General features: G+C 34.2%; 62 protein-coding genes and 1 pseudogene (1 of these 63 running past the window's edge). 50 read left to right on the forward strand and 13 right to left on the reverse strand.

The features are described 5' to 3' along the window. The first annotated feature begins 118 nt into the window (after positions 1–118). Both KBF89_00005 and KBF89_00010 read left to right on the forward strand, forming a co-directional pair. Positions 119–541: a cupredoxin domain-containing protein gene (locus tag KBF89_00005; GenBank protein MBP9114710.1), complete on the forward strand. Its 423-nt coding sequence runs from the start codon at positions 119–121 to the stop codon at positions 539–541. A 49-nt stretch (positions 542–590) separates the two neighbouring features. Beyond that, entirely contained in the window at positions 591–1,703 is a 1,113-nt protein-coding gene (locus tag KBF89_00010) for a multicopper oxidase domain-containing protein (protein ID MBP9114711.1), read from the forward strand. A gap of 130 nt (positions 1,704–1,833) precedes the next feature. Here the strand turns inward: KBF89_00010 and KBF89_00015 are convergent, their stop codons facing one another. Together KBF89_00015 and KBF89_00020 are read right to left on the reverse strand one after the other, a co-directional pair. Next, the gene (locus tag KBF89_00015) at positions 1,834–2,238 is read right to left on the reverse strand and encodes a response regulator (protein MBP9114712.1); all 405 of its coding nucleotides are present in this window, start codon (positions 2,236–2,238) and stop codon (positions 1,834–1,836) included. Between the two features lie 56 nt (positions 2,239–2,294). Next, entirely contained in the window at positions 2,295–3,110 is an 816-nt protein-coding gene (locus tag KBF89_00020) for an S-methyl-5'-thioadenosine phosphorylase (GenBank protein ID MBP9114713.1), read from the reverse strand. A gap of 93 nt (positions 3,111–3,203) precedes the next feature. On the opposite strand from KBF89_00020, the gene KBF89_00025 reads away from it, so the two are divergent. The 12 genes from KBF89_00025 to KBF89_00080 all read left to right on the forward strand — a co-directional run bounded on the left by KBF89_00025 (position 3,204) and on the right by KBF89_00080 (position 12,414). Then, a complete protein-coding gene (locus KBF89_00025) occupies positions 3,204–4,343 on the forward strand; it encodes an acyl-CoA/acyl-ACP dehydrogenase (GenBank protein MBP9114714.1) in 1,140 nt (379 codons plus the stop codon). Then, positions 4,340–5,176, forward strand: a complete 837-nt coding sequence (locus KBF89_00030; protein MBP9114715.1) for a PhnD/SsuA/transferrin family substrate-binding protein — start codon at positions 4,340–4,342, stop codon at positions 5,174–5,176. The genes KBF89_00025 and KBF89_00030 overlap by 4 nt, the downstream gene beginning before the upstream one ends. Before the next feature lie 3 nt (positions 5,177–5,179). Next, entirely contained in the window at positions 5,180–6,172 is a 993-nt protein-coding gene (locus KBF89_00035; protein MBP9114716.1) for a radical SAM protein, read from the forward strand. 13 nt (positions 6,173–6,185) lie between these two features. After that, on the forward strand, positions 6,186–7,235 hold the full coding sequence (locus tag KBF89_00040; protein MBP9114717.1) for an NAD-dependent epimerase/dehydratase family protein: 1,050 nt from the start codon (positions 6,186–6,188) through the stop codon (positions 7,233–7,235). Positions 7,236–7,259: 24 nt separating this feature from the next. Then, entirely contained in the window at positions 7,260–7,931 is a 672-nt protein-coding gene (locus tag KBF89_00045) for a glycosyltransferase family 2 protein (protein ID MBP9114718.1), read from the forward strand. After that, a complete protein-coding gene (locus tag KBF89_00050; protein ID MBP9114719.1) occupies positions 7,918–8,610 on the forward strand; it encodes a DUF2064 domain-containing protein in 693 nt (230 codons plus the stop codon). Before KBF89_00045 ends, KBF89_00050 begins: the two co-directional genes overlap by 14 nt. A gap of 3 nt (positions 8,611–8,613) precedes the next feature. Next, the gene (locus KBF89_00055; GenBank protein MBP9114720.1) at positions 8,614–9,981 is read left to right on the forward strand and encodes a DUF2029 domain-containing protein; all 1,368 of its coding nucleotides are present in this window, start codon (positions 8,614–8,616) and stop codon (positions 9,979–9,981) included. 49 nt (positions 9,982–10,030) lie between these two features. Then, the gene (locus tag KBF89_00060; GenBank protein ID MBP9114721.1) at positions 10,031–10,507 is read left to right on the forward strand and encodes a DoxX family membrane protein; all 477 of its coding nucleotides are present in this window, start codon (positions 10,031–10,033) and stop codon (positions 10,505–10,507) included. After that, positions 10,507–10,878, forward strand: coding sequence for a hypothetical protein (locus KBF89_00065; GenBank protein MBP9114722.1), 372 nt, complete (start codon positions 10,507–10,509; stop codon positions 10,876–10,878). Before KBF89_00060 ends, KBF89_00065 begins: the two co-directional genes overlap by 1 nt. Before the next feature lie 12 nt (positions 10,879–10,890). Further along, positions 10,891–11,283 (forward strand): hypothetical protein, encoded by a 393-nt coding sequence (locus KBF89_00070; GenBank protein MBP9114723.1) that lies wholly within the window; start codon positions 10,891–10,893, stop codon positions 11,281–11,283. Positions 11,284–11,447: 164 nt separating this feature from the next. Beyond that, positions 11,448–11,840, forward strand: coding sequence for a YggT family protein (locus KBF89_00075; protein ID MBP9114724.1), 393 nt, complete (start codon positions 11,448–11,450; stop codon positions 11,838–11,840). 169 nt (positions 11,841–12,009) lie between these two features. Continuing rightward, positions 12,010–12,414 (forward strand): response regulator, encoded by a 405-nt coding sequence (locus KBF89_00080; protein ID MBP9114725.1) that lies wholly within the window; start codon positions 12,010–12,012, stop codon positions 12,412–12,414. Here KBF89_00080 and KBF89_00085 read toward each other — a convergent pair whose 3' ends face one another. The 3 genes from KBF89_00085 to KBF89_00095 all read right to left on the reverse strand — a co-directional run bounded on the left by KBF89_00085 (position 12,415) and on the right by KBF89_00095 (position 16,650). Then, on the reverse strand, positions 12,415–12,771 hold the full coding sequence (locus KBF89_00085) for a response regulator (protein ID MBP9114726.1): 357 nt from the start codon (positions 12,769–12,771) through the stop codon (positions 12,415–12,417). A 123-nt stretch (positions 12,772–12,894) separates the two neighbouring features. Further along, the gene (locus KBF89_00090; GenBank protein ID MBP9114727.1) at positions 12,895–14,886 is read right to left on the reverse strand and encodes a PAS domain-containing protein; all 1,992 of its coding nucleotides are present in this window, start codon (positions 14,884–14,886) and stop codon (positions 12,895–12,897) included. 177 nt (positions 14,887–15,063) lie between these two features. Next, positions 15,064–16,650, reverse strand: a complete 1,587-nt coding sequence (locus tag KBF89_00095) for a fibronectin type III domain-containing protein (protein MBP9114728.1) — start codon at positions 16,648–16,650, stop codon at positions 15,064–15,066. Positions 16,651–17,013: 363 nt separating this feature from the next. On the opposite strand from KBF89_00095, the gene KBF89_00100 reads away from it, so the two are divergent. The 5 genes from KBF89_00100 to KBF89_00120 all read left to right on the forward strand — a co-directional run bounded on the left by KBF89_00100 (position 17,014) and on the right by KBF89_00120 (position 21,842). Beyond that, a complete protein-coding gene (locus KBF89_00100) occupies positions 17,014–18,225 on the forward strand; it encodes a hypothetical protein (GenBank protein MBP9114729.1) in 1,212 nt (403 codons plus the stop codon). A 180-nt stretch (positions 18,226–18,405) separates the two neighbouring features. Further along, positions 18,406–19,431 carry an ABC transporter permease gene (locus tag KBF89_00105; protein MBP9114730.1) on the forward strand — a complete coding sequence of 342 codons (1,026 nt, stop codon included), beginning with the start codon at positions 18,406–18,408 and terminating at the stop codon, positions 19,429–19,431. A 12-nt stretch (positions 19,432–19,443) separates the two neighbouring features. Next, the gene (locus tag KBF89_00110; protein MBP9114731.1) at positions 19,444–20,118 is read left to right on the forward strand and encodes an ABC transporter ATP-binding protein; all 675 of its coding nucleotides are present in this window, start codon (positions 19,444–19,446) and stop codon (positions 20,116–20,118) included. Between the two features lie 123 nt (positions 20,119–20,241). Further along, positions 20,242–20,646 carry a nucleoside diphosphate kinase regulator gene (rnk, locus tag KBF89_00115; GenBank protein MBP9114732.1) on the forward strand — a complete coding sequence of 135 codons (405 nt, stop codon included), beginning with the start codon at positions 20,242–20,244 and terminating at the stop codon, positions 20,644–20,646. Positions 20,647–20,744: 98 nt separating this feature from the next. After that, positions 20,745–21,842: a hypothetical protein gene (locus KBF89_00120; protein MBP9114733.1), complete on the forward strand. Its 1,098-nt coding sequence runs from the start codon at positions 20,745–20,747 to the stop codon at positions 21,840–21,842. Between the two features lie 66 nt (positions 21,843–21,908). Here the strand turns inward: KBF89_00120 and KBF89_00125 are convergent, their stop codons facing one another. After that, on the reverse strand, positions 21,909–22,838 hold the full coding sequence (locus KBF89_00125; protein ID MBP9114734.1) for a phosphotransferase: 930 nt from the start codon (positions 22,836–22,838) through the stop codon (positions 21,909–21,911). Between the two features lie 100 nt (positions 22,839–22,938). Between KBF89_00125 and KBF89_00130 the strand changes: the two genes are divergently transcribed. The 6 genes from KBF89_00130 to KBF89_00155 all read left to right on the forward strand — a co-directional run bounded on the left by KBF89_00130 (position 22,939) and on the right by KBF89_00155 (position 28,430). Continuing rightward, positions 22,939–24,210 carry a cation:proton antiporter gene (locus tag KBF89_00130; protein MBP9114735.1) on the forward strand — a complete coding sequence of 424 codons (1,272 nt, stop codon included), beginning with the start codon at positions 22,939–22,941 and terminating at the stop codon, positions 24,208–24,210. 143 nt (positions 24,211–24,353) lie between these two features. Continuing rightward, positions 24,354–25,607, forward strand: a complete 1,254-nt coding sequence (locus KBF89_00135; protein ID MBP9114736.1) for a chloride channel protein — start codon at positions 24,354–24,356, stop codon at positions 25,605–25,607. Between the two features lie 65 nt (positions 25,608–25,672). Beyond that, positions 25,673–25,894 carry a winged helix-turn-helix transcriptional regulator gene (locus tag KBF89_00140; GenBank protein ID MBP9114737.1) on the forward strand — a complete coding sequence of 74 codons (222 nt, stop codon included), beginning with the start codon at positions 25,673–25,675 and terminating at the stop codon, positions 25,892–25,894. A 114-nt stretch (positions 25,895–26,008) separates the two neighbouring features. Next, positions 26,009–26,521, forward strand: coding sequence for an SRPBCC domain-containing protein (locus KBF89_00145; protein ID MBP9114738.1), 513 nt, complete (start codon positions 26,009–26,011; stop codon positions 26,519–26,521). Positions 26,522–26,622: 101 nt separating this feature from the next. Then, positions 26,623–27,606, forward strand: a complete 984-nt coding sequence (locus tag KBF89_00150; protein MBP9114739.1) for an ATP-binding cassette domain-containing protein — start codon at positions 26,623–26,625, stop codon at positions 27,604–27,606. After that, entirely contained in the window at positions 27,606–28,430 is an 825-nt protein-coding gene (locus KBF89_00155; GenBank protein ID MBP9114740.1) for an ABC transporter permease, read from the forward strand. Before KBF89_00150 ends, KBF89_00155 begins: the two co-directional genes overlap by 1 nt. A gap of 26 nt (positions 28,431–28,456) precedes the next feature. Here the strand turns inward: KBF89_00155 and KBF89_00160 are convergent, their stop codons facing one another. Further along, complete coding sequence (locus KBF89_00160) at positions 28,457–28,789, reverse strand: hypothetical protein (GenBank protein MBP9114741.1); 333 nt, start codon at positions 28,787–28,789, stop codon at positions 28,457–28,459. Positions 28,790–28,791: 2 nt separating this feature from the next. After that, a complete protein-coding gene (locus tag KBF89_00165; GenBank protein MBP9114742.1) occupies positions 28,792–29,916 on the reverse strand; it encodes an acyltransferase in 1,125 nt (374 codons plus the stop codon). A gap of 75 nt (positions 29,917–29,991) precedes the next feature. On the opposite strand from KBF89_00165, the gene KBF89_00170 reads away from it, so the two are divergent. After that, positions 29,992–30,618, forward strand: a complete 627-nt coding sequence (locus KBF89_00170) for a tetratricopeptide repeat protein (protein MBP9114743.1) — start codon at positions 29,992–29,994, stop codon at positions 30,616–30,618. Positions 30,619–30,637: 19 nt separating this feature from the next. On the opposite strand, the gene KBF89_00175 is transcribed toward KBF89_00170, so the two are convergent. Continuing rightward, the gene (locus KBF89_00175; protein ID MBP9114744.1) at positions 30,638–31,804 is read right to left on the reverse strand and encodes a hypothetical protein; all 1,167 of its coding nucleotides are present in this window, start codon (positions 31,802–31,804) and stop codon (positions 30,638–30,640) included. Positions 31,805–31,973: 169 nt separating this feature from the next. After that, positions 31,974–33,017, reverse strand: coding sequence for a class I fructose-bisphosphate aldolase (locus tag KBF89_00180; protein MBP9114745.1), 1,044 nt, complete (start codon positions 33,015–33,017; stop codon positions 31,974–31,976). A 78-nt stretch (positions 33,018–33,095) separates the two neighbouring features. Between KBF89_00180 and KBF89_00185 the strand changes: the two genes are divergently transcribed. From KBF89_00185 to KBF89_00215, 7 genes are all read left to right on the forward strand, one after another. After that, the gene (locus KBF89_00185) at positions 33,096–33,956 is read left to right on the forward strand and encodes a TlyA family RNA methyltransferase (protein MBP9114746.1); all 861 of its coding nucleotides are present in this window, start codon (positions 33,096–33,098) and stop codon (positions 33,954–33,956) included. Further along, positions 33,953–34,744 (forward strand): NAD(+)/NADH kinase, encoded by a 792-nt coding sequence (locus tag KBF89_00190; GenBank protein MBP9114747.1) that lies wholly within the window; start codon positions 33,953–33,955, stop codon positions 34,742–34,744. Before KBF89_00185 ends, KBF89_00190 begins: the two co-directional genes overlap by 4 nt. Positions 34,745–34,857: 113 nt before the next feature. After that, positions 34,858–35,400, forward strand: coding sequence for a GNAT family N-acetyltransferase (locus KBF89_00195; GenBank protein MBP9114748.1), 543 nt, complete (start codon positions 34,858–34,860; stop codon positions 35,398–35,400). A 136-nt stretch (positions 35,401–35,536) separates the two neighbouring features. Further along, entirely contained in the window at positions 35,537–36,742 is a 1,206-nt protein-coding gene (locus KBF89_00200; protein ID MBP9114749.1) for a hypothetical protein, read from the forward strand. Then, complete coding sequence (locus KBF89_00205; protein ID MBP9114750.1) at positions 36,739–37,671, forward strand: copper transporter; 933 nt, start codon at positions 36,739–36,741, stop codon at positions 37,669–37,671. The genes KBF89_00200 and KBF89_00205 overlap by 4 nt, the downstream gene beginning before the upstream one ends. Before the next feature lie 5 nt (positions 37,672–37,676). Continuing rightward, positions 37,677–39,245, forward strand: coding sequence for a hypothetical protein (locus tag KBF89_00210; GenBank protein ID MBP9114751.1), 1,569 nt, complete (start codon positions 37,677–37,679; stop codon positions 39,243–39,245). Continuing rightward, on the forward strand, positions 39,238–40,095 hold the full coding sequence (locus KBF89_00215; GenBank protein MBP9114752.1) for a hypothetical protein: 858 nt from the start codon (positions 39,238–39,240) through the stop codon (positions 40,093–40,095). The genes KBF89_00210 and KBF89_00215 overlap by 8 nt, the downstream gene beginning before the upstream one ends. Before the next feature lie 35 nt (positions 40,096–40,130). Here the strand turns inward: KBF89_00215 and KBF89_00220 are convergent, their stop codons facing one another. Next, positions 40,131–41,567, reverse strand: coding sequence for a glycosyltransferase family 39 protein (locus KBF89_00220; protein ID MBP9114753.1), 1,437 nt, complete (start codon positions 41,565–41,567; stop codon positions 40,131–40,133). 53 nt (positions 41,568–41,620) lie between these two features. On the opposite strand from KBF89_00220, the gene KBF89_00225 reads away from it, so the two are divergent. The 11 genes and pseudogenes from KBF89_00225 to KBF89_00275 all read left to right on the forward strand — a co-directional run bounded on the left by KBF89_00225 (position 41,621) and on the right by KBF89_00275 (position 51,114). Further along, entirely contained in the window at positions 41,621–43,294 is a 1,674-nt protein-coding gene (locus KBF89_00225) for a CTP synthase (GenBank protein ID MBP9114754.1), read from the forward strand. Positions 43,295–43,322: 28 nt separating this feature from the next. Continuing rightward, the gene (locus tag KBF89_00230; protein MBP9114755.1) at positions 43,323–44,225 is read left to right on the forward strand and encodes a tyrosine recombinase; all 903 of its coding nucleotides are present in this window, start codon (positions 43,323–43,325) and stop codon (positions 44,223–44,225) included. Between the two features lie 7 nt (positions 44,226–44,232). Further along, positions 44,233–44,781 carry an HD domain-containing protein gene (locus tag KBF89_00235; GenBank protein MBP9114756.1) on the forward strand — a complete coding sequence of 183 codons (549 nt, stop codon included), beginning with the start codon at positions 44,233–44,235 and terminating at the stop codon, positions 44,779–44,781. A 45-nt stretch (positions 44,782–44,826) separates the two neighbouring features. Beyond that, positions 44,827–45,651, forward strand: coding sequence for a segregation/condensation protein A (locus KBF89_00240; protein ID MBP9114757.1), 825 nt, complete (start codon positions 44,827–44,829; stop codon positions 45,649–45,651). After that, positions 45,648–46,262: an SMC-Scp complex subunit ScpB gene (scpB, locus tag KBF89_00245; GenBank protein ID MBP9114758.1), complete on the forward strand. Its 615-nt coding sequence runs from the start codon at positions 45,648–45,650 to the stop codon at positions 46,260–46,262. Before KBF89_00240 ends, scpB begins: the two co-directional genes overlap by 4 nt. Positions 46,263–46,288: 26 nt before the next feature. Beyond that, positions 46,289–47,008, forward strand: a pseudogene (locus KBF89_00250) (rRNA pseudouridine synthase). A 39-nt stretch (positions 47,009–47,047) separates the two neighbouring features. Next, the gene (aroH, locus tag KBF89_00255) at positions 47,048–47,422 is read left to right on the forward strand and encodes a chorismate mutase (GenBank protein MBP9114759.1); all 375 of its coding nucleotides are present in this window, start codon (positions 47,048–47,050) and stop codon (positions 47,420–47,422) included. Between the two features lie 7 nt (positions 47,423–47,429). Beyond that, positions 47,430–48,506: a prephenate dehydrogenase/arogenate dehydrogenase family protein gene (locus KBF89_00260; protein MBP9114760.1), complete on the forward strand. Its 1,077-nt coding sequence runs from the start codon at positions 47,430–47,432 to the stop codon at positions 48,504–48,506. Further along, positions 48,506–49,792, forward strand: coding sequence for a 3-phosphoshikimate 1-carboxyvinyltransferase (aroA, locus tag KBF89_00265; GenBank protein ID MBP9114761.1), 1,287 nt, complete (start codon positions 48,506–48,508; stop codon positions 49,790–49,792). The genes KBF89_00260 and aroA overlap by 1 nt, the downstream gene beginning before the upstream one ends. A 24-nt stretch (positions 49,793–49,816) precedes the next feature. Further along, the gene (cmk, locus tag KBF89_00270) at positions 49,817–50,476 is read left to right on the forward strand and encodes a (d)CMP kinase (GenBank protein MBP9114762.1); all 660 of its coding nucleotides are present in this window, start codon (positions 49,817–49,819) and stop codon (positions 50,474–50,476) included. Next, a complete protein-coding gene (locus tag KBF89_00275) occupies positions 50,473–51,114 on the forward strand; it encodes a 1-acyl-sn-glycerol-3-phosphate acyltransferase (protein ID MBP9114763.1) in 642 nt (213 codons plus the stop codon). The genes cmk and KBF89_00275 overlap by 4 nt, the downstream gene beginning before the upstream one ends. Before the next feature lie 11 nt (positions 51,115–51,125). On the opposite strand, the gene ispH is transcribed toward KBF89_00275, so the two are convergent. Next, the gene (gene ispH / locus KBF89_00280) at positions 51,126–52,208 is read right to left on the reverse strand and encodes a 4-hydroxy-3-methylbut-2-enyl diphosphate reductase (protein MBP9114764.1); all 1,083 of its coding nucleotides are present in this window, start codon (positions 52,206–52,208) and stop codon (positions 51,126–51,128) included. A gap of 133 nt (positions 52,209–52,341) precedes the next feature. Between ispH and der the strand changes: the two genes are divergently transcribed. From der to KBF89_00295, 3 genes are all read left to right on the forward strand, one after another. After that, entirely contained in the window at positions 52,342–53,754 is a 1,413-nt protein-coding gene (der, locus tag KBF89_00285; GenBank protein ID MBP9114765.1) for a ribosome biogenesis GTPase Der, read from the forward strand. A 12-nt stretch (positions 53,755–53,766) separates the two neighbouring features. Further along, the gene (locus KBF89_00290; protein ID MBP9114766.1) at positions 53,767–53,943 is read left to right on the forward strand and encodes a hypothetical protein; all 177 of its coding nucleotides are present in this window, start codon (positions 53,767–53,769) and stop codon (positions 53,941–53,943) included. A gap of 157 nt (positions 53,944–54,100) precedes the next feature. Continuing rightward, entirely contained in the window at positions 54,101–55,261 is a 1,161-nt protein-coding gene (locus KBF89_00295) for a hypothetical protein (GenBank protein ID MBP9114767.1), read from the forward strand. 13 nt (positions 55,262–55,274) lie between these two features. Here the strand turns inward: KBF89_00295 and KBF89_00300 are convergent, their stop codons facing one another. Further along, positions 55,275–55,838, reverse strand: coding sequence for a hypothetical protein (locus KBF89_00300; GenBank protein MBP9114768.1), 564 nt, complete (start codon positions 55,836–55,838; stop codon positions 55,275–55,277). Positions 55,839–55,860: 22 nt separating this feature from the next. Here KBF89_00300 and KBF89_00305 point away from each other — a divergent pair, with 22 nt between their 5' ends. The 3 genes from KBF89_00305 to KBF89_00315 all read left to right on the forward strand — a co-directional run. Beyond that, positions 55,861–56,406, forward strand: a complete 546-nt coding sequence (locus KBF89_00305; GenBank protein ID MBP9114769.1) for a CDP-alcohol phosphatidyltransferase family protein — start codon at positions 55,861–55,863, stop codon at positions 56,404–56,406. Positions 56,407–56,475: 69 nt separating this feature from the next. Next, positions 56,476–56,922, forward strand: a complete 447-nt coding sequence (locus tag KBF89_00310) for an FHA domain-containing protein (GenBank protein ID MBP9114770.1) — start codon at positions 56,476–56,478, stop codon at positions 56,920–56,922. Next, positions 56,919–57,671, forward strand: the 5' portion of a protein-coding gene (locus tag KBF89_00315) for a MerR family transcriptional regulator (protein ID MBP9114771.1). It continues 327 nt past the right edge of the window; only the first 753 of its 1,080 coding nucleotides appear in the window; it begins with the start codon at positions 56,919–56,921; its stop codon lies off the right edge, out of view. Before KBF89_00310 ends, KBF89_00315 begins: the two co-directional genes overlap by 4 nt.

The following is a 57,671-nucleotide window of genomic DNA, read 5'->3' on the forward strand; positions in this document are numbered from 1 at the left end:
TATATCTGTAATTTTGATCTTAAGATCACCCATCGAGATATCTTTTATTTCTTCTATATAATCAATAATTAAGAAATTATATCTGTTAACATTGTATCAACTACAAAAGGAGTAGAAGATGAAAAAAATTAGAATTACAAAAATTACAAAAATGGCGATTATCGCATTAAGCCTTGTGAGTATTGCAGCGCTCTCTACAGCATGTGGATCGAGTAGCGATGACAAAAAGGAATCAAAGACAAGTACTAGTACCAATACTAAAACAGTAAAAGTTTCACTTAAAGATGATGTATCAGGTATGTCTGTTACACCAGCATCAATAGAAGTAGAAGCTGGAACCAATCTTAAGCTAGTTGTGACTAATGATGGAACAGTTGTTCATAATTTAAGCACTGAAGATGGAAAATTCAAAACTGCGGATCTTACCCCTTTCTCTTCTGCTGATTTAGAAATAGGTAAAGTGGAAAAAAGTACTGAACTTAATTGTGCAATACCTGGACACAAAGAAGCAGGCATGTTTATGAATATAGTTGTTAAATAAGCGACTATATAGATAAGACCTTAATATTAACCATCTAAGAAAAGAGCTAATGATGAATAAGACAAAAGAATCAAGTGGAGAAATAAACTCCACAAAGAACAAGAAAGGTATGCTTAAAAGATCAATTACTATAGTTGCTCTTGCCTTAAGTATATTTATGATTCTCTCACTTACTGCTTGTGGGGATGACAAAAAAGACGATAAGAAGCAAGACTCAATGGATATGAGTCCAACTTCAATTAATAAAGATGATGCAAAGATCGACTTTACAGCAACACCTGCTAAAGACTTTAAACCTAGAGATGCTGTTTTAGCTCCTGCTGATGGTGCAAAGGTACATAACATTACACTTTCTGCAACTGAAGAAGTTATAGAAGTATCTCCTGGTCTAAAGCAAGAGATGTGGGTATTTAATGGTGTGGCTCCTGCACCTGTACTACATGGTAAAATTGGTGACACTTTTAACATCACTCTTAAAAATGATGGTAAAATGTCACACTCATTGGACTTCCATGCTGGATATGCAGCAATGGATGAGAAAATGAAATCTATCGCTCCAGGCGAATCTCTACTTTATAGTTTCGTTGCAGAAAAAGCGGGTATTTGGATGTACCATTGTGCAACAGCGCCAGCACTACACCATATTGGAAACGGTATGTGGGGTGCAGTTGTTATTGATCCACCAGATTTAGCAAAAGTTGATCACGAATATATTGTTATGCAAGGTGAACTCTATACTGGTCCAAAAGACAAGCCAGGCGATTTGGCAAAAATGACTGACAGTAAATTTGATGCAGTAATGTTTAACGGTTATGTTAATCAATATAAATTCAAGCCACTTGAAGTAAAAGTAAACGAACGAATACGTATGTGGGTTCTAGATGGTGGGCCGAATGAGAATTCTTCTTTCCATATAATCGGAACAATTTTTGACACAGTGTATAAAGAAGGAAACTACTTATTAAAGCCAGGACCTGGTGGATCACAAGCACTTGACCTTCAACCTGCACAAGGTGGATTCGTTGAATTTACTTTGAAAGAAGCAGGCCACTATGCGTTTGTAACACACAAGTTTTCAAACATCGGTAAAGGTGCTTTAGGTTTATTTCAAGCTAATAATGCAGATGGAAGTGCACCTGTAGCTGGAATGGCCGGTCATTAATCTTATTTAGTTAAGTTTATAAAAATTACATTAGGAGGGCTTTAGGGCCCTCTTTTTTTGTGAAAATTACATGTATCTAAAATTTAAATATCCATAAGTAGAAAATGAAATATAAATTATTTTTTAATATTTAGCAAACAAACATTGCAATTGCTTGGTTTACAAGATCTACTAATCTATCTAGTGGAGTTTCTGCTTTCTTAACGATCTTTATACCATCAAGGTTTGCACTTGTAGTACTAATGCTTTGATATTCAATAACATTATCTACATTTGATAATACAATGACAGGAATATGCCTAGTTGAATCAACGGCTTTTAATGCATCTATTAGTTCCGCGCCATTCATATTTGGCATCATCAGATCAGAAACTATAACATCTGGCAAACTCTTTAATGCAAGTTCTAAACCTTCTCTTCCATCAGCAGCTTGAAATACCTCATAGCCACGACTAGAAAGTTTAAGAGCCATAGCATTACGAAGGGAAGGTTCATCATCAATTACAAGGACACTAAAGCTTGGCGAATTTTCCATATAAATTTATCGTCACTTTAGGGACTTAAGTCAAGTAAAAATATAAATTATCAAGTTTATGGCATCCAATAAGGTTTGGGTGTCCCTTCAAAAACAGTTACACATTCGCAATTTCTTTGTTTTTCTGGTAAAAAATCAATCGCTCTCATAACAATATCTTTCATTTTAGGAAGATTGGCTGAAAATAGTTCAAGTACTTCCTTTTGGGTCACACCTTCACCAGAATTAACTCCAGCATCAAAATCGGTAACTAAAGAAAGTGTGCTGTAACACATCGATAACTCTCTAGCTAACGCAGCTTCAGGCATTCCTGTCATTCCAATAATAGACCAACCGTTGCGTTGAAATTCTTGAGATTCAGCACGAGAAGAAAATCTCGGACCGTCGATAACTACCATAATTGACTTGTCGCAAAATTTGAACTCTAAAGATTTGCAAGACTCCACTAATGCAGATCTTCCTTTTTCGCAATATGGGTCAGCAAGCGAGACATGTATAGCACCTTTATCCTCATTGCAAAAAGTAGAAATTCGTGTACGTGTGCGATCAACGATTTGATCGGAAACAACAAATGTCCCAGGTGTGAGTTGTGCATCGAGAGAACCAACTGCTGTCAGGGAAATAATTTGGTTAATACCAAGTGACTTTAATGCCCAAAGATTTGCTTGGTAAGGAACCCGATGTGCGGGGTATTGATGTTTAGAACCATGGCGAGAAAGAAAGTATACAGTGCGGTCGTTGATTGTACCTTTAGTGATATCATCACTAGTTTTTCCATATGGTGTTGCAATATTAAGAGTTTCAGAATCGTTAAGTAATGAATAAAAACCCGAACCTCCTATAATTCCAATTGGTTCAGCAGTTTTATACATGTCAAATATAGTAGCATTGCAAAAGGTATTTAATCTAAAAGCACTGCGAGCATCGTAATGTATATATAATACCGCAAAGAAGGAGGAATATATATGATTACCGACATCCTAGATCGGCTAGAAAAAGTTCTACCAATAATCCGCGATAATGCACAAGCGACTGATGATAATGCAAAATTTCCAACAGAATCAATTAGTGCACTTGCCGATTCTGGTTTGATGGGTGTTAATATTCCAGTAACTAATGGCGGACTTGGTTATGGACCAGTTGAATTTGCGCATGTGGTTCGTGAAATCGCACAAGCTTGTGGATCGACTTCAATGATCTATCTGATGCATATGTGTTCAGTATCGGTTATTGCCGCAGCACCGCCAAGTAATGGAGGAGATCAACTTGTAAAGGATCTTGCTAGTGGAAAAAAATTAGCAACACTTGCTTTTAGCGAAAAAGGATCACGTAGTCATTTTTGGGCGCCAGTCTCACAAGCGAAATCGACAGATGAAGACAAAGTTAGTATTGTTGCCGAAAAAAGTTGGGTAACTTCCGCATCAGAAGCTGATGTTTATGTTATTACATCACAAGCCCCAGAAGGAGAAAGTCCTGTAGAGAGCAACCTATATGTAGTTGACCGAACTGCACTAGGAGTTAAAGTTTCAGGGCAATTTACTGGTCTTGGTTTACGTGGCAATGACTCTGCACCAGTATCACTTGATATAGAACTTTCTAATAGTACCGCTCGTTTAGGTGAAGAAAAAACTGGTTTTGGTCAATTAATGTCAGTTGTACTTCCATGGTTCTGTCTCGGTAATTCGGCTGTTTCAGTAGGTTTGGCACGAGCTGCTTTAACTGGTGCTATCGATCATGCTTCAGCTTCTCGTTTTGAATATTCAGATTCAACACTTGCTGATCTTCCTACCATTCGTGCTTATATAGCTAAAGCTTGGGTTCAACTAGCATCTATTGATGCTTTGTTAGAAAAAACTGCAGAAAAGATAGCATCACCTGACGACTCAACTATCCTATTTGTTCTCGGCTCGAAAGCAGGATGTAATGAAGGTGCACTTAACGTCACTGATTTATCTATGCGTATAGCTGGTGGCGCGGGATTCTCAAAGCAGTTAGGAATTGACCGACCAGCACGCGATGCACGTGCAGGATTTGTAATGGCACCAACATCTGATGCCCTATTTGATTTCTTAGGCAAAGGCCTTTGCGGAATGGATCTATTTTGAATAATAATAATGAACAAAAAACTAATGAACTCTTAATAGGTGCGGTTGCCTATAGCCCTAACGTAGTACCAATATGGGAAGGAATCAAAGATTACTTTCGAGAAACCGATACACCTATGGACTTTGTTTTATATTCAAATTATGAACGTCAAGTTGAATCATTAATTGCAGGTCATGTTGATGTTGCATGGAATACAAATGTGGCATGGATACGTACTTTGCATCAGACTGATGGTAAAGCTAGAGCTCTAGCGACTCGTGATACTGACTTAGTATTTACAACTGTGTTTGTTTCAAGATCAGGTTCAGGTTTAAAGTCTCTTGAATCATTAAAGAATAAACGTGTTGCTCTTGGTTCTCGTGATTCGGGTCAAGCAAGAATTTTAGCCGAACATTATTTGGCACAAGCAGGAATAGACAAAGACAATTGTACTTTCATTATTTTTGATTCAGATGTTGGTAAGCATGGTGACACAGGTCGATCTGATCTTGATGCTCTACGAGCTGTACTTAACGATGAAGCGGATGTTGCAGCAATCGGTGTTAATACTTGGAATAATTTAAATGCAGCTGGTGACGAATCAACTTCTGATTTAGAAGTTGTATTTGAGTCTGAACAATATAGCCATTGTAACTTTACAACGCTAAGACCTGATAAAGATCCTTTGATCGAAAGATGGGTTAATAATCTTTTGAAGATGGACTGGGAAATCCCAGAACATCGTGTTGTATTAGAACTTGAAGGCTTAAAAGAATGGAAACTTCCAAACTTAGATGGCTATAAATCTTTAGAAATGGCCATGGAAACTCAAGGCATTTCGGATCGTTGGTAAATTATGAATTCATTGCTCGCGCTTGAGCTAGTCGAACGTGTGCAGATGATACCTTTAGGCACCACAGTTCGTATAGAAGTTAATGGTCCTGATGATGTTGATACTATAAACCGTTGGACACAATCAACGGGGAATACTTTATTGACTGTTCATGGTGATTCTGTAGAAATTTTAAGAGGTCGGGTAACTGATCCAATAGAAGCTCTAGCCCCTGATAAAAGACCAGGCCATCGACTTTGGATCTACACAAATTTTTCATGTAATCTTCAATGCGATTATTGTTGTGTGGAAGCATCCCCAAAAGTTGACCCACGCACAATTACTGTTGATGAATTTGAGAAGATTATTGATCAAGCTAAAAATTCAAATGTAAAAGAGGTTTTCATAACCGGTGGAGAACCATTTATGCTCATTGACTTAGATGAACGTCTGAATTTATCTACAAAAATATTCCCAACAACAGTATTGACTAATGCAATGGTATTTACTGGTGAACGTAGACGTCGTTTAGAAAATGTTGATCGTAATAATTTGACTTTACAAATAAGTTTAGATTCTGCAACACCAGATCTACATGATTTACATCGCGGGCAGGGGAGTTTCGATAAGGCATTAGCTGGCATAAAGTTTGCTATAGAAAGTGGATTTCGAGTCAGGGTCGCTGCAACTTTAGGCGAGGATGCAGGCGAAACAGAAAGCGAATGGAATGCATTATGTGATGATTTGAAGTTGGAACAAGACCAGAGGGTTATTCGACGTATTGCAAAACAAGGTTATGCAAATGCTGGGCTTGTAATGTCTCGCGCGTCTTTGATTCCTGAAGTGTGTATTACAAAAGAAGGTGTTTATTGGCATCCTGTTGCAGCGATTGATCCAAGCATGAAAGTCCAAAACGATTGGTCACCATTAGCTGAAACTATATCAACAATTAAAGATGAATATAGGCAACATCGCATTAAGGGAGATGTTCTTGCATCTGCTTTTCCATGTGCCTGATTGGAATTGATTGATGAAAATTTTAGTTACTGGTGGTGCTGGATTTATTGGACAAAATGTTGTTAATGAACTTTTAATAGCAGGACATAGTGTCAGAGTCATAGATTCTTTAAGACCAGATGTTCACCATGGCAATGAGGTTAAATTTTCAGATGATGTTAATTTTATTCATGAAGATATAAGAAATGAAATTTTATTGCCCAAAGTACTAAATGGTATTGATCATGTTATACATTTGGCTGGTAAAGTTGGCTTAGGTGTAGATATGTATGACACTGTTGATTATACATCTTCTAATGTTTTAGCTACTGCAATATTATTAGAAGAAATGACAAAACAAAATATCTCTAATATTACGCTTGCGAGCTCAATGGTTGTATACGGTGAAGGATATTCACTATGTGCTGAACATGGCAAAGTGATACCTACTCAACGCAATGAGGATGATCTGACAAAAGGAATCTTCGAAGCCAATTGTCCTATGTGTGATAATGAATTAACTCCAATAAGTGTCATAGAAGATGATCCATTAATGCCACGTAATGTATATGCATCAACAAAACTTGCTCAAGAAAATCTATGTTCCTCATGGTCAAGATTAACGAATGGTTCTGTTAGCGCAATGAGATACCATAATGTTTATGGGCCAAAAATGCCTAAAGATAGTATGTATTCAGGTGTAGCTGCAATTTTCATTTCGTCATTATTAAGAGATCAAGCGCCAAAAGTTTTTGAAGATGGTTGTCAACGTAGAGATTTTATACATGTATCTGACATTGCAAAAGCAACAGTGAAAGCAAACCTTAATCACAAATCTGGATTTCGTGCTTTTAATACTGGATCGGGCACTATTCGAACAATAGGAAATATGGCTAATGAATTGTCGAGAGCATTTAATGGGAAAGCTCCTATTGTGACAAAACAATACCGTCTTGGAGATGTTCGACATATTACTGCGGACTCAACAAGGCTAAAAACTGAATTAGATTGGCAGCCAGAAATAGATTTTGAGAAAGGCATGAAAGGCCTTGTTGACGAAGCGATGAAGACCAATCATGTCTAGTGAAAATATGGGTATAAATATAATATGATTGATCTAATTCTGCCATGTCTAAATGAAGAAAAAGCATTACCATGGGTTCTAAGTAGAGTAAGCAAAAATATTAATGCGATTGTTGTAGATAATGGTTCAAGTGACAATTCTATTGAGATCGCAAAAAGTTTTGGAGCAAAAGTTATTGAGTGTGAACAGCCTGGTTATGGCGCTGCTTGCCATGCCGGCTTGTTAGCTGCAAGTGCACAAACAATCGCATTTTGTGATTGTGATGCAACTATTGATCCAAGCGTAATAGATTTACAGGCAGTTGCAGTCCAAGAACAAACTATAGATTTAGCAATCGCTAGACGAATTCCCGCATCTTATAGTGCAATGACAATTCCTATGCGAATTGCTAATAGAGAATTAGCTAGAAGAATAAGGAAAAGTACAACCTATAAACTTTTTGATCTTGGTCCACTTCGAATAGTGAATACACAAAAATATATTGATCTTAATATTAAAGATAGACGTAGTGGCTATCCATTGGAAATGATTTTACGAGCTAACGCAAAAAATTGGAAAATTAAGACTTTTGATATTCAATATCTCAAACGTGAAGGTAAGTCTAAAGTAACAGGCACTCTTCGTGGTACGATAAATGCTATTAAAGATATGAATAAGGCATTTTCAGATATGCATATTGAAAGTGAAAGTCGGTAATAATCTAATGGAGGCTAGTGATACTTCAACCATATCGAACAATATTTCTAGAAAAACAATTATTTTAATTGCAAAAGAACCAATTGTTGGTAATGTAAAAACTCGTCTCGTCCCTCCGTTAACCTACGAACAAGCAGCTGAACTTGCAGATAGCGCTTTATTAGATACTATTGATACTATAAAAGGAATCAATTCAATAGATTCAGTCCTATACTTTCAAGGCGATCCTAAAAAATACTCTGAAGCTTTTACAAGTATAATTTCTCAATGTGATGGAGATTTTTCTAAGCGGTTAAGTTTTGCATTTATGAATGTTAGCCATAAACAACCAGCGATGTTGGTCGCTATGGATACACCACAGATAACAAATTATTTACTATCGGCTTTTGACCCAATTAAATTTGATGCATGTATAGGGATGACAACAGATGGTGGTTATTGGATTATTGGGTTCAGAAATCCGGACTTAGCGAAATATGCATTTAGTGATATTGCTATGTCAACAAATGAGACAGGTAAAGCACAACTTAATAGATTAAAAGAATTAAATTTAAATGTTCAGATACTCGATACATTAACTGATTTTGATGATATAGAATCTGCCCACATGGTTTATGAAATGATACCAAGTTCGCGATTTGGGCATACCTTTAAAAAGATCATTGAAGAATTAGATTAGTTAATGAGTATTCTCCTTAAGCAAAGTTTTTTCAAATATCTTTTATTTATATCTTTCCTTGCACAAGGTATAATCACAGTTCTATTTTTAAATACTGAAACAATTAAATATAATGATATAAAACTATTAACTATAAATCTAATTTTATTTTCAATATCGATTTTAGCTATCAAGAATTTAAACATTTCAAAAAAATCATTTGCTGTAATTTTAGTTTTAGGTGCCGTTTTTCTACAAATATGTGCGATGAGTTCGCCTCCTTCGACTAGTGATGATGACTTTAGATATTATTGGGATGGAAAAGTACAAGTAAATGCCATTAATCCTTATAGGTATTCGCCTGCTGATGAGAAGGTAGCGTATCTTCGTGACGATTTTATATTTTCAAGAAAAAAGCCATGCCCCGAACATCGTATTAAACCGCGTGAGTGTTCAAAGATTAATAGACCAACTGTTAATACAATTTATCCTCCAGCATCACAGGCTACATTTACTGCTTTGTATCTAACTACATTTATAACTGGCAAAAGCCATTTGCCTTACCAGGTAGCTGGAGCAATTGGAGTATTAATAATTTCTTTTCTAATAGCAAAAAGGCTAGCTGTAAATGGAAGTTCTCTTTGGGCGAGTGCTGTTTTTGCCTGGTGCCCAATAACATATATTGAATTGGTTAATAATGCACATATAGATTGGCTTGGTATAATATTTGCACTATTAGCTTTATCTGCTTGTGCTTCAAAGAAATATATTCGATGTGGGATTTTCATTGGTATTGCTTTTGCCTCAAAGTTCTATCCGGCAGTTATATCTCCATCATTGATTTCAAAAAAGCCGCTTCGGGTTATCCTCAGCGCTATTTTGACTGTAGCAGTGTCTTATTTAGGATATGTGCTTTCTATTGGTACTAAAGTTCTTGGCTTTTTACCTGGCTATCTTGAAGAAGAAAAATATTCTAATGGTGAAAGATTTTTACTATTAAGTAGAATTTTTACTACTCATCAATCAACTTATATTGCTTTGTTGGTACTAGTGATAGTATCTATTTATGCGATGTTTAAAACTGATCCATCATTTCCGGAAAATAGTGCATTGCTATTACTAGTTTGTGTAACTTTAATTTCAACTCCTGCTCAAGGTTGGTATAGTCTATTATTACTTTCGCTAATCGCTATCACAAAGAAATTCTTTATATTACCAATAGTCTTTGTGTCATCTTACGTTTATCTAGCACAACAGTCTTTTGGAACTCAGCGAGGTATAGCTTATAATTTGTATATATGGGCAGTTATAATAACTTTAGCGCTATGGGGTGCTGGAAGTTATAGAAAGAAAAAAGAGCATCACGTTAATTTAGAGATTGCTCAGGTATAATAAATTTATGATTAAGCAAATAAGAAAGTTAAATTTTTCTTCAATTATTATCTGCGTTTCAAGAATCTCATTAGGTTTACTCTGGATTGAAAATTCTGGTTGGAAATCAATTTCAGATAATTTTGGAAAGAAAAATAATAGTGGTCTATATTATTACACTAAGTTTGGTTCAACAAAACCTGTATTAGGATTTATGAAACCATTAGTCGATAATATAATTTTACCTAATTTTACTTTTTTTGGTTGGATGTCTTTAATAACAGAAGCAACGCTTGGCGCTTTTATTTTATTTGGTTTATACACTAGATTTTTCTCTTTGTTAGGTGCTTTTATGTCGATAACTATTGCGCTAACGGTTTTAAATGCTCCCAATGAATGGCCGTGGAGTTATTATTTACTACTAATGGCAAACCTATTAATGTTTGCTAGTTGCGCTGGTAGACACGGTGGCCTAGATGGGGTACTACGTAAATTCTGGATTAATGGTAAAGGCAGAATTACAAAACTATTCTTGGCGGTATCATAATGATGAAACTAAATAAAGAATTCTCAACTAGTATTACTGTCATTGGTGCTAGCTCCATTGCTTTTAGTTTGTTCTCACAAATTGACTCAGATTTAATAAATTTTATAAAAATGGGTAATAGTGCTGCTATTACACTTATAGTCTTGGGTATTGCAACTATCCTAGTTGGTCTATCAAAAAGCATATTACTATTACTAGGAATCGGATTGGCATACTTAGCGATGTGTATTACTGCTTTGTATCAATTTCGTTTGCCGGGCAAAGAGCGAATATTTGATAGTGGAGGATCTTTATTCTCATTAACTTTAGGTTTTTGTGTTGCATTGTTAGCTATAGCGTTAACAAATATTTTTTATACAAAACAGGAATAAGTATATTGCGTTATGAAAATTATTAATATTATTGTAAGAATATTAATTGGCGCAGAGATGCTATTTCTTTTTTCACTAGCAACTATTTGGATCTGCAATATTGAGAAAGCTAAAAATTTATATAAAATAAATAGTAATTCTGCTTCAGGAAATAATGCACTTGCGAGTCATATTGGTGGATCGTTTCTTATATTTATAGCGTTAGTTGGTATCTATTTTATTACAAAAGACGACGTATGGCTTTTATCGGCAATGCTAGCTGTTGGTGTAATATTCATGACTCGAATATTTTCTATTGCCTTTAGTGGTATATCTTCATATGCTTGGATAGCGATAATAAATGAAATTTTAATAATGGCATTGCTTTGGCTAGAACGCGTGAGATCGATTTCAAATAAACACTAGATGATAAAACTTGTTGTATTAATGCCTATTCAGAAAATTATAGATATTCTTTATATCAATATAGCAAAAATCGAAGAAATACATAATATGTGAGATATTTTACAGATTTATTGCTTTAATTAATGTTATTATATAAATTAAATATTAGTGGAAAGTTGGAGTTTATGTCTGAAAACGAAGAAGTAAGAGTAGTTCATGAAAATACTGCTGTTTCAAATGGTACTAGACCTAAAGAGGTCGATCGCACAGTATCTGGTCGTTCATTTGTTTCCCAAATAATATATTTAATAACTTCAGTATTATTATCATTACTAGCAATTAGATTCATATTATTGTTGCTCGGTGCTAGAACAGCTAATGGCTTTGTTTCATTCATTTATAATATAACAAATCCTTTTGTACGTCCGTTTTATGGAATTTTTGGTAAAAGTTTTGTTTATGGGAACGGTCAAGGAAAGATCGAATATGAGACTATAATCGCAGCTATTATTTATCTAATTATTTCTGCTCTTATATTAAAAGTAGTTTCTCTTGGAAAAAGAAATGTTCAACCATAAATGATTAACATCAGTTATGAATTATAACTAAAGTTCTTCTTGAATAATTCTCTCAATATGTTCTCCTGGATATAGTATTTCAATAAATGCTTTATCGAGATAATTATCATATGTAGATTGAACTACTTTCAAAATAATATTTTTATTAATCAGTACATAGAATTTTATAATGTATACTTTAAAAATGAATTTAACAAAACCGACAGTACTAGTTGTTGAAGATGAGATACCATTACAGAAAGTTGTTGGATTTAAGTTAGAACTTGCAGGTTTCAATACCATATCTGCACGAACTACAAAACAAGCGCTTGAGTATTTAGATGAAATTGAGAATATAGACCTAATTTGGCTAGACCACTATCTATTAGGTAAAGAAACAGGAATGGACCTGGTAGTTGAAATTAAAAAAAATGATAAATATAAACATTTGCCAATTTTTTTAATTTCAAATTCAAGCGATGATGAAAAGAAGCATATCTACATTGGCTTAGGTATTGATAAATATTTCATTAAAGCAGAAATGCGACTCGATGCTATTATTCAAGATATTAAAGAAAATTTACAAAATAAATAATTAGATAATATCTGAGATATTATCTGTGTCAATTGACATATCTCTATCTAGTAATAAAATAATTTTACTTTTGATTACAGACAGCGGTGAATCTGATTTAATAAGAAAACCAGCAGTCCCCAAAGCCATTGCCTTTTGGCGATCATTTAAATTATCTAGATTTGAGAGAACAAGTATTTGAATTTTGGGACCATATTTTTCTCGTATTTTTTCGATAAGTTCGAATCCATTTAGTCTGGGCATCAATAAATCCGTTACAACAAGATCAGGTTTAAATTCATCATATTTTTCAAGTGCATCTAAACCATCTTCACACAAACATACCTCATAGCCCGCCTTTTCGATGGCTAAACCCAAAAGTGTACGCAGAGATGGCTCATCTTCTACTAACAGTACTTTTTTTACTTCAATATTTCCTATGATTCACCTACTTTTTAATCTTTCGTTTTAAAACTTATGGGCTAAAGGTTAATTGTATATTTATGCATCAAGAAGAGTGGACCCTTCTAAGTTTTGGCCCAGACCCTTGAGAGGTAGTAATACGTAAAAGTTAGTTCCTTTACCTTCGTCTGAAATAAACCAAATTTTTCCGCCAATGCTTTCAACAATACCTTTTGCTATATAAAGACCTAAACCATTACCATTGCTTGACATGATCTGTGCATTACTTGCTCTGAACATTTTTGTATACATTTTGTCTTGTTGCTCTATTGGTATTCCAATTCCCGAATCAGATACTGCAAATAATAATGTAGGTTCATTTATATCAAGGTTGTTTATTGATTTATTTTTACTTTCTTTATCTAATAATGAAGTTTCGATTGTAATAGTTCCATCGGGCGGCGTGTATTTAATTGCATTGCTTATCAAATTCTGTGCGAGGATAGATATAAAACCATCGTCAAATAGGATCTCAGGTATATCTGCATAGTTTCTAATTATTGTATTTTTATGTACTTTGGATAATGGAATTAGTTCTTTAATATTTTTATCAATTGAATTGTTAAAATCATTCATAGATGGTTCGAAATGAAGAGAACCAAGTTCAATACGAGATACATTTAGAAGCGATCGAACTAAATCGACCATTCTGCGACTTGCATCATAAATCTCATTCGTCATCATCTGCTGAGTTTCATTCATCTCTCCAGCGTCACCGCTAATAAGTAATTCTGCATTCCAGTTTATTGAAGATAAGGGTGTTCGTAACTGGTGCGATGCAATTGAAACGAATTCGGATTTTGCTCTATCGATTTCATTTTCTCGAGTGATGTCTCGAAAAATATTTATGGCACCAAGGATTCTACCTTCGAGAATTATTGGTGTCATGGTTGATGATACTGCAACTTTTTCTGTATCAGAAAAAACATAATAAAAATTGCCAGATTCTTTTATACCTTGGTTTAAAACTCTATTTAAAGGTAGTTCATTATCATTAAGAACAGATCCTGATAAGGTATGTACTTTCCAAAGCCCTTCATAGGCTTTACCTAATATTTCACTTTCCTCATAATTCAACATTGAAAGGGCAGTAGCATTGATTGATTTAATCGTTCCGTCATAGTTAATAATTACCATAGCGTCACCAATACTAGAAAGAACAACGTCATCCCATGCTTTACTCTCTTGTAAAAGTTCGGTAAGGTTCTCGGTTTTTACTGAAGTTATTAGTGTCACAATAATAAAGAATGCAGCAAATGTGACCGAAAATAAAGCAGAACCTACAGAGGGTTCGTACAGATTGTTTTTGATTCCTTTATCTATTATTAAAACCATACACAAAGTTCCAATAATAATATAATTAATTAGACGTCTTGACGTATTACCGCCAACACCGGCACTAACAATAATCTTTGTTGTACCCTTATCTGGATCTATTAGAATTATCGAAATACTTAAGAGGATGATCGTTATCGATGTGTGTAAAGCCATTGCAGCAAAAAATAAAAATGTTCCTGCGATTCTTGCGCCAAGGGTATAACCTATGATGGCAAATGAGCCTATAAAAAGCGAGATGCTAACAAGTATTTGTGAAATTATTACCTTGCTAATTTTATAATCATCTATCAACATTGAAATGGCTAGTAGTGCAAAGCTAAATGCAGTTAAATACGCAACTGGACTTGTGATTAGGTCAGATCTAAATATTAATTTAATAATACGACTGTTTATATCTATATTATTATTAATTAAGTCAAGGAATCTAGTAAAAGTAATTAATAATACTAGCCAGCTCAAAATAGGTGATAATTTACGCTTGTTCGATTCTTTAAATAAAATCGATGAGCTTATAAGCATAATCATTGTTGCTGTCATCGGATTCATCGATGGAAGAGTCGGTATGATTGACTGTAAAGTTTTGATGTTTAAAAAATAGCCGATTACAACCAAGACAGCAATTAGCAAAGAAGCGTATGCCAGTAACTTAGAGACAATCTTGCAATTACTTAATATTCGTTGATTTGCAGTCATATAGTTAATTAAAAGTATAACGCACAAATATAGTTATATCATCGATGTGTACTTTGAGAATTAAATCATATTACCAATAAAATCATTAACAAATAAACATATTCTTTTCTGCAATTAGTGCGCTAGAAATACAATAAGAAATTCCGGCGAATATATTATCCACCGGAATTGATTTTGTTAGCTAAGCGGTGTGTATCTTACGTAGTCAACTTCGTATTGTACTGGGAACACAGTTTGCATGATTCCTGTTGTCGCACAGTTCGCTTGGGCACATTGACCGTTTCCTAGTTTTGATATATCGCCGTCTGGGTTTCCTACCCAGTCGCCCCCAATTGACATGTTCACTGCCATGTCCCATGTACCATCTGCTGGAGCAGATGTGTTCCATGCTGATGCATTCTGATCCATATAAGATCCAGCATCGTTGCCGTCAATTAAGAATTGGAATTTAACTGCATTTCCAACAGGTGAGATTGTCACCGCCCATGTGTGCCATCCCGGTTGCGTTGTTGGAGTCTCAAAGAAAGTTGATTTCTTGTAAGTATTTTTTTTGCCTGCTAGGTGTAGTGTGGAAGTAGTTTTTCCTGGGAGTTGAGGATGGAAGTATTCCATAATATCTACTTCAGCACCGTTAGTTGCAGTTGCTCCGTTACGGTGTCGTAACCAGAATCCTGGCCAGTTAGCATTACCGTGAGGAAGTTTTGCTCTCATTTGAAAAGTACCGTATCTTGGATAGTATTTTCCTACTTCACGTGAACCTAAAAATCCGGATGTGAAATTATAAGTACCCCATTTTGAGCAAGTAACGGTTTCTCGTTTACCAAAGATTTTAAGTGTGCCATTAGATACAGTTAAGTTATTTGGTGTTAAACATTGAAGTTCATGATTAGCTGATCCATAGTTATTATAATATGCTTTCCAATTTGCAGTGTTTACCGCGCTACCATCAAAGTTATCTATAAAACTATTTACAAGAGGTAAAGTGGTAGTTGTAGTAGGTGCAATAGTAGTTGTAGTTGTAGTAGGTGCAAGAGTAGTAGTAGTAACAGGAGCAACTGGTGTTGCTAGTGTTGGGTTAGTGTAGTTTCCTTTTATGCTTTTGTTTGTGGTGTCTCTTGCTGCGATCGATATGTTGTATTGTTTACCGTTTTTTAGACCTGTGATTGTGTATTTGTTGGTACGTGGATTATCTGCTGCTGATCGATTGTTTGAGTAGTTGCTGTATTGGCCGTTTGTTCCCCAGCGTACTGTGTAATTATCAGCACCTGTAACTAGGTTCCAAGTAAGTTTCAATGAACCATTGCTAGGAGTGACTGTTAGATTCTGCACATCCGACAACTTCGTAATATTTGGTGTTGCTAGTGTTGGGTTAGTGTAGTTTCCTTTTATGCTTTTGTTTGTGGTGTCTCTTGCTGCGATCGATATGTTGTATTGTTTACCGTTTTTTAGACCTGTGATTGTGTATTTGTTGGTACGTGGATTATCTGCTGCTGATCGATTGTTTGAGTAGTTGCTGTATTGGCCGTTTGTTCCCCAGCGTACTGTGTAATTATCAGCACCTGTAACTAGGTTCCAAGTAAGTTTCAATGAACCATTGCTAGGAGTGACTGTTAGATTCTGCACATCCGACAACTTCTTTTTAGACGTATCCGCCGTTGCGACTGACATAGTTAGTATTAAAGAAAGTGCTACTAATACTATGAGCCAACGAGTTTTGGATGATGAGATCAGCTGTTTGTTGAAATTGGGGGCAGTTGTTTTCATGAATCTTCCTTTATTGGGGTGCAGTTTATTTATTAGAAAAACTGTTTTATGAAAGAGAGTTATTCCTATCTTTTCGTTTCATACTTACAGGGGGGACTGTTTAATAAGTATTTAGTAGCTACGTCCATAGCGCATCTTAATGATAGATATACTCATTTACTAATATGAATATTTCAAACACTCTTTTAAGAAAAATGAGTAGCCGTAATGAGCATAACATGAAGTGTCAATTAATTGTTATAATATTTTTTGTGATTAGTGAGATATATCATGTTTTATAGCTTAGAAATCAAAACGAGCTAAAAAGACGAACATTAGATTAAGGCTCTTGTAAACAGATATGAATTGTCCTATAATGTCTATATGTCCAATTTTGAACTACATCCAGATCCGTGTGAGGTTTTGGGCTTAAACTGGGAAGACTTAGTAGGAAAATCTCAAATTGAGGCTAGACGAATTATTAACGAAGCCGCTCGTCCCAAATTGCGAGATTTACATCCCGATATAAACTCTGGATTACAAGGAAATATAAAAGCAATACGTGAACTTGAGGCAGTCATTGGAGCTAAAACACTATTAGGCAATGTTAGTACACGAAGCGCTTATCTCCATAGGATGAGATTACTTAATCCACAAACATCTACAGGTCAAATGCCAGGCAGTTCTAGGCAAAGCAATGATGGGGCTTCAGGTCCAATCGGTGATCCTCTAGGTGGCTCTAGAATACCTAGAACTCCTAGAATGCCTGATTTTACTGCAGTTTTTGAAAGAGATATGAAAGATTTGCAAACTCAAACAGGTGTTTTCATAACAAACCTTCCATTTCAAGAAGTAGAACAACGAGAAAGACTGTTTGAATACTTACAAAGGCTTCTTCGTGAAAGAAGAGCAAAACGTGATGATCGAGAACCAAGAAATGGAATTAAAAGTGCTGAAACAAATTTACTACTATCTCGTTCGTCTAGAGGTGACAATGAGGCGCTTAGAACTTTAGTTAATACCACCGATTTTAACTCTAAGCTCGGTATAAGAGTTATCCAATCTTTATTTGATGCCAAGTTGCTGCCACCAGCATCTCTAGCAGGCGATAATTTTGGTACAACTGAAACTAGAAATATTGGTGGGCCAAAACTTGCTCTTGAAATAATGCAGAAACTCGACTTATCAAGTAAATATGGACAAAAAACTGCTTTAATGATGGTCGATCTTGGGTTAGTTAAGTCAGGTGAGAACGTAACGAAGACCGTGCTGGAGTCTGGTAGCGTTTTGCCGGATCATTTGCTAGCAGATTTAATACATAGGACAGATTTTAATTCTCAATTTGGTGTACTTTTGACGGAAAAGCTTATTTCGACAAGAACTATTGGAGATAGTTACCCAACTACTGAAGCAGTAGAAGAAATATTGCGCAAAGTTGATATAGATAATTGTTATGGTGAAAAAGTGAAAGCAGATTTGAGAGTTGCAAAATTTATAGGTATGGATGACAAACCTGTTGAATTCGATGCGACAATGCAACATTTAACTAACACTTTTAATTCGACACCTTCTGCGCAGAACTTTGTGCAATACTAATAAGCGTATAATTTAACTGTTTAATAATCGAGCAATTAGTAAACATCTTTTTCATCACACACACATAGATGCTAATATACTATGTTATTCTTTACACTTAGTTAATTAGTAAGGAATTAAATGTATCTTTCATTACGAGATTTAAAGTACACCAAAGCTCGCTATTCTTTAGTCTGTACTGTGATTGCATTAATAGCGTTAATGACGACTGTACTCGCTGGCCTAGCTACCGGTTTAGTCAATGACGGTATTTCTGGTCTCAGAAATTTGCCAATGACGCACCTTGCTCTCCAGGAAGGCTCTGAAAATAGTTTTAGTCGTTCAACACTTACTGATAAAAATCTTAAACCATGGAAAGGCGTTAAATCAATAGAAACCTCGAAATTGGGTGTTTCGTTTTTTAACGCTAAAACTAAAGATGGCCAAACTATTGATGTCGCACTCTTTGGAGTTCCTCAAGATAGTTTTCTTGCTCCAGATAAGCGTGCAAAAGAATCACTTAGCGGTAAGCCCGGTATTGTATTGAGCGAAAAATCAAGAATTGATGGATTAAAGGTTGGTGATTATTTAACAATTGATGGACCAGACATTAAATTACCAATACTTGGATTTACTTATACAGGATCTTATGGACATGTACCAATAGCTTTTACTTCATTAAAAACATGGCAATCTTTATTTTATGGCGAAAATTCTAAAGGTAGATTTTCGGCAATCGCAATTAAAGCAGAAGATACCAGTGAATTTAATTCTCTTGATAGCGAAGCTCGAACGCAAGTAAGGACAAAAGAAGCTTCATATGCAGGTTCACCTGGTTATTCTGCAGAGACTGCAACCATGACATTGATTAGAAGTTTTCTTCTAATCATTTCTGCTCTAATTGTTGGAGCTTTCTTCACTGTTTGGACAATACAACGTACACGCCAGATTGGATTGCTAAAAGCTTTAGGGGCATCAAATTCATATGTTTTAAAAGATGCGCTTGGTCAACTTATTTTGATTGTTTTTCTATCAACAACAATTGGCGTTGGTATTGGCGTAGGTTTAGGTAGTCTTGTGGGGGATGGGGCGCCATTTAGCTTAGAACCTGGGTCAGTAATCTTATCTAATTTGCTGTTAGCAGTTTTGGGAATTGCAGGAAGTCTTGTCGCTGTAAGACGCATCATGAAGGTAGATCCAATTATTGCACTTGGTTCAGAAAATTAGTAAGGATTTAAATTGTCGCTAAAACTAGAGAATATCACTGTTAAAGTTCCAGATGGGTCAGAAACACACACACTTTTAGAGGATGTTTCATTAGAAGTTAAAAGTGGCACAATCCTTTGTCTAACTGGCCCTTCAGGTTCTGGAAAATCCACATTACTTGCAGTTGCAGGACTGCTTCGTACACCAGACAGAGGAATAGTTAGCATTGACGGTGAACAGAATATTTCACAGCAAAAACAAAATATTAGAGCACGTATTCGTAAAGAAAAAATCGGATTCATATTTCAATCATCAAATCTTTTCCCGGCGCTTAGAGCAATTGAACAACTTGAACTTATTGCGCATATTAATAAAAAGCTAGACAAGAAAACTAAAGCAAAAGCAAAAGAATTGTTAGACGCTGTTGGGTTAAGTAGCAAATTTGATTCTCGACCTGCCGAGCTTTCAGGAGGAGAACGTCAACGAGTAGCGATCGCAAGGGCGCTAATGAACGATCCTAAAGTTTTGTTATGCGATGAACCAACTGCCTCATTAGATGAAGCACGAGGTATTGAGATCATGAGTATTCTTCATAACCAGGCAATTGAGCATAAGGTCGCAACTCTTGTAGTAACTCATGCTCCGAGTCAATTTAAATTAGAAGTAAAAAAGATTTCTTTGATAGAAGGCGCACTTACTGCTAGCTAATTAGATGTGAAATCAGCCGATAAAGACAACGAATTTCACACAATATATCAATTATTGTCTAAAAACTAAATAATTTAAGTGCAATTGCATTAATTAAACTCTATGAAATACTAGAATGGTAAAATGCTAGATAAGGTAAATATTTTTATAACTAAATTTGATCTTGAGAGACTTAAAAATCTTTTAGATAAGAAATTACGACTCGATGATTATGATCATGCTCTTTTGACTGAATTAAAGAAAGCGCAGGTTGTAGAGCCAGAATTAATTCCTGGTGATGTAATTACTATGAACTCCAAGATTCGTCTAAAGGAAGAAAATGGTGATAGTTGGGACTGTACACTAGTTTTTCCAGAGGATGCTGATATTGAAGAAGACAAAATTTCGATTCTCTCACCAATTGGCTGCTCAATTATTGGGTATAAAGTTGGCAGTACCATTTCGTTCCCAACACCGAAAGGTGATAAACAGGTTTCAGTTGAAGATATTCTCTATCAACCTGAACGTTCTGGCGATATGAATATATAGGATAATTCCTATATAAATTAGCTAATGTTGCGACAAGGTATTTAATTACCTTAAATGACGCTTGTTCAGTATGTCCGTTATGTGGTATTATGGTTTATATGACAGTTAATGGAATAAAGCGGAATTATACATTGGCTGATGCTTTGTTAGACCCCGCTGATCTACTAAGGATAAATGGGTTATATGATCCAACAATAAGAAAAATTGTTGATCGGGACTTTTCTTCAGCTTTAAGAGTTCTTGATCCTGCCTCTTTCGCCGAGCAAGTTAGAGATTCAGACTTAGCTCAGTTACTATACAACACTAGAATAAAAAAACTTTTTAAACTTGAAACTGCAATATTCCTAAAAGTTAGTGAACTACATCCTGAGATACTAGCTCAAGCATTGCAGTGTACTGATCTTCAAAAGTTTACTTATATGCATAGTCACTCATTAAGTATAAACGTTAAAGAAATTTTTAATTCTATTGCACAATTAGATGATCCACTTTTTGCACAAATTATGCGAAGTACGGATTTATCCGCATTCCAGACTCCAAAATCTATTTATTCTCTCCTATTTCCATTAGAGCGAGCAATTAAAAGAAGAATATCAAAACTATCTGCTAATGATTACGCGCTAGCATCACAAAGTACCGATCATGCCAAGCTACTAAATGGACAAAATTTTAATATACCGATAATAAAAAGAAAAAATAGATTGCCCAAAATAATGCAAGCAGACCCCGAATTGCTTCCTACAGCATTGAAGAACACAGACCTATCAAGTTTAGTTAGAAGTATTAGTCACGCAACTGACACTGAACGAACTCTAAGTTTTATAAATAATATCCTTGATTTAGATAATGGTAAATGTTACGAAATTCTTCAAAATACTGATATATCGGATTTAATTCAAAGGGTACGCATGTATACTCTAGATGATCAATACGCACTACTTAGAGATGAAACCATAAATAATATTTTAGAAACAACGGCTTTTTTAACCCCAGAATTATATGCTAAAGCAATTAAATCCACCAATAGAGAAGAACTTATTAAAGCTGCGAAAGAACTCGGAATTGATCAGTTAGCAAAGATTCATGAAAGTTGGGATCCAGAAGATACTACAAAGTTTGTGGAAGCACAACAAGTGTGTATGGTAAAACAACAAGTTGTACAAGCTGCATACCTGCCCGCGCAAGAATATATGTAAGATATTAATCGAATCTATTAATGCAAATTTAGATTTAGACCTACAAGGTCAAGACTCACAACTACACTAAATCATTGATATCAGCATATCGTTTACAACATTCGAACATTTTTCAAAATTGTCCCAACCATAAATAAAAGCATTGTAACCCATATGCTCTAAACCTATATACAGTTCATAGGCAAAAAGTCGTGTTTCGAAATCTGGTACATCGAGCCCAATATTGACAAAGTGTTCTTTAAATATTTTAAGCCAATCAATATCTTTTAATCCATCTATCCAAGGGCTCCAAAATGTAAATGTTGCAAGTTCGAAAACAAAATCTCCATATAATGCACAGCCCCAATCAAAGACTGCACTAATCTTATTATCATTTACCATTACATTTGAATTTAAAAGATCGTAATGAATTAGATTTCTACTATTTGGTAAGGTAAGTGCTAATTGTTGAAATATTTTTAACCCATCATCAAAAACTTGTGTGCCAAAATTAGAATTCTTTATTATTTGATACCATCCATGAACTCTACGTTCTGGATTATCGTTTAAAGCATCTAATAAAAAATCGGCCCAAGTTTTATGTGGGGCATTCCCATTTGGTTTATAGCTGCCAAAACCGATTGTCTTAGATATATCAACCGCACGAAGTGAATCAAAGGTATTAAGCAAAGAGGGGATAGTGTCTCTCATTTTGCCAATAGATAGTTGGTCTAGCATTTCTCCATAAGCTCGCTCTGAAACTGCAAAATATCCATCGAATGCATTGCCTATTTTTATCAATTTTGGAATTGGTAAATTTGATCCAACAAAATTATTTGCATAAAGATCTTTCCGAAAATCAGTATCGTATTTTGAAAATCTTATAACGAAAGTATTGTTATTCAGACTAAATTCAAATGCATCTGACCATCCACCTTTAGAAAGTGGTGCTATTTTAGTCGCATCAGGATATAGTGATTTTATAAAATTTTGAACATCGGCAAATTGATAACCCATTTAATCCTTTCATGGCTATACATGTTCTCATAATTTCAAAAAGAAATCGACTTATTTAATAGATCGACTTTCTTCGAATATATCTATAGTAAAATTTAATATGGTATTAAATACGTATGCACTATTGGCTATATTGAGCGGCATATTGATAATTGCTTTTGTTTATGATGATTTTGCAGATCGTATTAAGGTACCCTCAATCATTCTTTTGATTTTAACAGGTATTGGTTTAAACGAATTAGCGACCTTGTTTAGCATAAAAACGCCGGATTTAAAACACTTATTAGCACCTGCTGGAACAATAGCACTATTACTTATTGTCCTTGAAGGCGCTCTTGAACTTCGAGTTCATAACCGGACTAAAGCTACAATAAGAAAAGCGGCTGCGTCATCGCTAATTGGCATACTCGCAACTGCTTTAACAATTGCTGCCTACATTTCCTATACGACCCATGACTCATTTCGCTTAAGCCTAATATCTGCGATTCCTTTCAGCATAATTAGCAGTACTGTAGCAATACCTACTGTTGCCAACATGATTAAAACAAAAAAAGATATCATTGTTTATGAATCTACATTATCTGACATAATAGGTATCGTCTTCTTCAATTTCATGATCGCAAATAGATATATTGATGGCTATTCTTTTATCAATTTAGGATTTAAGCTAATAGTAGTAATAGTGATTTCAGTTGTCTCTTCATTAATTATTATGCTTTTATTAAAAAAATTGAAAAGTAGTGCGCGTTTTTCACTAATTATTTCAATCTTATTGTTTGTCTATTCGATATCAAAAATGTTACATTTATCTGCATTAATTGTTGTACTTATTTTCGGTATGATCGTCAATAATGGTGACAAAATAAACTATCGATGGTTCTCTAAATATTTAAGTTACAATAAACAAAAAGTCGATACTAAAACTTTATATTCTTTTACTAGAGAACTAGCTTTTGTTGCAAAAGCTGTGGTTTTTGTACTTTTCGGGTTTACTATTGAAATATCATCGATTGCTGAGGCACAATCTATTCGCAATGGAACTGTTATTGTTGTGATATATTTTATAATTAGAGTGATTGCTCTAAAAATATCTCGGATGGAATTACTACCGAATCTATTTATTGCGCCAAGAGGCTTAATAACAATTATTCTTTTTCTGTCAATACCAGCGAGTCAGGCGATTGAAGGAATTAATTCTGGATCAGTCTTGTTTGTAATTATTGTTTCTTGCACTTTAATGCCTTTAGGTTTTATCTTAGCTAATAGAAGAGAAAGCAATAAAGAGCGTGAAAATTATTCGGAACTAGATGTTCTTGAATATGATTTAAATTCAGATAATGATGAAAATGTTGACAATGACCGATCTTTGTAACTCTATGCTTGTTGCTTATAGGAATTTCCATCCTTATAGACCAAAATAATACTAAATATTACATCTTATGGAACATATATATATTTAATTCATTTTAGCAGTTGATAACATATTGGTATTTTTACAGAGTAATATTAATAATTGTGGTAGAACCTTTAAGCGAAGACAGACATAGGGAAAAGCGTATCCATCGTATTTTGATTGCTGGAGCGTGTATAGGAATCATTACAGGTTTCTTAGTTTTTGTTGTTGCTAGTATTGCAGAAAATATATTTGAATATCTAACTACCCATAATACCATTTGGGTAGTTTCTACGTTGCCGTTTATTGGACTGATACTTTCATGGTTATCAATGAAATATATAGGAGATAATGCCACACCTGATACATCAGATATTTATATCCAGCATTTTCATGGTGCTGGTTTCGTCCTAACTTTCCGTAGATTTTTTGCACGAATAATTGGGACCATCTGTACTTTAGGCTTTGGTGGTGCACTCGGTTTTGAGGGCATCTCCATGTACATGGGAACTTTTATTGGTGATCACGTACAAAAAAGATTCCCAAAAATGCTCGAAGGTTTTGATCGTCGAGTATTTTTTGTTTGTGGTGCTGCAGCTGGCGTATCAGCTATTTTCAAGGCACCCGCAACTGGTGCTGTTTTTGCATTAGAAGTTCCATATCAAGATGATTTTGCAAGATCGATGTTATTGCCAACTTTAGTTTCAAGCGCAACTAGCTATCTAACATATATAGCATTTAAAGGAATTACGCCAATATTGCAACTGGTAGGAACTCCGACTTTTTCGTATCGAGATATTGTAGGTGCATTGGTACTTGGTTTATTTGCAGGGTTATGTGCAAAATTATTTAGTGTTGGTCTAAGATTTGCTAAACGTTACTCTAGGGAAATTTCACCACTAGTGCGAATTTCATTTGCAGGAATAATAATGGCAGGTATTGTTTTAATCGGACATGAATTGACTGGAAATTCTAATGTTATTGGTCCTCCATATGATTTGTTCTCTTGGATTCTTGTGCCTCATAGAGCAATTGGAATCCTTGTGGTTCTACTCGTTATGAGAATGTTAGGTGCTATTACAACTGTTGGCGGAGGTGGGGTAGGTGGTATCTTCATACCTCTTGTTATCTGTGGTGCAATTTTGGGAAGTATTGCAGGCGGGTTTTTTCCTGGCAATGATACATCAATGTTTGTTGTTGTAGGTATAGCCGCATTTTTGGGGGCCGGATATCGAGTTCCTCTAGCTGGTGTAACATTTATTGCTGAAGCAACTGGTAGACCAGGATATATTGTTCCTGGCTTGCTTGCTGCTGTTTTAGCTGATGTTGTTATGGGATCTAGCTCTGTAACTAAATACCAATTACCTGCTAACTAGCTAATTTTTAAATACTATGTGTATAATTTTGTAAAAAATAATCTTGTATATTAACATTCAACTATATGGTTGAATGTATTTCTTCTTTGAAATTAGACTCAATATTTAGTTCACTTTCAAATTCAACACGCAGAGATATACTATATCAAGTTGCAAAGAAAGAAATGTCTTTGGGGGAGATAGCAAAAAAATATAATTTAACTTTTGCTGGTGTTTCAAAGCATTTAAAAGTGTTAGAGAAAGCAAATTTAATTGTTAAAAGACGACAGGGAAAAAGCAATTTGTAAATATTTCACCCCTGGCAGTAAATGATGCCACACAATACTTAGAACACTATAAGAAAATCTGGGAAGATCGATTTGATTCACTCGATGAATATCTAAAAAAAATACAGGAGAAAAATGAATAAAATTATTACAAGTACTCAAGACAATGTTCTAACTATGGAAAGAGTCTACGATGCTCCGCGCGATCTAGTGTTTAAAGCATGGACGGATGCTAACGCAATTGCTCAATGGTGGGGACCTGCCAATTGGACAACTCCATTTTCAAAAATGGATTTACGCGAAGGTGGCTCATGGCATTATATGATGAAAGGTCCAGACGACGGTAGCGAATGGGCTAATTTTGAATCTTGGGGTATTTTCTTTTATGAAAAAATCACACCAGTTTCACAACTTATTTATACTGATTCATTCACAGATGAAACTGGTATTCCGAACAAAGAAATGCCAAATTCCAGAACTGTTATGGATTTCATTGAGGAAGAAAATAAGAGTAGAGTAATATCAAAAATAACATATGTAAGCGAAAAAGAATTAAAAACTGTTTTAGAAATGGGTATGATCGAAGGCACAACACAGATGTTTGAGCGACTCGATGAATATTTAGAAAATGTATTGACAAAAGGGTAGTTTGGCGCACTACGTCAAAAGACTTAAAATTAAATATGGTTAAGGGTTCTAATATATAATGTAGTATTTTATTATATAAAGATTTTATTAAGAAAGTAGATATGACAGAAAATAGTATTGAAATTAAAGGATTGCGAAAATCCTTTGGAGATAAAGAAGTTCTTAAGGGGATCGATCTCACCGTAGGTAAAGGCAAGATAGTTGCAATACTTGGTCCAAATGGTGCAGGTAAAACTACAACTGTAAAAATACTTTCAACGCTCCTAGATCCCGATGGAGGCAAAGCAACAGTCATGGGATTTGATGTTGTTAAAGATGCAATGTCAGTGCGTGCAAGTATTGGTTTAACTGGACAATATGCAGCTGTTGACGAATATTTAACCGGTCGTGAAAATCTTAATCTCATAGGAGGCTTATACCATATTAGAAAGGGACCAACTAAAAAAATATCCGAAAAATTAATTAAACTAGTTGATCTTGAAGAATCCGCAGACAAAGTTGTTAAATCTTATTCTGGCGGTATGAAGCGTCGCATTGACCTAGCTATGAGCTTAATTGCGAATCCAAAAGTTATATATCTCGATGAGCCTACGACTGGTTTAGATCCACGAAGTCGTATTGCAATGTGGAAGATGATAAAAGAATTAGCATCTCAAGGCACAGCAATACTTTTAACAACACAATATATGGACGAGGCGGACTACTTGGCGGATCATATAATAGTCATTGACCATGGTGTAGTTATCGCTCAAGGTTCAGCAACTGAACTAAAAGCTCAAGTTGGCGAAGATCGTCTCGATGTAATTATTTCTGGCGATCAAGATTTCGCTGCTGCGCTAAAAGCTCTTGATGGCGAAAATACAACAGTTGATGAAATTGAAAGAATTATCAGTCTTCCTGCAAAGGACGGAGTTAATAAATTAACTTCTACGCTTGTAATATTAGAGAAAGCAAATATTAAAGTCGAAACCATATCTCTTCGTAAACCAACTCTTGATGATGTATTCCTAAAATTAACAGGACATGAAGCGCAAGAAAAAGTTGATGAAGAAAAACCTTCTAAAAGATCGAAAGGTAAAAAATAATGACTAGGTCTACAATTGCTGAGGTGACACCACAAACAAAATTCAGTATCTATTGGCTAATTAGTGATTCTTGGCTAATGGCAAAGAGAAGCATCACACATATTATTAGAAGTATGGATCAGCTCGTTGGCTTGATTATGTTCCCAGTAATGTTTACGTTACTAAATAAATATGTTTTAGGTGGAGCTATTGCAAAAAGTTTACCGTCTAATATCTCGTATGTTAATTTTCTTTTCGCTGGAGTGTTTATACAGACGCTTGCTTTCGGTGCAAATTCAACAACGATTAACTTGGCGGCAGATTTAAAAGAAGGTATAACTGACCGATTCAGATCGCTACCCATGTCTAATAGCGCATTAATTATCGGCCATATAATTGCTGACTTAGTTAGAAATATACTTTCTGGTGCAATTATTATTGTTGTTGCCTTAATTATTGGATTTAGACCAGATGCCAGTTTTATCGAATGGTTACAAATTATTGGTCTTGCTATGTTATTTACACTTGCTATCTCGTGGATGTCTGCAATTCTTGGGTTAATGGTTAAAACATTAGAAGCTGCTCAATGGTTTGGTTTCGTTGTAATCTTCCCGTTGACTTTTATATCTAGCGCATTTGTGCCTACTGACACAATGCCTGCAGGTCTTCGAGCATTCGCAGAAAATCAACCACTAACCAAAGTGATGAATGCTATCCGTGGATTGACACTGGGCCAAGCTACAGGAAATGCAATCACGCTTTCAATAATTTGGTGTGTAGGATTGATCGTGTTTGCTGTTCCTGTTACAACATTTATGTTTAAAAGAAGATCACAAAAAGGCTAAAAATATATATAGTTTAGTAAATTTAATTATGATCTATTTTTTTCATACCATTCTTCATCACGATTAAATTGCCAAGGATTACGAGTATTAGATTTATGTATCTCTATACTTTCCCAAACTTTGCCCACTACATAAGGTTCAGTATCTAACCAATTCTGTAGATCTTGATCAGTATCAAAATCCAGCACGAGCATTGAACCTTTCATAGTACCATCATCGTGTAATAACGCAGCACCATACATCATATTGCCTTTATTAACCATCTTGTCACCTAGAGAAAGATGGTCTTCGCGTACAGCCAAACGCCTATCCAATGCTTCATTGTCAGTGCCGTCTAGTCCTACTATTACATACTGCATATTTATACCTTTTCTTTTTTTGAGAATTTATTTCTTATATATAATTGTGTTGGTTGTTCTATAAATTTATGTGTAAACCAACTTAATATAACTAAACCAAATAATAATATTGAAATAAATAATAAATATGATGTTTTTGTTTCTAAAAATCTACCTGCTCCATGGTTCATTAAGTAAATATATATTTGATCGTGAAAAAGATAAAATGCAAAAGATAATGTACCTAATTCAACTAATGGCTTTGAAGAGAATATATGTTTTGATTCTTTAAGTGTTGGAATAGCTAATGAATATATTGCAAGTGAAAATACTGGAATCCAGATTAAGTCAAATGAAGAAGCTCCTGAGAAAGATTGAAAACGGTAGGTCTGGCTTGCCACTAGAATATAGAGCAAGGCTGAGGCTATTTGCAAAAGATACGCTATCTTTTTGGAAACCGGTTTTGAATTATAAACTATAAAAGCTAATCCCATTCCTATTATTAAATCTCCGAGTCTCGTGATTGGAAATCTATAAAGAAAATAATGAGCTGACCACATTTTATCAATTGGATATCTATTCAAATTAAATATTGAAGTCGCTGTAATGGCTATTGTCGGAACTGATATTCCAATAATAATTAGTAGCCATGCCATATTCGTACTATTAGTAATTTTTTTGATAGCAATTCTAAAGATAAACGGAAAACATAAATAAAGAAATACCTCTACACTAAGTGCCCAAGATACAGAGTTGTAAACATATACGGTGGATAACTTTGGCAACCAAGCTTGCAATAATGTGATATTTGCTAAAAAAGCGATAAGCGAAAATGTAGGTATTCCTAGTAATACCAATGATGTTATTAATGTGAATATATGTAATGGATAGATTTTTGAAAATCTATCCACATAAAATTTCCTTAATGGAATTATCCCATTTATATTTTTCCCTAGTTGGCTCCACGTTAAAACAAATCCAGAAAGTATAAAGAATGCTGTAACTGCACTATATCCCTTGAAAAATACTATTGATTCATTTTCTAAACCTTTAACAAACTTAAAATCAAAGTGTGAAAATGCGACGAGTAGAGCAGCTATTGCTCTAAATCCGCTTAGGTTGTTGATTATTTTAGGTTTAGTTACGATTGTTAAATACTAGTTGAACAACGATTCACTAAAGCTCATAAGGGTATATTTACCTTATCCGACTAGAATATATTAGTGAAGAATTTTGAAGATCCATATGAAGAATTGGAACATATTGCCGGTAAAAGAGCCGAAAGGGCGATCCCTGTTTTACAAGAAGCAGCTCAAGCTTTCCAAGATGGTCGAGAAAGAGATGCTTTAAGAATAATTAAGCCTTTAGTCGAGAGGTATCCTTCAGCACAAGGTGTTCAAGAATTATACGGGATGTCTCTTTATGCTAATGGTAAATATGAACAGGCTCTAAAAGTTCTTGAAGAATTTACATCTAGAACTAAAAGTTATGACCAGCTTCCTTTAATCATGGATTGTTATCGCTCATTTAAAGAATACGACAAAGTTGACAAACTATGGCGAGAACTCGGTGAAGTTTCCCCAGATGGTGCCGTTACGGCAGAAGGACGAATTGTTCATTCTCAATCCTTGGCAGAACAAGGCAATATAGAAGAAGCTCTACGTTTGCTTAGAAAAAAAGTTAAACCTATTGGTAAACCAAAGCAACATCACCTTAGGCTTTGGTATTGTTTGGCAGATCTTGAAGAAAGAGCTGGAAATATAATTGCAGCTCGTCAATGGTTTGAAAGATTAATGAATCAAGCACCTAATTTTGCAGATGTTAAAGATCGCTTAGACGCTCTTTCTTAATAACTACCATGGTGTTTGCTTATAGATCAAGACTTATAGCTGATGGTAATCCAGCAGACTCAGCAGTTGTTGTTATACTTAAATCTAAATCAGTTGGCTTTACCAGACTAATACTCGAGTGTGTATCTCTAGGTCCACCATTAGCTCTTTCACGGCGTTTTGCACTTTTAGACATTTTCTCTCTCTTAATTGGATCCAATCCAAGGACTTCGCGTGCCTTATCAATTAAAATTTGATATGCCTTTGTAGGGCCAATGATCAAACCGTCATCAACCTTAAATGGCTCTAAACGATGTAAATGTTCACTACACCCTGGGAATACTCGTTCTTTAATCTCAGCGTATTCAATATTTAAGAACTCATATACTTGACCATTATGCATTTTGGGCACTAAATCTGACTCTAATGTCAAATATACCCGTATTAAACCTGAATAATATTCTTGATCTAATTGGTCGAAGGGTATGTCTAATTCATCAAATAATTCTGCGGACCAAAGTGCCATTTGTTTATGAAAAGCTAGATTTGGATTAGGAGAGTCAACAAAATCGGATCCACCAAAAACGCCAAGTTGTTTTTCTAGATACCCAGCATAGTGTGCATTAGATATAAATGTTATTGCTTCCATCTTCACACTTAAGTCTGAATCATATTTACCTTCATTTAGTCCTTCTAAAATTTCTCCAACGACTCGATCAATAGCCTCAGGTACATCTTCTTCATACATTAAAAATCCAGTTGTATTGCGTAGTGCCTTATACGCACTACGCACATATTGTTGATCTAAAATCTCTTCAAACGGGTTTAACTTCATATTTATCGAAAAAAACAAATACATACCAGACACATATAAACCTTTTGAGAAATCATGTAAGGCTAAATCAAAACCATTTGATATTGTATGGTTTGTAATAAAATATGAGATACTATTTAATATATCTCTAGAGACTGTAAACCCATTTGTTGCTTCTCCAGCTAAAATTGTACATATAGCTATCTTGTGGTCGAATAAATCTAACTCTTTTAATTGATCTTTTATCGAGTCTGTTTCATATACCTTATTAGTATCAATCGTTTGTCTTAGTGGAAAATTGTGTTCTGCAATAACTCTACTTGCTTCTATAGCTGTTAGCTGTTTGTTGCTTTGGCCATTTTGTTTCCCAGGCTTACGATTAACCATTCTCATGACGGCACCAAAATGTATGAATTAGAGTTTAAATGCGCATTAAATTGTTCCATCCGATGTTAATTATCATATGGATATTAAATATTTGGTATGAATCATTTTTGTAACTACGATATATATTGCAATGCTATAGCCTTTTCAGTGAAGTTACACACTGGATTGTTAAATTTTAGGCAACTGTAACAGAGCTATCAAGATAAACATCTTGAATTGCATTTAATAAATCAATACCTTCAGCCATCGGTCTCTGAAAAGCTTTGCGCCCTAGAATTAGACCAGCACCACCAGCACGTTTATTGATTATTGCAGTTACTATTGATTGCTCAAAGTCATTATCACCACTAGGTCCTCCAGAGTTGATTAATGGAATTCTCCCCATATAACAATTAGCAAGTTGGTATCTAGTCATATCAATAGGATTATCACTTAAAAGTTCCGAATATACACGATCATCAGTTTGATTAGTACCCACTTCTTTAAAGCCATTCAAATTTGTTTCAGGAAGTTTTTGCTTAATAATATCCGCGTGCATTGTCACACCTAGATGATTAGCTTGTCCAGTTAAATCAGCAGCAGTATGGAAATCGGTTTCAGAAGTTGCAAAACCAGAGTTTCGCGTATAGCACCAAAGCACTGTTGCTAAACCGCGTTCATGTGCATAAGCAAAAGCTTCACTAACCTCAATTATCTGTCTATTAGATTCAGGTGCTCCAAAATATACAGTTGCACCAACAGCCGCTGCACCCATATCAACTGCTTGGTCAATTGTACCAAACATTATCTGATCATAAGTAGCTGGCATTGTCATCATCTCGTTATGGTTAATTTTCACAATAAAAGGAATACGATGTGCATATTTACGAGCAACTGAACCCAAAACACCAAACGTTGAAGCAACGGCATTGCATCCGCCTTCAATCGCGAGCTCAATAATATTAGATGGGTCAAAATAGATTGGATTTTTCGCAAAAGATTTACCAGCACTATGTTCAATACCTTGATCAACTGGGAGGATAGAAACATAACCAGTATTATCAAGACGGCCATGTGCATATATAGAGTTCAAATTTCGAACAACCTGATTTGATCTATCACTTTGTGTGAAAAGATCAATTGCATCGCGAGAAGGTAAGTGAAGTAAATCTGACGAAATTGTCTTACATTTATGATTCATCAATTTTTCGTTTTTTGAATATATATCTTCTAGCTTCATTGCTGCCTTTCAATTTTTCTAACACTTAAAGTATTTAAAAAGAATTTATTAATATGTTGCACACTAGTATAGTTGCTCGTGGCCAAAATTAAACTCGAGAAGCTCATAGTTAGGCAGAATATTTCTGAAAACTTAGAGAGTGCTCGAGAACTTATTGTGAATAATAGAGTATTGGTTAATGGAGCACTAATAAATAATATAAATGCAAATTTCGAGAATTCTGTTCAAATTTCATTGACTAAATTAGCTACGAAATATGTTTCGCGAGGTGGCTATAAGCTCGAGAAGGCACTCAAAGTTTTTAACATTGATGTGAATGGATACAAAGCACTAGACATTGGCGCTTCAACTGGAGGATTTAGTGATTGTTTGATTCAAAATGGTGCAGAACACGTCATTGCCGTAGATGTGGGTAGAAGTCAACTTGATAATAAAATCAGAAACCATAAACAAGTAACTATATTTGAAAGGCTCAATGCTAAAGACCTCACTTTAGAAAATACAAGTGGCCCTTGTGATATTTGTGTAATTGATGTTTCCTTCACATCTATTCTTCCATTATTACCTGCAATCTTCTCTGTATTAAATGATGATGCATTAATAATTGCTTTAATCAAACCACAATTCGAAGGTAATAAAAACCAAGTTAATGATACTGGTATAATTACTGATCCTAATATCCATATAGAAATATTGAAAAAATTTGTAGAAGATTTTCCATCCCAATACTATTTAAATGGCTTATCGGCATCACCAATTACTGGCGCAAAAGGTAATATCGAGTTTATATCTTTATTTCTTCCTGCGACTCGAGATTCAAAAGGTAGTTACACAAAGATTGATAAAGCTGGTAAAATCAACACAATAAATATAGAAGACGTAGTAATGCAAGCACATAATGATTTACGTCAATCTGAACGGAGTGAAGAAACTAAATGATAGATAAAATACATATTTGTATAAATAAAGAAAAAAACGGTGCAGATAAAGTATATGATCAAATAGTCGCTATTGCCAAAAATGAAAAATTGGAAATAGTGGCTGATCCGTCAAAAGCGGGTTGTGTAATTAGTATAGGAGGGGATGGTACCTTTCTATATACTTCGAGGATTGCTATCGAATATGATATTGCACTATTAGGTATTAACTTAGGAAGATTTGGTTTTTTACCATATTTCGATACAAATCAATTGGAACTTGCTGTTAAATCAATAAATACTTTAATTCCTAATGAAAGATTAATGTTAAAGGCAGTGGTAGGCGATGAAGAGTTTTTATCTGTAAATGAGTTCGTTATTGAAAGAAAACGACATGAACGTGCAGCAAGATTAACTGCATTGGTTTATGACTCTGAATTGAATAATCATAAAAAACATTACGAATCTTTTGTATGTGATGGTGTCATTTTGGCAACACCAACTGGCTCAACAGCATATTCATCGTCAGCAGGAGGACCAGCATTAGCCTCAGATGTAAAAGCCTATTCAGTGACGTTCTCTGCTTTACATAATCCTCGGATTCCACAAGTAGTTGTTAAAGACAGCGAAGTGATTTCTTTCGAAGTCGAAGAAGATTGTGTTTTATTGTGTGATGGTCGTTTTTTAATGGATCTTCCCCCTAACGTTTCTGTAACTGTCACAGGTTCTGCTCGAACTTTGAAAGTAATCGAACGCCCTGAAAATATTTTAACTCGGTTATCAGAGTCATTTGGTGGAAAAAGACCATAAATCGCCCCATTTATTTATATATTAAAACGTTTGGCATTTTACGCTCAAAGTTAAATGAACTATCATCTCTATGTAATACATTAAGTGCTCGATTCAAAGTTAGGACCCTACTAATGAATAAAACCGACGTTGAAACTTTAATCTTACGGGACTTAGAATCGAATGATATTGATCAGCTCTGGGAATCAATTGAAAATGACTTAAAAGATCTACCTAGTTCTTGGCCTGTGAATAAAAGATTTTTCACAGAATGGTTATTAGAAAATGTATTAAGTGAATTTCCAACAAAATATATAATTGAATATAAATCTGATCAGGGGATAAAAACAATAGCCGGAATTATTTCAGTTGATATAATTACTAACCAAAATCAAATTAATTACCAAATGGCTGATCAAGGCGATGCCGATGTTACATATATGACATTTTCAAAATATTCTGGTCTAGGTGTAGCAACTTTTGCTGTACAACAAATTTCGAAAATACTGATTAACAGTAAATTTAATCCAACCTTACGTATTGCCAATTGGAATAAGGCTTCAGCTCGGGTTGCGATTAAATGTGGGTATATTAAATATGATTCAAGTGAATTAAAAGATGGTTATTTCGATGATGAGTTATCAATAACTGATGTATATAGAAAAATCAGAATATAATTATAAAGCGCGCAGTATAAATGTCTTAGATTCGATAAAAACATTGCATAATTATACTCATATTCGCAAAAATTAATAAAAATATCATTCAGGCTCTGATATATCAGCATATATTTATTAGAATCAATATCAAATTATGGCAATATTAAATTCTCTAAGAAAAAATGAAATTCAAGAATTGTTGGCCTTTCAATGTTCGAAAAGAACCAAAGATCTTGCAAAGGTTATTCCCACAAAATTTGTTGCTGTAATTGCTCATGATGATTTAGACAGAGTTGCTGCAGAAAGTTTGGTTGCTGCAAAGGTAAGTGCTGTAATAAACACTAAACCATCTATATCTGGTCGTTATCCTAATGGTGGACCTAGTGTTTTGCTTGAAGCTGGGATTCCTATTATCGATATTGATACAGACATAGATATTTGTGAAAACTATAAAAATATTTCTATTGATAATGATTCAAATACAGTAACCTTCTCAAGATTTTCTGATTTAAAAAACGAAGATAATAAAATCGAAGAATTACAGTTCACAGCCAAAATCTGGGATAAACAATCTTTAGAAAAATCAATGATTGATGCGAAAAATAATATTGGTTCAGAATTAAAGGTATTTGCAAAAAATACTCTTGAATATATTGATAAAGAAGTTGATGAATTTTTTGCACCTTTAGAACTTCCAGCATTAAAGACTCAGTTTAAAGGTAGACATTGCGTTGTAGTGGTTAGAGGTCACGATTATAAAAAAGATCTAAAGGCATTAAAACCATATATTAAAGAATATTCACCCGTATTAATCGCTGTAGATGGTGGGGCAGATGCTCTATTAGAAGTTGGTTTGAAGGCCGATATTATTATCGGAGATTTTGATTCTGTGACCGCTGAAGCATTAGTTGGTCCTGAACTTATACATCACGTACATCGTGATGGTAGAAATCCTGGAAAAGAAGAGTTGGAAGCATTTGGTGTTGAATACTTAGAATTTGTATCTAATGGTATGAGTGAAGATGTAGCAATGCTCATGGCTTTTGAAGCGGGGGCATCATTAATTGTTGCTGTCGGTACTCACGGTACCATGGTAGAACTATTAGATAAAGGTCGTAGGGGAATGGCTTCGACCTTTTTAACTCGCATTAGCTTAGGACCAGTTTTAGTTGATGCTAAAGGAGTTAGTAAATTATACGAAGGTCGTATTAGACGTCGTGATATTATTCTTTTGGTGATGTCAGCATTACTGGTAGTAATTATTATGGTTTTTGTTTCTGAACCACTTAGAGTATTTTTAAAAGGGTTAAGATTAACTATACGAGATTATTGGTATAGTTTTTCAGATTGGTTTTCATGATAAATTTTAGATTTCATATTATTTCTATAGTTGCTATTTTTTTAGCCTTAGGAATTGGGATTATTATGGGTTCGACAGTTATCGATAGAGCAATTGTTGATGGACTGCGTACGCGTATCGATATTGCTGAATCAAACTCTATAAATCGCAAGGAACAAAATGATCAGTTACAAGATGATATAAAAAAAATAAATGAGCAAGACACTATACTTGCAGCTCATAGTGTGCGTGAATACTTAAACAATCAAAGCGTATATGTAATCGTAGTTGGTGATGTTTCTGATTCTGATACTACTGAAGTCGTAGAATTATCTGCTCTTGCAGGTGCACAAGTCTCATCTGTTATTAAGTTCAGTGATGATTTTATATTAGCCGACAAGAAGAAACTGTTAGAAAGTTATATTACAAGTTCATCTAATCCTGCTCAGAAACCAACTGTCGATGATAGCCAAAAAGTAATGCTAAGTTATTTTGAGAATGCACTTAATGTATTGAGAGATAAAAATACTGATGAATCAAATAATGAGATAGATTATGATTCCTATCTATCTTTTTTAGTAAACAAATCAGCTTATAGCGAAAACAATGTATTCCAGAACCCTATGGCTAATCAAAATGTGTCATTCATGGTTTTGGTAGATCAACAAAAGTTGTCTGATACAAAATATGCAAATTTTGTTACTGACTTACAAAATAATTTTCCGCTAACTATCGGTATTGTTGGATCAGAAAACCTTAAACTAAAACCAACTCGTGTCGATGCAGCAAAAAAATTAATTTCGTCGCTATCTGATATTAATTTAGTAGATACAGCTGATTCACCTAGTGGTAGAATTTCATTGATTATTGCACATAAAGATAATATTGCAGGAAAAAAAGGGCTTTATGGTGTAACTTCGGTTGTGAATGAACGAGCACCTGCTCTATAACTATTATGAACGAGCATAAACCAGTTATAAATTTAGCGTTCTTTACAATACTCTCACGTATAGTTGGATTCCTCCGGGTACTAGCTGTGGGTGCACTTCTTGGGACGACATTAATTGGAAACACCTTTCAATCTACTAATTCAATATCAAACATACTTTTTGACCTTTTGGTTGCTGGAGCTTTAAGTTCAGCTTTAGTGCCTCAGTTGTCTATTGCATTGAATAAATCCGACGCAGAGTTTAAGAATATTGTTTCCTCACTATTGACTGTAGTATTAATAATCCTTGGATTAATTACTATTGTAGGATTCATTTTCGCGCCATATATTTCAGATATATTATTTCAAAATGTACCTTTGGGTCATCGTACTGAACAAATAAAAACTGGTACGATATTAATTAGATTTTTTATTCCTCAAGTATTTCTTTATGGTATAGGGGCGGTTTCAGTAGCAGCATTAAGTGCAAAGAAAATCTTTACTCCTGCAGCAATAGCGCCAATAGCTAGTTCTATCGTTCTTGTTGTTGGATTGGGTATATTTCGACTGGAAAGCAGAGATATAAGTGATGATTTATCAACTAAATCCATAATTATATTAGGTATAACTGGTACTTTAGCTTGTATAGGGTTTGTAATAATACCTGTTTACGTTGGCATAAAAAATCGTATTAGCATGAGTTTGTCTTCAAATTTTAAATTAGGAATTTCAGTCTTAAAAACATCTACATGGGCTATTGCTATACAAGCTTCTGCGGCGTTAATATTAGGAATATCAATTTTTCTCGGCAATAAAACACCTGGTGCTGTTGTAGCTTATCAAATAGGCTTTATGTTTTTTATAGCTCCATACGCAATAATTTCACAATCTTTTTCGACGGTTGTGTTACCTGATCTTTCATTGCAGGCTGCAAATTCACACGAGGAAGAGAATAAGTTATTATTTGAAAAAAATGTTTCAAAGACTATGAGTTGGACTTATATACCGCTTTCTGTACTAACAGCGATAGTTATTTCCTTATCAAAACCGATAGCTACGATTATTTCGATTGGCGAAGCAAAAAATGGTACTCGGCTTTTCGAACTAATATTAATTTCTATGTATATAGGTTTGATGCCTTACGGTGTTTACCAGAGTTGTTCAAGAATATTTTTTGCAAAAGCTAGTGTCAAAATGCCTGCTCTAGTCATCTTTATTTCTTCAGTACTAATCTCTATTATTGGATTATCTATATCATCGAGATTTGAAGCTAAAAATATAATTATTGTTATGGGTCTTGTTCATACAATTGCTTATCTAATTTCTGCATTAGCATTGGTAGTTATGTTAAATGTTAGAGGAATAAATACACTCCCAAATAAGACTGATTCACTTTTTATATTTGGTTCGATAATTTTTGGATCATTAGGTTTTATAATATCTAAAATAGTTAATCCCAATACTATGACATCATCTTATACATTTATATCTATTTTTATAGCCATATTATTTATTATGATGTTATTTATAGTTCCGAATTCGAAATTAAAAGAATATAAAAATGCGATATCTTCTAGAAAGAATATTAATGTATAGTTCGGTTATTTTCCTTTTAGGCATAATCATCACAATAATTTCATATTATTTCCTAAAAGACATATGTTCTAGTGAATTATGCACAGGCACGAATTATCGAGGTAATAAAATACTAAGCATAGGCGGAATACATTTTCTTTTTTCAATCTTTATACTTGCATCTGTAACCTTGATAATTAGTAATATTAAAACTTATAAAGGCGCAGTATCCTATTCATTAATTTTAATAATAATAGGTTTTGCATTTTTAGGTTTAATAGATGATCTGTTGGGTAATAAAGATTCACAAGGTTTTAAAGGTCATATTCGATCATTATTACATGGTCGATTAACAACAGGTGGACTCAAATTATTTGGTGGACCAATAATTTGTATACTGGCTTTTATGCCATCAGTTCACAGTTTGGGATATCTAACACTAATATGCGATGTAATTGCAATCTCTTTAATTGCGAATCTTACTAATCTATTTGATTTAGCACCAGGTAGATCTTTAAAAATCTCAATAGTAGTGATAATTTTTTGTTTGATATTTTCTACAAACAATGAATGGCAATATGGCGTATTAGGAATATTAGCTGTTCTTCTTTATTTTGATTTAAAAGAAATGTTGATGCTTGGAGATATAGGTTCAAATTCTATTGGGGCAATGTTGGGATTTAGTATTGTAAACATTGTAAATATTAATCAAACCTATATCGTAATAGCGATAGCGCTTGTATTAAATTTGTTGTCTGAATTTGTATCATTTTCGTTGATCATTAATAAATTTATCCCATTTAGAATATTGGACACATTTGGACAGTCTAAAGAACGTAAGATTTGGTTAAAAAAGAAACTTTCAAATTAAAATATTAAATGATAATTATCTAATTGATTTATTGACTAGGAGATAGTGCAATTTGTTGAATTATTTAACCAAATATTATAGTTACCTTTTTGGATTACCTGTGACCATTTATCATTCAAGATATCTTCAATACTAAATATTCGATCGTTATCATCCTCTTTAATTACGATTGAACATATATCAGAATTGTTCAAGTATTTACTAAATGAAGAATTGTCTAATTTGATACTCTCCGTTTTTGATTGAAATCTGTATCTAGATGTATCTTCTAGTAATTTAGGTATACCCATTTTTGCGAAGTAAGCAAAGCCAGGGTCATTAGTGAGCATTAATTTATCTTTTTTTACCCGTTCAATAATGTTTTGACTATTTTTGTAACCTGATACCTTTTTAAATCCGGAATCATTTTCAACATTGTTTATAGTAAAGATTGAAGAAATTAAAAGTAGTACTACAAGGATAATTTCATATAACTTATTTAGCTTATACAAACTAAAATAATAAATACTTATGATTATAATTGCAGGCATTATTATTGCAAGATGATTCCTAAATAGAGGTGCTTGAAATACGAGCAGCAGAAAAGTGGGAAAGAGGTACCCTAGATTCAAAAGTTTGATCTCACTATTATGTAGTTTCGAATCTTTTTTAATCATTTTGATGACAAAAATTCCAATCCCTATTATTGCCATGATGCTTATAAAAATATCCAGAGTGGAAATTGTAGAAAATATTTTTCCGATATTGGAAGTAATATTTAATGGATCATCTTTCTCAATATGATACACAACGCTTTGATCCCATACATCTTTATATCCAAAAAGGATGAATGGCAAAATGAAAATAATTACCGCACTTATAAATGCTATAAACCGTTTTAATAATTCAGTATTATATGTTGATATGAATAAAAAGATGATTGTCGGAATCATAAAAATACTTTTAATAGAGCATCCTAAACCTAAACTTATGCCTAAATAAATAGCATTCATATTTGTTTGTGAGCCGATGAATTTATACATTAAGAGTATCGTGGCTAAAGAAAATGCTGTCATAACGCCGTCAGAAGTAATTGCAGAAGTTGTACGAATAAGAGTTCCAGATAATGCACATATCAATCCGGTAAATAATGCACATTTATAGCTCATAGTCCGTTTTGCTATTAATCCGGCGAATATAGCTATTAACATACCAGCAATTACAGGGATGATCCTAGGCGCCCAAAAGTTATTATTAAATATCCGGACAGGTAGAGCTAGCAATTCTAAAAACCATCCACCTTGAGAAGAAAACACCTGTTTAAATGGGGTCAAGCCGTCAGCAACATGTTTTGAGCTTATTGCATATATGCCATCATCTGGTCCAAGTGGGTATTTTTTTAGAAATAAGCCTATTCGAGATAATGCCGCAACAATCGCTATTGAGATTATAAAGACAGTATTTGATTGTTTAGTGGAAAGTTTTATTTTCAAGTTTGTTCCTCAGATTACTTATGAAAAAATAATTCATGGTAATATAGTATCCCGTGACGAAACATATATTTGTAACCGGCGGTGTAGCTTCAAGTTTAGGAAAAGGTCTTAGTGCCGCCTCTCTTGGAAGACTTTTAAAAGCACGAGGGCTTAAGATTCAACTCCAAAAATTAGACCCTTATATTAATGTCGACCCTGGTACAATGAATCCTTTTCAACATGGTGAAGTATTCGTTACTGAAGATGGTGGCGAAACAGATCTAGATCTAGGTCATTACGAACGCTTTGTAAATATTAATTGTAATAAGAATTCAAATGCTACAACTGGATCTATATATTCAAAAGTTTTAGAAAAAGAACGCCGAGGAGAATATTTAGGACAGACTGTTCAAGTCATTCCTCATATAACTGACGAGATCAAAAGTCGTATAAACGCTTTGAGCGGTCCAGACGTTGACGTTGTGATAACTGAAGTTGGGGGTACTGTAGGCGATATAGAAATTCTTCCTTTCTTAGAGGCTATAAGACAATTTCGTAAAGATGTTGGTAGAAATAACGTGTTTTATATTCATGTAACTTTGATTCCATTTATTGGACCTAGTCATGAATTAAAAACTAAACCAACTCAACATAGTGTTACAGAATTGCGTTCAAGGGGCATTATGCCTGATGCCATCATATGTAGAAGTGATCGTCCTATTTCCAAACACCTAAAAGAAAAGATTTCTTCTCAATGCGATGTACCAAACGAAGGTATTATTACTGCTATGGATGCTAAGAGTCTTTATGATATTCCTCTTGTTCTCCATAAAGAAGGCTTAGACAATTATGTGTGCAATATATTAAATATTAATGCTCCTGAACCAGATTTAACACAATGGTTATCGCTAGTTGATAAAGTAAAGTCATTGTCGAGATCAGTAACCATAGGTATTGTAGGTAAATACATTAATTTACCAGATGCATATCTAAGTGTCGTCGAATCTTTAAAACATGGTGGATATGCAAGCGATGTTGAAGTGAAAATTAAGTGGATTGCAAGCGATGATGATGATTTGTTAGACCTCTCTGAAGCATTTGACGATGTTGACGGCGTAGTTGTTCCTGGTGGATTTGGTTTTCGTGGAATCGAAGGAAAGGTTCAAGCTATTAAATATGTGCGTGAGAATAATATTCCATTCTTGGGTATTTGTTTGGGAATGCAATGTGCAGTTATAGAATATGCTCGAAGTTTTTGTGAATTAGCAGATGCAAATTCATCTGAATTCGATGCAGAAACACATAGTCCTGTAATTGATCTAATGTATCATCAGCGCGATATTGTAGATATGGGAGCGACTATGAGGCTTGGATCATATAAAGCCGTACTAAAAGAAGGTTCTTTGGCTCAGGCTCTATATCAAAGCGATCAGATAACTGAGCGTCATCGTCATCGTTATGAATTTAATAATAAATATCGTGAGATGTTAGAAAATGAAGGACTAATAATTTCTGGTACTTCACCAGATGGTGAACTTGTAGAATTTGTTGAGTTAACTGAAAAGGACCATCCTTATTTTATAGCAACACAAGCACATCCAGAGTTTAAGTCCAGGCCAGACGAGCCACACCCTCTCTTTAGTGGGCTAGTTTCTGCTGCTAAAAACTTTGCAAAAAACCGCGATGAATTATCAAAAGTTGATATTAGAGAAGGTGCATTAGAATTCCTTAAAAGAGTAACCAAGTAGTGAACCTTAGTCACATTAATATTTGTATATGTCTATAGATGAAGCAATAGAAGAGTTTTTAATATATTGTTCTTCCGTACGCGGTTTTTCTAAAAATACATTATCTGCATATTCGAGCGATTTATCTCGTTTTAAATCTGGGATTGTTTTAAATAAGATCGAGAAAATAACTATTACAGATATCGCAAAATTTTTAGATTCAAAAAATGAAAAAGCGAGGTCAGTAGCCTCAAGTGCACGTATGGTTGCAACGATAAGGTCTTTAGTTAAGTTTTTGCAAAGTGAATACGAAAATACTGATTTAGATTTATCTGATTTAAAGTTACCTAAAGTCCCCCAACCTATGGCCAAAGCATTGACAAAAGAAGAAATATTTCTACTTTTAGATTCTTTTGGTAGTGATGATGTCTCGATTAGGGATAAAGCTATTTGCGAAGTCTTATATTCAAGTGGAATTAGAATAAGTGAAGCATCGGGATTAGACACAAATGATATAGATTATGAAAATCAAATGTTGAGAGTATTTGGTAAAGGTTCTAAAGAGAGAGTTGCTCCTTTTGGTTCAATAGCAATGTCATCTATAAAACTATATCATCAAATCTCAAGACCACATTTTGTTGCTAAAAGAAAAACGAACGATTCAATTAATGCGTTATTTCTTTCGCAAAGAGGCCATAGATTAACTCGTCAGGGCATTTACGACATAGTGAAAAAAGCAGCAAAGAGGGTGGACTTAGAAGATGAAATCTCGCCACATGTATTTAGACACTCTTACGCAACCCATTTAATTGAAGGTGGAGCCGATATACGTATTGTTCAGGAATTGCTTGGCCATTCATCTATTGCGACTACACAGAGATATACAAAAACGGATACAAAAAAAATAATAGAAACATTTACAAGAGCTCATCCTAGAGCAACTAAAATATAAAAAACTTATGCTTATTATAAAGAAATTTCGTCATTATTTAATTCGTGTAAAGCAATCGTATTTTGTATCTAAACTAAGCAGCACAGAAATTAAATGTGTGAAAAATACCTTGAAACCTGAATTACAAGTTATATTTTTTTCGCAAGCTATGTGTGACCAACGACATGGTTTCTTAGTATTTAATAAGTGTAAAGAACTATTTAAAGATAGTGTTGATATTTCCCATGAAGAACTATTTACGGCTAGTTTGCTACACGATGTTGGTAAAACTACAAGTTTTAGTAGTGTTACCATGCGCATCATAACCGCACTTTTCGTTGCTATCTATGGCGTCAATAATTCTATAAATCTTGATAATTCAAGATTTAGTTTATTGAGAAGGGTTGGAGCATACGCAAACCACTCTGAAATCGGTGGGGAAATGATTCGTAAATATTGTGAAAGCGATTTTGTATATGAAGCTACAAGGTATCATCACTCTAAGCCTGAAACCCTGTACAAAAACTGCAAAAACCCCCTAGCTATAGAGCTGTTTATTGAAGCAGACAATCTATAAACTTTAGACCTAAGCATGAATCACAGACTAGAATAGTTTGATTATATGAGTTACGAGATTAAAACAGATATTTATCAAGGACCATTTGACCTATTGCTTGATTTAATCCTTAAACAGGATGTCGAAATATTTGATGTTGAACTTTCTAAAGTTATTGAAGCATTTGTAACTGAGAGTGAAGCCTTAAGTAAAGATGCATACAATTTAGATGTTTCGACAGAATTTTTATTAATAGCATCGACACTTGTTGAATTAAAAATAAAAAGACTGTTACCTTCACGCGAAAATGTTGAACTTGATGAAGAACTTTTAAAATTTGAACATCGCGACTTATTGTTAGCAAGACTCCTTGAGTGTAAGACTTTTAAAGATGTTGCAAGCGTATTTACACAAATGATGGAAACTGCATCTAAAAGTATTTCATATTCTATGCCACTCGAAGAGCCTTTTGCTTCAATGGCACCAGATCCCCTTGAACGAACTCCTATCGAAAAACTAAAAGCTGCTTACATGAAAGCATTTACAGGCAAGGTTATAGAGAAAGTTGGCGTTTATCATCTTCATGATTCTACAATTTCAGTTAAAGAAGCAGTTGATGAAGTTATTGCTAAATTAGAATTTGGTATGCCTTTAAGTTTTAAAGCTATAGCTTCAGGAGCAGATTCTAAGTTACATGTTGTCGTCACTTTTTTAGCAATTCTAGAACTTTATAAACAAGGTTTTGTCGATATAGATTTGAGCGAAAAATTAGGTGACATGAATATATCTTTGATTGCTAAGACAGGTGAGGATATAAATGTGAATGTAGATGACTGGGGAGAAGAGATATCAGAGCCGGTTAATAAAATAATAGAGGAAGAAAAAGTATGAGTTCTTTAAATGCGCAAATTGAAGCAATTATAATTGCTGCAAGTGACCCTGTTTCTGTCGAGAACATAGCCCAAGTGTGTGATGTACACCCACAAGTAATTGATAAAGCACTTAAAGATTTATCAAAAGAATACGAAGAATCACAGAGAGGTTTTCGTCTATCAATCAATGAAAATGGTATTCGTTTTATTACTTCCCCCGATTGTTATAATGTAGTTGAACAATTTATTACCAAGCCAATGAATTCAAAACTTTCTCCATCCGCATTAGAAACCTTGGCAGTCATTGCTTATAAGCAACCTGTTAGTCGTGGACAAATATCATCTATTAGAGGTGTTAATGCTGATGGTGTAATAAAAACTTTAGAATCTCGTGGCTATATTTGTGAAGTAGCTAGAGACTCCGGACCGGGACAAGCAATACTATATGGCACATCTGCAGAATTTTTAGAAAGATTAGGTATAGGTTCAGTATCAGAATTGCCTACATTGGCAGATTTCGTTCCTGATGCCGAAATTATGGATATTTTTGAAAAATCATTATTAGGTGATCTAATAGAATCTTCTCCTAAAAAAGAAATTGAAAAAGAACCTTCTACACAAGACGCATAATTGAATTGGAAAATCTAGAACCACAACGCATACAAAAACTTCTAGCGCACGCAGGTGTGGCATCTCGTCGTGTTGTCGAAGATATGATTGAAGAAGGCAGAATAACATTAAATGGTAGTGTTGTAAATTTGGGAGAAAAAGCAACAGTTAACGATGAGATTTGTGTCGATGATATTAAGGTTCCTTTATCAAGTGAACTTGTATGGTTCTTATTAAATAAGCCATTAAATATTCTTTCGAGTTCTAGTGATGATAGAGGAAGAAAAACTGTAGTCGACATTATAGATACTGATAAAAGAATATTTCCTGTAGGACGTTTAGATATTAATACGACAGGATTATTAATATTGACTAACGATGGGGAACTGACAAATCTATTAACTCATCCAAAATATGGTGTTAGTAAAACATATGTTGCACGCTTAGATGGTCACGTTCAAAATGCTCAAATCGAGACCTTGCAAAATGGTGTCGAATTAGATGATGGTATGACTTCGCCTGCAAAAGTCAAAGTAATCGCTCGTAAATCTGACCAGAGCGTATTAGAGATAATTATTCATGAAGGTAGGAATCGCCAAATACGAAGGATGGCTTCAGCTATAGGACATGAAGTATTAAGTTTACAAAGAATAGCTATAGGTCCAATAGTTGACAAGAAATTGAAAACTGGCGAGTACCGTAAACTAGAAATAAATGAGATATTAACATTAAATTCTTCAATACATAATACATCAAGATCAAATTAATATGTAATGTTTTTATTGCTTTTCGACTAACCTATATATATGACATTTTTAGCAATTCGCGGTGCTACGACCTGCGCACATGATACAAAAGAAGAAGTTTCGAGAGTAACTCAAGAATTATTAACTGAGATGATAAAACGTAATTCTTTAATGATGGAAAATATTGTTAGTGTAATATTTACTGCTACAAATGATATACATAGTGAGTTTCCAGCCACTGCGTCAAGAAAATTAGAAGGGTTCAGCGAAATACCCGTAATGTGTGCACAAGAACTTGATATATCGGGTGCAATGCCAAATTGTATTCGCGTAATGATGCATGTTGATATCGACATGTCGCGTAAAGATATCAAACATGTATTTATGGGCAATGCGCAAAAATTAAGAAAAGATCTAAATCAGGATAGCAAATAAGGTATTTATGAAGATTGGGATAGTTGGACTAGGTCTAATCGGTAGTTCTATAGCAAAATGTTTGGAGAATACTACTCATGAAGTCGTTGGTTTAGATAATTCTGAAAAAGTTAATGAACAAGCAATAGCAACAAAACTAGTAAGTAAGATTCTAGCTCTAAAAGAGATGACGAATTCTTGTGATCTTATTGTGTTGTGTGTACCTTCGCTTCAAGTTATTGAGCTATTAGATATTGCGCTCGACGGTAGTGCAATCGTTACTGATGTCGCTTCAGTTAAACGAAATATATTTGAACATGTAGCTACATTAGATCAAGAAAAACAAAGCCGATTTTTTGGGGGCCACCCAATGGCAGGTTCGGAACTCTCTGGTATCAAAGCTGGTAGGGCAGATCTTTTCAAAGGTAGATTGTGGGTTACTATTCCACCTATCGATTGTGATTTGACACAATTTAGTTTTATCAAAGATTTTATTACTTCACTTGGTGCAGAACAAACAATTTTATCTGCCATTGAGCATGATGAACTAGTTGCATATGCTAGCCACCTTCCTCAATTAGCTGCTTCATCTCTTATGGATCTGGCGAGAAGTAAATCTCAAGATAGGATTGCACTTTTGAGATTGGCAGCTGGCGGTTTTAGAGATATGACTCGTATCGCATCTTCGAATCCTGGTATATGGCTAGATATAGTAAATGAAAATTCAAGTGCTATCACAAAATCTTTAGATGAATATATTGCTTGTTTAACAAAAGTTCGTAATGACGTTTCGAATCATGATACAAAAGCTATAGAAGAATTATTCTTACGTGCGAGAAGTGCGAGAATTGAATTGCCAGAATCTGCAAAACTTGAAGGAGCATATGATGAGATTGTTGTTAATGTAAAAAATGAACCAGGCGCCATAGAGCAGATTATATCTTTAAAACAAAATATAAATATTTATGACATTAGAATCGAACATTCTTCTAATGGCGCAGAGGGATTAATGAACCTACTTGTAGACAGAAATATCGGAAGTGATTTTGAGAATTCATTAGTTGAAGCTGGTTACGTGGTTTCTCGATCAGAGTTAACAATCTGATGTTAGAAGTAAAACCATTAACTGGAAATATTATTCTACCTGGAGATAAATCCATTTCACATAGAAGTGCCATGTTTAGTGTTTTAGCTAAGGGCAAATCTGTAATTGAAAATATTTCTAGTGGAGGCGATGTACTTTCTACCATTTCTGTATTAAAGCAATTAGGTGCAGATATTAATATTGAAGAAAATACTTTAACTACAAATGGAAAAGGACTAATTTCCCTAAGCGGAGAAAACCAAACATTAGATTGTGGCAACTCAGGTACTTCATTGAGATTATTTTGTGGGTTTTTATCTGGCCAAAACCTAAAAAATATAACTCTTATAGGTGATGAGTCTTTATCTAGACGCCCTCAAGATCGAGTCGTCAAACCATTGCAGCGAATGGGTATAAATATTTCATCTACCAATGGACTGACACCAATTCTATTAAATAAATCTAATCCAGATGGTGGGAGATTTGAAAGTATAATTTCTAGTGGCCAAATAAAAAGTGCAATTTTGCTTGCTGGTCTTTATGCAGAAAATCCTGTAACGGATATTGAAGAGACATTTACACGTGATCATAGTGAAAACATGTTACGAGCAATGGGAGTTAAAGTAATAAGTGAAAAAACAGAATTTGGTTATGAAGCAACAGTTTTTCCGCCTGTAAATGATCTAAAACCTCTAATTGGGCTGGTTCCATCGGACCCATCTTCAGCTGTATTCTTTGGCGTCTTAGCAGCATTGATTCCAGGTAGCGATATTTTAATATCGAATCTTTTAGGTAACGCTACAAGAATTGGTTGGTTAAAAGTTTTACAACGCATGGGCGCTGAAATAGAGATAATTGAGAAATCAAAAGTATTTAATGAAAAAGTGATAGATGTAAAAGTTAAATATTCTGAATTAATTGCAACAGATATTCGTGGTGATGAAATATCATCACTAATTGACGAATTACCTATGTTGAGTATTGCAATGGCAAAAGCAAAAGGCATATCAAGAGTGAGAGATGCTACAGAACTAAGAGTTAAAGAATCAGATCGTATAACTGTAGTTTTAGACCATTTAAACCGCATGGGGGTTAAAACCACTGAATACGATGATGGGTATGACATTGTTGGTTCAACTGACGAATTAAACAACTGCTATATTGAACCTCATCATGATCATCGTATTGCAATGACATTTGTAGCAGCCAATTACCTAATTTCGGGGGTATTAGAGATAGCCCAGAAAGAGACAATATCTACATCATTCCCAACTTTTTATCATGTATTTGAACAGGTAATTGTCTAGAACTATTTGGTTAATATGTATAGTATGAACTTTGATAAACACACAATAGCTATAGATGGTCCTTCGGGTTCAGGAAAAACTACTTTGTCTTATGAATTAAGTAAGAATTTAGGCTTATCAGTTTTAGAAACTGGTTCATTATATAGATGTGTAACGCTATTATGCCTAGAAAATGATTTAAATGTAAATAATCAAGAAGAAGTATTAGATATCGCAAAAACACTGGATTTTCATTTTGATAATCGTATCGTTACTTTAAATAACCAAGATGTTTCGAAACGAATTCGAGATCACGATGTAGTTCTTAATGTTAGCTATGTATCAGTTCATGGAAAAGTACGTGCTGTTCTAACAAAGAAAATGCAGGATTGGGTTATTGAACATAAAGGCGGAATTTTAGAAGGTCGAGATATAACTACTGTAGTGGTACCCAATGCCAAAGTGAGAGTATATTTGGATGCACCACAAGCTATTAGAATCGATCGTAGAAGTGAAGATAAAAGTGACAGTGCATTTAATGAGAAATTTGAAAATGTTACAGAATCTATAGCACTTAGAGATAAAATTGATTCCACAAGAAAAATTGATCCTTTAATTAAGGCTGATGGTGTGCTCGAATTAGATTCTCATACAAATACTTTAGATGAACTAGTTAATTTAATTGTTAAGGAATACAAAAGATGAGTTGGAAAAGAAAAGAATATATTTGGTTTCAAACAAGTCATATTATCAATAATTTATTGACGCATCTTATACTACAGCCAACTATCTTGGGTAAAAATAATATTCCAAAAAAGGGTAGAGTGATCATCGCTCCAACTCATAGATCAATGGTTGATATTCCATGTGCAGGATGTATAACTTGGCAGCCAATGAGATGGATGATAAAGAAAGAATTAATCGCAAATAAATATAGTAAATATTATTTTGAAACTTGTGGATCTTTTGGAGTTGATAAAGATAGTAATGATCCTACAGCTATCAAAAAAGCTATTAAGGCATTAAATGATGAAGATAAATTATTGATATTTCCTGAAGGAACTAGAAATAAGTTCGATAATATCGGTGAACTTAATAGTGGTGTAAGTTTTCTTGCTGCAAAAACTAATAGCCCAATAGTCCCCGTTGCTCTTTATGGTGTTGATAAACCCTTTTATATAAAAAACTTTATTCCGCGCAAGTCTAAAATATATATCCTGATAGGTGAACCAATAACTAGTCATATAGAAAAGGCTGGAAAAACTTCAGCTATAGCAAAAGATATTCAAGATGAATTAACAGAAAAGCTCTTTGAATTATATGAGAGATGTAAAGATTTTTGATAAAAAAGATTTTAATTTGTTAAACTATCACTCGCATTTTTATGGCGATCATCTTTAAATACACTTCTAAGTGTTTCATCATCAATGATATTTTCTTTAATATTTAATTGCTTTTTTCTTAGGTTAAAGATATTAAAAATTGCGTAATTTAAATCTGTAGCAAGCTCTCTTAATTCTCGAGGTGGTGGAAAATACTCGTCTTCATTTATTGCATCTACTAATTCTACGCCGTCTCTAGCATTTAGCTTATAGATGACGGCTTGAACTATGTCTTCGGGTGCACTTGCACCTGCAGTTACACCAACAATATCTTCGTTGGCCAGATCGCAAGTTTCAACATCATCTGGGCTATCTATCCTAAAAACTCTTTTACATCCTCTTTCGAGTGCTACTTTTTCTAATGCTAAAGTATTGGAAGAATTATCCGAACCGATCACTATTATTGCATCGCTAACATCAACCAATTTCCTCAATGCGATTTGGCGATTCGTTGTTGCGAAACAAAGGTCGCCTTTAGAAGCTGTCCATAATTCGGGAAATTTATTTTTAGCTAGAACCTGCATCTCTTGCCATTCTTCCATGGCTAATGTTGTCTGTGCTAATAGTGCAACAGGTGAACCTTCACTAATAGATTCAACTGCTCTGTTTAACTGTTCTTCATTTTCTATAATATGTATATTGTTAGGCGCTACAGCTTTTGTACCTATAGCTTCATCATGACCTTGGTGGCCAATATATAATATTTCATAATTTTTTTTCGTTCTAGTTTTTGCCTCATGGTGAACTTTTGTAACTAGAGGACATACAGCATTGATAGATATTCGATTTTCATCATTCGAATCTTTGACAATCTCAGGTGCTGTTCCATGAGCGCTTAACATCACCACAGCTCCTTGAGGAACTTCATCAATACTATTTACAAAGATTACTCCCTTATTTTCGAATCTTTCTACCACTATACGATTGTGTACAATTTCGTGGTAGCAATAAATAGGTTTCTCGAAAGAATTTGCTAAAAATGACAAAGCTTTTATTGCCATCTCCACACCTGCACAAAAACCTCTAGGTTGAGCTAAGTAGACTTTTTTAACCATGTAATCAGTCTAGTACTCGCTTGACATGTGAGTAATAATTGGCAATCGACTAAACTATATATATAAATTCGGCTCTTGACTTACTAGTCTTTTTTAACAGAGTTGATATTTGAATCTATTTAAAGGTAATAAAATGAAGAATCGTGTGGCTGTTGTCGGTCGACCAAATGTTGGAAAATCTACTCTTGTAAACCGTTTAGTTGGTAAACGAGAAACTATTGTCGAAGAAAAGTCTGGTGTAACAAGAGATAGACGTACGTTGTCTGTTACATGGAAAGATAACGCATTTGAAATTATCGATACTGGAGGTTGGACTTCCTATGCAGCTAAAAAATCTAGAGTTTCAACTAAAGCGAATAAATTTACGAAATATGACGAAGCCATTGATAAATCTTTGGGAATAAAGAAAGATCCAATAATAAATGCTAATGAAACACCATTAGATGAAAAGATTTCACGACAAAGCGAAATGGCAATACAAGAAGCGGACATAATACTTTTAGTAGTTGATTCAACAACCGGTGTAACTCAAGAAGATATTGATATAGCTAATATTGTAAAAAAATCTAAAAAGCCTACATACGTTGTTTGTAATAAGGCTGATAATGATTTAGTGATAAGTGAATCATGGGAATTTCTTTCTTTAGGACTAGGTGACCCATATCCCGTAAGTGCTATTCATGGAATTGGTACGGGAGATCTACTTGATGTTGTTGTTGAGAATCTTCCACATGAATTTGAAGATAACGAAAGCGAAACGGACTCTAGTTTTCGTGTAGCTATCGCTGGTAGACCTAACGTTGGTAAATCTACTTTATTTAATAAGCTCATTGGTTCTGAGAGAGTAATCGTTCATGATATGGCTGGAACTACGCGTGACCCAGTTGATACTAGCATCGATACTGAATTTGGTACCTTGACTTTTGTTGATACAGCAGGACTTAAGCGTCAAGCACGTCAAAGTGATGCTACTGAATACTATTCTTCACTTCGTTCATTTGCAGCTATTGATCGTGCTGATTGTGTTTTATTTATGGTTGATGGGGAAGAGGGCGTGACTCATTTTGATATGCGTCTTTTAGAACGTATCGATGCTGCTGGTTGTGCTCTTGTAATTTTAATGAATAAATGGGACCTGTTAGATACTGATCAGCGTTTGGAGACATTGGCAAAAGCAAAACGCGAACTTGGTTTTGTTGATTATGCTCCTATTGTAACCTTGAGTGCTATAACTGGTCGCAAGTTAGACAAAATAATACCCGCACTTTTTGAAGCACGTGATGCTTATGAACAAAGGATACCAACAGCAGAGTTAAATAAAGTTATTCATACTGCTCAAATTGCACATCCTCATCCAATGAGAAGAAATAAGCGAGTTAGAATTTTTTACGCTACGCAAGGTGCTTCTAATCCTCCGACTATCACACTGTTTACTTCTCAAGCTTTAGACGAGAGCTATATGAGATATTTAGAAAATGTATTGCGAGAAAGTTTCAATTTAGGTTCAACTGCTATTAAATTACGTTTTAAGCGCAAAAGCGGCTAAGATAAATTTGTAATGATAAAAAAAAGAAAACCAAATTTTGAAACTAAAGATGATCGTGATATTCACAGTATTGATGAACTAATAAAAGATGATACGAAAATTCCTTGGCATTTTTGGTTAGTAGTAGGACTTATAGCTTTATATTTAGTCTTTCGTTTTGTTCAAATTATTTATAGATTACTGACATAAATATTTGTACTAATAGTTTATTTACCTAGGTTGTATTCCGATTTCCTCGAGATATTTGGAAAGCTTAGCCAGAGAGCAAATAATTCTATCCGGATTTCCTAATTTGATATGTGGTGTATTGTCTATTATAATATATTTCACTACATAAGGAATTAATTTGCCTAATATTAATACGATATCAAACTCTTTAAGGGAGCAATATAACAAGCGAAGAATAAAAAAGGCTATGCATGAAGCTTTTAATTGGAGATTCCATCAAAAGCCCAAAAAGTATAATGAGCCTATCCTTCCAGCGTATATAGCTAAAGCGATTCTAAAAGCTTATAACAATGTATTTCTAAATGAAGATGATAAGTTGAAAATAGTAAATGATTATATCTCGGATGCTGTTCGTTATGCGGGAAATAAGGCACTTACTGAATTTATTAAAAACATAATATTAAGTGACCAAAATAGTCTTAACGTACTTCAAGGACTAATAAAACAAGGTGCAACAACACCACAAATATTAGATACAATAATTGATCGAATTACAACTAGGAAGCCGGACGAAAATCTTAGATCTTTTCAATCTGTTAGATTACCTTTAGTTCTTGCATTAATCCAAGAACAGGCCAAAGGTTTTGGAAGGATTGCGCTTTCCGGTCAACAAAACGTAAAACTATTAAATCCTTTTACAGGGGATAGCTTAGTCGCAGTTGCTGAAATGCTAATTATTCCTGGTCGAATGAATGACGGTGAAACTGAGCAACTGAATGATTTGGCAGTTGCGCATCTTGCTGAAATATTAAATCCAAATGATCCATCGACATTAGATTTATTTAAATCAATTATGGATCGTTTGAAAAAGGAACAAGTAAAATCTATAGCTAGGAAAATAGGTTTAGATTCTTATTCTGGCTTAGTCATCTTATGTCAATTAAGGTCTAGATTAGGTGATGGTATTTTTGATAACCCTATACTTAATGCTAGTCAATTATCAAGAATAAATACAATAACAGGTCTTGAAAATGAACCTATAACACAACTAGAAATACTTTCCCTAAATTTTCATCTTGGTTTTCTGACAGAAGAAAACTTTAAAAATGCAGCACTTGATGTTTTTCATGGATTAAATGATGATATTGTTGAACATATAAGAAGTGAAGTATCTAATAAAGCTGGTTCAGTTTTAGCGGAATTAGTGGAATCTAAAATCATCACACCTGCAGAAGATTTTTGCTATGGAGATAGAAGTTATAATCCATCGGGGGATACTATTAAGCCAGATGTACAGGAGACTGGTGGAGTTTTATCTATTGGATTTCCATACCCATAAGAGCTACTAATATTTAAACTATTTCAATAGCCATATTTTCTATGACTGTCGCGTATGTGATTTTAATCAAGGCATTTGGGGTGATAGCTATTTTTGAACCACGAATACCACTACCAATAATTACATATTCGTGATCAAGTACTTTACTATCTATTAAAATCGGCCAATCTTTAGGCATTCCAATTATTCCAATACCACCATGTTCCATTTTTGTTTTACTAACCGCAAAATCCATTGAAGCAAATGAAGCAGTCTTAGCATTTATATGTTTACGGATAATTTTATTAATATCAGCACGGGTAGTAGCTAAAATATTACAAGCACAGTGCCATATATTGCCGGCTCGTTTAGCTTCAATAACAATAGTGTTTGCTGAAATATCTAGACCAATATCATAGAAATTACAAAATTCAGCAGTATCAGCAAAACCAGGGTCTATTTCACTCACGAAAACTTGATTTATATATTGAGAATATTCAGGCTTTGATAGATGCTCAAGTACAGGTTCTGCTAATAAATCCTTATGATTAAGATATTTTTCAAATTTTAGTTTTCCAATATTTATAACATCTGTCATAGGCTAAGATTATACAACAATTATGAAAAATATTAATATTCCGAATACCTTAACAGTACTGCGAATAATACTATTGGTGCCAATGTTTATAGTTGGTTTAGATGATCCTTTCAAAGGAGCATTAATAGCTGCTGTCTTAGGAATTACAGATTTTATAGATGGATATATTGCACGTAGATTTAATCAGGTAACAGCTTTAGGGCGTATATTGGATCCGATATCCGATAGGTTATTATTAATTACATCATTCATTTTATTTTTTATGACACGCAGTGTCCCGAACTGGTTTTTAATAGTAATAGGACTAAGAGAATTATTAGTCGGCGTTGGTACACTGCTTATTTTTATAAGGAAAATTCCAAGGCCAGATGTAAATAAAGTGGGAAAAATTTCTGCATTTGCTGCAATGGTTGCAACACCTAGTTGGGTAGTAGTAAATACACACTATGGTATTGTCGAAAAAGTATTTTTAGCGTTGGCGATATTTGCAACTTGTGTGTCGATTCCTACAGGATACATATCACTATATGAATATCTATCAGTATTACGTCCAAAAACAAAGCAATAAAAGCTCTGACTTTACGTTTTGTCCAATATTCTAATAGACTGTTAGCTAATAACTAGTGGGGGATGTGTAATGGCAAATAGCAAAGATATAGATTCGGCTGACCCAGATACAAAATCGCCAAATAATAAAGATTTAGTTGATACTTCTGCAACACAAGTTGTTAGCTCTATTCTTAATTCAGATGGACCGATTGCATCGAATAAAGAAATTGAAGGTGAATCGTATTGCTTTGAAGTATTACGTGGACCAACTAAAGGTGATTTGATATTTTTTCACGATGAGAAAAATACTTTTGGTCGAGGAACAGATTGTACAGTTTTACTTGATGACATTACCGTCTCGCGTCATCATTGTGAAATATTATCTAAAGATGGCGACTTGATATTAAATGATACCGGATCAACAAATGGTACTTATGTCAATTCGAATGCAGTGGAATCATGCAAAATTGAAACAGGAGATGTGATACAAATTGGTAAATTTGTTTTTGCATTAGCAAGAAGGACTCAAAAATGACATTTTCTATTGGTGATGTATTAGAACAATTACATGACGAATTTCCAGATATAACAGTATCAAAAATTCGTTTTTTGGAATCACAAGGTCTAATAGCACCAATGAGAACTTCTTCAGGGTTTCGAATGTTTTCTGAAGTAGATATAACGAAATTAAAATGGATTCTTTCTCACCAACGTGATCGTTTTTTGCCTCTTAAAGTTATAAAAGAATACTTATTAAAACTTAATGATAATGACTTTGACGAGGGAAAATCTCCATCATTTGATTTTGAAACATCAGGCACTTTACCGCTAAATGGCATTTCCAAAAATGTTGTCGATATAACTGAAAGAAATTTATCTGAATTGACGCCAAAACGTGAACAAACACATTTGAGTGCTGTAAAAGATAAAGTTGAAAGCATAGAGCAAGAAAACTTAAGTAACAATATTGGTTCAACTATAAGTACTTTAGTTAAAAGTGTTGCAGATTCAAATTCAACGAATAATAAACAAAAAATTTCGCAAATACAAGAATCACCTTTTTCGCGTGACTCAATTATAACAAGATCAAATGATCAAGATAAGAAAATACATCCAATTCGCATAGCACATGGTATTGATTCACAAAGAGAAAAATTAGATGTAGAAGATCTTGTGGGGGCTACATCAACTTTAACTCATACTAATAAATCAAAATCGAAGAAGAAGCCACTTGATTCAGTTCTATCATTAGAGAAGATGACTATTCTTACAGGTGTAAGCGGG

It is taken from the genome of Acidimicrobiia bacterium (genome assembly GCA_018057765.1).
Lineage (GTDB): Bacteria > Actinomycetota > Acidimicrobiia > IMCC26256 > JAGPDB01 > JAGPDB01.

What these genes read in the sequence shown, in the direction of transcription:
- KBF89_00005 (MBP9114710.1), top strand. Translation starts at nt 119, where the DNA reads ATGAAAAAAATTAGAATTACAAAAATTACAAAAATGGCGATTATCGCA.
- KBF89_00010 (MBP9114711.1), top strand. Translation starts at nt 591, where the DNA reads ATGATGAATAAGACAAAAGAATCAAGTGGAGAAATAAACTCCACAAAG.
- KBF89_00015 (MBP9114712.1), bottom strand. Translation starts at nt 2,238, where the DNA reads ATGGAAAATTCGCCAAGCTTTAGTGTCCTTGTAATTGATGATGAACCT.
- KBF89_00020 (MBP9114713.1), bottom strand. Translation starts at nt 3,110, where the DNA reads ATGTATAAAACTGCTGAACCAATTGGAATTATAGGAGGTTCGGGTTTT.
- KBF89_00025 (MBP9114714.1), top strand. Translation starts at nt 3,204, where the DNA reads ATGATTACCGACATCCTAGATCGGCTAGAAAAAGTTCTACCAATAATC.
- KBF89_00035 (MBP9114716.1), top strand. Translation starts at nt 5,180, where the DNA reads ATGAATTCATTGCTCGCGCTTGAGCTAGTCGAACGTGTGCAGATGATA.
- KBF89_00040 (MBP9114717.1), top strand. Translation starts at nt 6,186, where the DNA reads ATGAAAATTTTAGTTACTGGTGGTGCTGGATTTATTGGACAAAATGTT.
- KBF89_00045 (MBP9114718.1), top strand. Translation starts at nt 7,260, where the DNA reads ATGATTGATCTAATTCTGCCATGTCTAAATGAAGAAAAAGCATTACCA.
- KBF89_00055 (MBP9114720.1), top strand. Translation starts at nt 8,614, where the DNA reads ATGAGTATTCTCCTTAAGCAAAGTTTTTTCAAATATCTTTTATTTATA.
- KBF89_00065 (MBP9114722.1), top strand. Translation starts at nt 10,507, where the DNA reads ATGATGAAACTAAATAAAGAATTCTCAACTAGTATTACTGTCATTGGT.
- KBF89_00070 (MBP9114723.1), top strand. Translation starts at nt 10,891, where the DNA reads ATGAAAATTATTAATATTATTGTAAGAATATTAATTGGCGCAGAGATG.
- KBF89_00075 (MBP9114724.1), top strand. Translation starts at nt 11,448, where the DNA reads ATGTCTGAAAACGAAGAAGTAAGAGTAGTTCATGAAAATACTGCTGTT.
- KBF89_00080 (MBP9114725.1), top strand. Translation starts at nt 12,010, where the DNA reads ATGTATACTTTAAAAATGAATTTAACAAAACCGACAGTACTAGTTGTT.
- KBF89_00090 (MBP9114727.1), bottom strand. Translation starts at nt 14,886, where the DNA reads ATGACTGCAAATCAACGAATATTAAGTAATTGCAAGATTGTCTCTAAG.
- KBF89_00095 (MBP9114728.1), bottom strand. Translation starts at nt 16,650, where the DNA reads ATGAAAACAACTGCCCCCAATTTCAACAAACAGCTGATCTCATCATCC.
- KBF89_00100 (MBP9114729.1), top strand. Translation starts at nt 17,014, where the DNA reads ATGTCCAATTTTGAACTACATCCAGATCCGTGTGAGGTTTTGGGCTTA.
- rnk (MBP9114732.1), top strand. Translation starts at nt 20,242, where the DNA reads ATGCTAGATAAGGTAAATATTTTTATAACTAAATTTGATCTTGAGAGA.
- KBF89_00120 (MBP9114733.1), top strand. Translation starts at nt 20,745, where the DNA reads ATGACAGTTAATGGAATAAAGCGGAATTATACATTGGCTGATGCTTTG.
- KBF89_00125 (MBP9114734.1), bottom strand. Translation starts at nt 22,838, where the DNA reads ATGGGTTATCAATTTGCCGATGTTCAAAATTTTATAAAATCACTATAT.
- KBF89_00130 (MBP9114735.1), top strand. Translation starts at nt 22,939, where the DNA reads ATGGTATTAAATACGTATGCACTATTGGCTATATTGAGCGGCATATTG.
- KBF89_00140 (MBP9114737.1), top strand. Translation starts at nt 25,673, where the DNA reads ATGGTTGAATGTATTTCTTCTTTGAAATTAGACTCAATATTTAGTTCA.
- KBF89_00145 (MBP9114738.1), top strand. Translation starts at nt 26,009, where the DNA reads ATGAATAAAATTATTACAAGTACTCAAGACAATGTTCTAACTATGGAA.
- KBF89_00150 (MBP9114739.1), top strand. Translation starts at nt 26,623, where the DNA reads ATGACAGAAAATAGTATTGAAATTAAAGGATTGCGAAAATCCTTTGGA.
- KBF89_00155 (MBP9114740.1), top strand. Translation starts at nt 27,606, where the DNA reads ATGACTAGGTCTACAATTGCTGAGGTGACACCACAAACAAAATTCAGT.
- KBF89_00160 (MBP9114741.1), bottom strand. Translation starts at nt 28,789, where the DNA reads ATGCAGTATGTAATAGTAGGACTAGACGGCACTGACAATGAAGCATTG.
- KBF89_00175 (MBP9114744.1), bottom strand. Translation starts at nt 31,804, where the DNA reads ATGAGAATGGTTAATCGTAAGCCTGGGAAACAAAATGGCCAAAGCAAC.
- KBF89_00180 (MBP9114745.1), bottom strand. Translation starts at nt 33,017, where the DNA reads ATGAAGCTAGAAGATATATATTCAAAAAACGAAAAATTGATGAATCAT.
- KBF89_00190 (MBP9114747.1), top strand. Translation starts at nt 33,953, where the DNA reads ATGATAGATAAAATACATATTTGTATAAATAAAGAAAAAAACGGTGCA.
- KBF89_00195 (MBP9114748.1), top strand. Translation starts at nt 34,858, where the DNA reads ATGAATAAAACCGACGTTGAAACTTTAATCTTACGGGACTTAGAATCG.
- KBF89_00200 (MBP9114749.1), top strand. Translation starts at nt 35,537, where the DNA reads ATGGCAATATTAAATTCTCTAAGAAAAAATGAAATTCAAGAATTGTTG.
- KBF89_00205 (MBP9114750.1), top strand. Translation starts at nt 36,739, where the DNA reads ATGATAAATTTTAGATTTCATATTATTTCTATAGTTGCTATTTTTTTA.
- KBF89_00210 (MBP9114751.1), top strand. Translation starts at nt 37,677, where the DNA reads ATGAACGAGCATAAACCAGTTATAAATTTAGCGTTCTTTACAATACTC.
- KBF89_00215 (MBP9114752.1), top strand. Translation starts at nt 39,238, where the DNA reads ATGTATAGTTCGGTTATTTTCCTTTTAGGCATAATCATCACAATAATT.
- KBF89_00230 (MBP9114755.1), top strand. Translation starts at nt 43,323, where the DNA reads ATGTCTATAGATGAAGCAATAGAAGAGTTTTTAATATATTGTTCTTCC.
- KBF89_00235 (MBP9114756.1), top strand. Translation starts at nt 44,233, where the DNA reads ATGCTTATTATAAAGAAATTTCGTCATTATTTAATTCGTGTAAAGCAA.
- KBF89_00240 (MBP9114757.1), top strand. Translation starts at nt 44,827, where the DNA reads ATGAGTTACGAGATTAAAACAGATATTTATCAAGGACCATTTGACCTA.
- scpB (MBP9114758.1), top strand. Translation starts at nt 45,648, where the DNA reads ATGAGTTCTTTAAATGCGCAAATTGAAGCAATTATAATTGCTGCAAGT.
- aroH (MBP9114759.1), top strand. Translation starts at nt 47,048, where the DNA reads ATGACATTTTTAGCAATTCGCGGTGCTACGACCTGCGCACATGATACA.
- KBF89_00260 (MBP9114760.1), top strand. Translation starts at nt 47,430, where the DNA reads ATGAAGATTGGGATAGTTGGACTAGGTCTAATCGGTAGTTCTATAGCA.
- aroA (MBP9114761.1), top strand. Translation starts at nt 48,506, where the DNA reads ATGTTAGAAGTAAAACCATTAACTGGAAATATTATTCTACCTGGAGAT.
- cmk (MBP9114762.1), top strand. Translation starts at nt 49,817, where the DNA reads ATGAACTTTGATAAACACACAATAGCTATAGATGGTCCTTCGGGTTCA.
- KBF89_00275 (MBP9114763.1), top strand. Translation starts at nt 50,473, where the DNA reads ATGAGTTGGAAAAGAAAAGAATATATTTGGTTTCAAACAAGTCATATT.
- ispH (MBP9114764.1), bottom strand. Translation starts at nt 52,208, where the DNA reads ATGGTTAAAAAAGTCTACTTAGCTCAACCTAGAGGTTTTTGTGCAGGT.
- der (MBP9114765.1), top strand. Translation starts at nt 52,342, where the DNA reads ATGAAGAATCGTGTGGCTGTTGTCGGTCGACCAAATGTTGGAAAATCT.
- KBF89_00290 (MBP9114766.1), top strand. Translation starts at nt 53,767, where the DNA reads ATGATAAAAAAAAGAAAACCAAATTTTGAAACTAAAGATGATCGTGAT.
- KBF89_00300 (MBP9114768.1), bottom strand. Translation starts at nt 55,838, where the DNA reads ATGACAGATGTTATAAATATTGGAAAACTAAAATTTGAAAAATATCTT.
- KBF89_00305 (MBP9114769.1), top strand. Translation starts at nt 55,861, where the DNA reads ATGAAAAATATTAATATTCCGAATACCTTAACAGTACTGCGAATAATA.
- KBF89_00310 (MBP9114770.1), top strand. Translation starts at nt 56,476, where the DNA reads ATGGCAAATAGCAAAGATATAGATTCGGCTGACCCAGATACAAAATCG.